Below are 40,802 nucleotides of genomic sequence, written 5' to 3' on the forward strand. Positions count from 1 at the left end.
TGTGGGAAAGCTAACGAAGCTGCAGGTCGAAGCCTTATTCCATGCCCTTGATCTGTTGATAGATCGCATCACCGTAGTCGGTGAGGATGCGCTTCTTGTTCTTGGTTTTCTCGATGAGGGCGCTTTCCTCCATCTTGTCCATGAGGGCGTAGGTGCTCGACATAGCAAGTCCCATGATGTTGGACAGCTCGGTGACGCCCAGGGCACCTTCGTGCGCGAACACGGTGAGGGCGGTTTTCTCTCGGTCGGAGAGGAGGGGCAAGGGCATGGGAGGAACGGCGGCCTGCTGGGGCGGCACGGCGGCGTAAGCCGGCATGGCCGGGTAGGCGGGCATGTTCTGATAGGCCCGAGGTGCCTGCTGGTAGGCTTGCGGTGCTCCGGGTTGGTAGGCGCCCCACACGTGCTGCTGCGCTCGGGCGGGGGCCGCGGGTACCGACCCGCTTTGCGGGATGACGGGCGCCGGGGTCGTTGCTGTCCCGGGGACAAGGGGCGCAGCCTGAGCTGCTTGGCCCATTGCGCTCATGACCTGCGCTTCGGCGGTCTCCGAAGGAGGCTGGAGTGCAGGTCCGCCCGATTCTGCCGGAGGCTCGGATGGATGGTCCTTCAAACTGAGGGTGACGACGGCTCCGGAATTGAGATTGTCTTCGATCGTGATGTTGCCATGGGAAAGGTCGAGGTACTCCTTGACGAGCGGCAGACCCGATCCCACACCGCGAATGTAGTGCTTCATCGGTTCGGTGGCGGACGTGAAGCCGGGCAGCGTGGCCTTGTCCTTGTTGTGAATGCCCGGTCCTTGATCGCAGAAGCGAATCGTGTTTCCGCCGTCGAGTATCGATACGACCACTTCGGTGAAGCGAGCGTGGATGAAGTTTTCCGATACCTCTCGGATAGCGGAATAGGGGATGGTCCCGCCCAGGCGGCGTTTCTGCTCGTCGATGACATCGGCCAGCCGTTCGATGTACTCGGCCGTGGGGGCGGGCTGGATCTCGATCACACGCGGCGCCATCTTCATATCGTCGTAGACGGCTATGCGCGCAACGGTGGGGACGTAGGTGTAGTTGTACGCCTCGATCGATGCGCTCTCTTCGACGGGTTTGTTTTCCCCGTCTTCGGTATGTTGCTGTTCCGCCTGTTCAGACACGGTATTCCTTGGTATTCAGCGCATTCAGCGGTGGAATTCGGGAAGATTCACCGCTATTCAGCGTCGTTTTGTGCTAGCTGGCCTATTGTACGCGCAATTCAGGGAGGAATTCAGCCGGAATTCAGTTTTCAATGAAGGGGAATACGTTTTCCACCTGGGGTATTCAGAGTTATCCACATTTTGTTCAACGAAAGTGGAAAACGTTGAAGAAAACTGAATCCCGGTATTCCCATGCGTTGAAAACTCGAGTGGAATTCCGCTTCTGGGAAGTGAAATTCACGCGCAGCGGAGGCGTTTTCGATCGGGGAGCGAAGACTCATGGGAATACGTGTGTTGCAGGCCGTCAGGTGGTTTTCCGCAATCTGAATCGTTATTAAAATGCCTGGTCAATAGGTGTTTTTGCAATCAGTTGCCACCTGGGGTGCTGCGTATCCTTGCCGTTTTCGGCCATATTACATCGGCGGCAAGGGCGTTCTGAACACGGTTTTCCACATCGATTTCCTGGGCTTATAAGAGTTTTCAACGTTTTCCACATTATTCAGCGTGGAATTCACTATCTGAAAGGTGGAATGAATCTCATTGAATGCCGTTGAATGCTTCTGGAATCCTCCATGAATGCCGTTTTCCCCCGCGGGAGAGAGCAAAAGAGAGGTGGCCTCCTCGACTCGATCGTCTGTGACGACGGGGACGGAGGATGTCGTCCCACTCTCGACGTGACGACGGGGACGGAGGATGTCGTCCCACTCTCGACGTGACGACGGGGACGGAGGATGTCGTCCCTCGTTGTAAGTTCGCGCGCCCGCGCGTATAGTTCATGTGAATCGTTCTGCCAAGCGGAATGTTGCTTCTTGACCTTTTGGGGAGAGATTCGTATATTTTGGAAGTTACTCTGTAGGTAAGAAAGGGAACAGATATGAAACGCACCTACCAGCCGAACAAACATAAGCGTGTGACTACCCATGGCTTCCGCGCTCGCATGGCCACCAAGGGCGGCCGTAAGGTTCTCGCCGCTCGTCGCGCTAAGGGCCGCAAGCGCCTTACCGTGTAGGAATCGCGTAGTGGAAATCATCAAGTCGAGCACCGAGATTTCCCACGTATTCGCACAGGGGAAGCGATTCGGCGCTTCCGCCATCACACTTCTGGTTGTCCAGAACAATGCGCAGCACGGTTCGCAAGGCCGTGCTGCTTTTGTTGCGGGCAAGAAGTTGGGCAACGCCGTCTGGCGCAACCGGGCGAAGCGCAGGATGCGCGCCGTCTGCCGCGATGTCGGCGGTCCGTGGCCTGGATACGATGTTGTTTTTCTCGCTAAACGGGCAACGACCGAACAGGAATATAGTAAAGTCGTGCGCGCTTGCAGAAAGCTCGTGACGCGCTTTCTCGAGGAAAGCCGGTAATCGTGCGCAAAGTTCTGAACATTGTGACGCAGCTGCCCTGCAAAGCGGCTATCATGCTCATTCTGTTCTACCGCTCGTGCCTCTCTCCCCTTTTCCCCGGTTGCTGTCGCTTCGAACCGACCTGCTCGCAGTACGGGCTGATCGCCTTTAGGAAATACGGATTCTGCAAAGGCTTCGTGCTCACGGCAAAACGTATCCTGAAATGCCATCCCGGTGGTCCCCATGGATACGATCCCGTACCGTAACTATCGGAACCTGATTACTCCCCTGAAAGGATAATCACCCATGTGGGACGCATTTAAAGACTTTATCTTCTGGTGCATCAGCTCGGTGTACAGCTTCGCGGGCGACTGGGGCATGGCGATTCTCGTTATCACCCTCATTTTCCGCGTCATCCTGATGCCGCTCATGCGCAAGCAGATCAAATCTTCCTATCAGATGCAAAAAGTGCAGCCTCTGATGCAGGAGATTCAGCAGAAGTACGCCGACGATCAGCCGCGCATGCAGGAAGAGATGCAGAAGCTCTATGCCGAGGCGAAGTTCAACCCTCTGGCCGGCTGCCTGCCCATCCTCCTTCAGATGCCTATCTTCATCGCCCTGTTCCAGGTACTGCAGGAAATGGGCTCGCGTACGCAGGGCTCGAGCTACCAGTTCTACCATCTGGTCCCCGACCTGACCCTTACCCCGGCTTCGAGCCTCGGCCAGGGGTTCCTCACTTTCCTGCCCTACCTGATCCTGCTGCTCGTGTTCGCCGGCGCGACGTTCGCCCCTATGGTGCTGCAGCAGCGCAACACGGCAGACGCCAACCAGCGCCGTCAGACCCTGATCATGAGCGCCTTCATGACCGTGTTCATGCTTTGGATCGGTTGGGGCTCTCCTGCGGGCGTGCTTCTGTTCTGGGGCGTATCCTCCCTCTTCGGCGTCTTCCAGCAGCAGATTACGATGCGCGCGCTGAAGGCTGAAGACGAAAAGAAAGAAGCCGAAATCGTCGACGTAAAACCTGTTAAGGTGGAAGTCGAACGCAAGGTCAAGAAAAAGCGCCCCCACAAGAGCCGCTAACGTTTTTTGTGAATGCTGCAAACCCGCCCTGCTTTCCAGGGCGGGTTTGTTGGTATAAGAGCCTGGTCAATTGTGATAAAGGAGTACCTATGGCGGAAGAAACGAACGAACCGATCGAAGCCGAGGCCACGGAAGAGGTATCCGAAACCGTTGCCGACGAGCCTTCGGGAGAAGCCCCCGAAGAAGAGGCCAACGAATACGGCTTGACTGACGAAGAGCTCGACCGCATTGCCGACACGGCGATTGCCGCTCTCGACGATATCCTGAAGTATTTCGAGGTAGGAGAAGTAACCTACGATGAATACGATGGTGACGAGGGCGAGCTCATCATCGATATCACGGGCGACGACCTGGCCGTCCTCATCGGCCGTCACGGCAAGACCCTCGATGCCCTCCAGTTCCTCGTTTCCACGATCGTAGCCCGCAGCCTGGGCAAGCGGTATCCCGTTGTGATCGATGTGGAAGGCTACAAGGGTCGCCAGCGCGAAAAGCTCGAACAGATTGCAGAATCGGCTGCTTCCCGTGCTCTTTCCCAGAACCGTTCGGTCAAGCTTCGTCCGATGACGCCTTACGAGCGCCGTATCGTCCATATCGCCCTTCGCGACTACGAGGGCGTCGATACGCATTCCGAAGGCGAAGGCGCTGCTCGTCACGTCGTGGTCCGACCGCTCTAACCGCTACCGCACATACCTTTGCTGTTTCACGTGAAACAGGGAACGGGAGGCTTCGGTCTCCCGTTTTTTATGGCTTTCGCACGGTATGATGCGATCGACGTCGAAATACACAGGAAGGCAAGGGCATGGAGCTTACCCGCGAGCAGCACGAGCTGCTTCTTAAACATTTGAGCCTCGTGATTGAGGAAAACAAGGTCACGAATCTTACGCGCATCGATTCGGTGGAAAGTGGCAGGCTCTTGCATATCGAAGATTCGCTTGCGGCCGTGCCCGAATGCCTCGACGCTCCCCAGGGTCCCGTAGCCGATTTGGGTACGGGCGGGGGGTTCCCCGGTATCCCCCTCGCCGTTGCGACCGGCAGGAGCGTCGACTTGGTTGATTCGGTGGGCAAGAAGACCAAGGCGCTCGACCGCATCATCGAGAAACTCGGCCTTTCCGCCACTGTGCGCACCTACAACGGGCGTATCGAGGAATTGGCGCTCGATCGACCCGAACACTACGCCCTCGTGACGGCGCGTGCCTTGACGGCACTTCCTTCGCTTATCGAACTTGCGAGTCCGCTATTGATGCCGGGTGGCCGCCTCGTCGCGCTCAAGTCTGCCGACATCGGCGACGAGCGGTCCTGGGCGCGCGCTATTGAGGAGAAAGTGGGTATGAGGGAAGTGTCCCTGCGCACCTTCACCTTGAGCGACGGTGCGACCGAGCGGTCGATCATCGTATACGAAAAAGTGGGAACCCCGTCCGTGAAACTCCCGCGCCGACCCGGCATGGCCCAGAAGAGACCCTATAAGAAATAGGTATAATCGAGCCTGCCGACCATGAAAGGGGGTCCACGTGGGTTTATTTGACACCTTTAAACGCGATAGAAAAACTCACACCACGTTGAACCAAAAAGAAGATTCCGCACCGTCGGACGCCGAAGCTCCCAACGTGCTCGTTGCGGACGAAACGGCTGAGTTTTCCGCGGATGCCGCCAAAGATTCAGCTCCGGAAGAGTCTGCACCCACTGGTGCCGCAGAGTCCGAGCCCGTTTCTACGGAAACGGAGTCGCAGGAGGCTGCTGAATCCGCAGAGAGCGAAGAGGAGTCCGCTGAGCCTGGGTATCGCCCTATTAAAACCATGGCCGACAAAAAGCCCGTTACCCATGTGATCGGGCAGACGAAGATCATCGCCATCATCAACCAGAAGGGCGGCGTGGGGAAATCGACGACCGCCGTGAACCTGTCGGCGGCCTTGGGCTGCAACGACAAGCAGGTCCTCCTTGTCGACCTCGATCCTCAGGGCAACGCCACGAGCGGCTTGGGCATCGACAAGAGCCAGATTCACCGCGACGTGTACGATGTCCTCCTGTCCGACACGCCCGTGAATGAAGCCATCATTCCCGATGTGTGCAAGGGGCTCGACCTTCTGCCTGCGACGATCAATCTGGCAGGCGCCGAAGTCGAGCTCGTCAACGAGATTGCCCGAGAAAACCGTTTGAAGTCAGAAATCGGCCAGCTGCGCGGAACATACGATTACATCTTTATCGATTGCCCTCCCTCGCTTGGCCTTCTGACCATCAACGCCTTGGTTGCCGCTGACAAGTTGCTCATTCCCATCCAGTGCGAGTTCTACGCCTTGGAAGGTGTGACAAAACTTCTCGATTCAATGAAACGTGTCAAAAGTCTGCTCAATCCCACGCTCGATATATTCGGCGTCCTGCTCACCATGTACGATTCCCGCACGACCCTTTCCAAGCAGGTGGCCGAAGAAGTGCGCCGATTCTTCGGGAAGAGCGTGTTCGACACGATGATTCCCCGCACGGTGAAGCTGTCCGAAGCGCCCAGCTACGGGCAGCCCATTACCGAATACGATCCTTCGGGCAAAGGCGGTCAAGCCTATTTCTCCCTTGCGAAAGAAGTGATTTCCCGTGGCTAAGCAACGGAAGAGCGGCTTGGGCCGCGGATTGAATTCCCTCTGGGGCGAAAGCGTTGGCGAGATCAGCCAGAGCCACACCAACGAGAATTCCGAGCGTGCAGAAGAAAAAGCGGCGGAACAGGCCGCCAAGGCCGCCGAAGAGGCGAAGGCTGCCGAGCCTAAGGAACGCACCGATACGGCCGTCAGCCAGCAGTCCGATCAAGCCGCCGCTCCCTCGCGCGTGCCTATCAGCACGACGTTTTCGGAGGAAGAGGCCGAAAAGGCCACGATTAAGGAGCGCACGGCGTCCGACCGTTCCCTGTCGTCTGCCGCTGTGCGCGCGATCGAGAGCGAACAGGCTCTCCAGCGCGCCACCTTGCGTGAGGCTGATGCCAAAAAGCCCGTGCCCTATATCGAAGAAGATGACCACGTGACCATCAAGGGCGTCGTCGCCCGCGAAGCGCGCCCGCATGTTTCACGTGAAACAAAACAGACTGACCTCGTCGATATCGATTTGGTGGCACCCAACCCCGATCAGCCGCGCACCAATTTCGATCGGGAGGAACTTGCCGAACTTTCAAAGTCCATTGAAAAGGAAGGCTTGCTGCAGCCGATTCTCGTGCGCAAGATGGACAGCGGCACCTATCAAATCATCGCCGGCGAACGCCGTTGGCAGGCCTGCAAGCTCGCTGGTCTGAAACAGGTCCCCGTGCGCGTGAAAGACGTCGAGGACGATAAGGCGCTCGAGCTCGCCCTGATCGAAAACATCCAGCGTTCCGACCTTAACCCCATCGAAGAGGCTTACGGGTACAAGCGCCTTATGGAACGCCAGCATCTCACTCAGGCAGAAGTGGCGCGCGCCGTTTCTAAGGGCCGTTCGACGATTGCGAACGCCCTGCGCTTGCTTGAGTTGCCTGAAGACGCCCAGCAGATGCTCTATGAAGGGAAGATTACAGCCGGCCACGCCCGCGCTATTCTTTCGGTGCCTACTCCGGAAGGGCGCGAAAAGCTTACCAACAAGCTGCGCGAAGAGAAGCTTTCGGTGCGTCAGACCGAGAATCTTGCGCGTTTGCTTGCAGGGCAGGCTGCCGCGAAGACGGAAGAGCGCGTCCGCCCGGTAACGCCTCCCGTCTTCAAGAAGGCCGCTCGAGAGCTGCGCCAGCATTTCAATACGGGTGTGCGCATCAAATCGGTGCGTGGCAAGAACAAGATCGAAATCGAATTCAAAGACGAGGCCGATCTGGAGCGTTTGTTCCAGCAGCTTATGGACCGGCCCGCTGCTCCGACCGAAGATGCCGGCCAAGAGGCATCCCTCTAAACGCCGTCCCAGGAACGAACGCATGCCTATAACGCAAGCGCCCCCTTTCTCATGGAGAAAGGGGGCGCTTCGTATAAACCGATGGGATGGAACCGCGCGTGCTAGCCGATACGGTTCTTAAGCTGTCCGCAGGCGCCGTCGATATCGCTTCCGCGGGAGTCGCGCACGTTGGCTTCGATCCCGTTGCGGTTGAGCGTGCGAATCCAGTGGTCGACTACCGCTGGGCGCGAAGGGTGAAAGGGGCTGCCCTCGATTTCGTTCATGGGAAGCAGGTTGACATGAACGAAGAGGCCGTCGCAAAAATCGAGCAGGGCCTTGAGGTCGTGTTCGCCATCGTTGATATCGCGCATCATGAGGTACTCGATGCTTGGTCGTCGCGTGCTGACGCGGTAGTAGGAATCGAGCGCCTGCTTCAAATCGGCAAGGGGCGTTCCCACGCATTTTGGCATGATTCGGTCGCGTGTGGCCTGGATGGCGGAATGCAGCGAGAGCGCGAGCGTGAATTGTTCGGGTTCGTGGGCGAAGGCGTCGATTCCCCTGATGATGCCGCACGTGGAAACGGTGACATGCCGGGCCCCGATGCCCAGGGCGAGGTCGCTGTTCATGATGCGCAGGGCCTTCACGACGTTGTCATAGTTGAGAAAGGGCTCGCCCTGGCCCATGGCCACCACGTTGCTTACGCGGGCACCGAAATCTCGCTGCACGGTAAGCACCTGCTGGACCATTTCGCCGGGCAGAAGGTTGCGCGTGAATCCTTCCTTCCCCGTAGCACAGAAGGAACAGGCCATGGGACAGCCGACCTGCGTGGAAAAACAGACGGTCAAACGGCGGGGCGCGCCATCGCTTGCGGTATCCCGCGAGGGGATCCCCACCGTTTCCACGCGGGCGCCATCGGCTAACGAGAGCACGTATTTGCGCGCTCCGTCGACAGAGACCTGCTTATCGATGATTTCAGGGATATGCAAAGGCGCATGTTCTGCAAGCGCTTCTCGCAAGACGCGCGGTACGTTCGACATGTCGTCGAACGACGTGACGCCCTTGTTGTAGACCCAGCCGATGACTTGTTTGGCACGGAAGGCTGGCTGGGAAAGCTCGCCGATGAGCGAGCGGATTTCACCGATTCCGTACGTTTCGAATGCTGTGTTCATGCCCAGCATTATACGGAAGCCATTTGCTCGCTTTGGTATACTCAGCGCGGAATTCAGACAGATGGAACAGCCGGTCATTCGATAGAAGAAGGAATCATGAGCATCAATCCAGCGGAAACCAAGGTCGCCCTGCTGTACGGCGGTACGAGCGGTGAGCGCGCTATATCGATTCAGTCTGGCCAGGGAGCCGCCGGCGCCTTGCGCGAGGCAGGGTATCAGGTGACGATGCTCGACCCGGCCAACAAAGAAGACTTGGTCAAACTGGTCAAGGAGCCCTTCGACGTGGCGTTCCTCTGCCTGCACGGCAAGGGCGGCGAAGACGGCACGATGCAGGGCATGCTTGAAATTCTGGGCATTCCCTACACCGGTCCGGGCGTGTGGTCGAGTGCGACGGCCATGGATAAGGCGAAATCGAAGGTGCATTATCTGGAAAAGGGTATTTCGACGCCCCGGTCGGTGACCTTACATGCCGCCGACCAGATGACTCCGGCCGAACTCGAGCAGAAGCTCGGCCGCAAGATCGTGGTGAAGCCCGCCAGCTCCGGTTCGGCTTTGGGCGTATCTATCGTCGAGGGAACGGCCGACGTTCAGAAAGCGCTCGACGATGCCTTCGCTCTCGACGACGAAGTGGTGGTCGAAACGTTCGTGTCGGGAACCGAGCTCACGGTGGCCGTGCTGGGCAACGACGATCCCACTGCACTTCCCGTTATCGAAATCGTCCCCCAGATAGGAGACTTCTACGATTACGAATCGAAGTATGCTGCCGGTGGGTCCCAGCACATCTGCCCCGCCCGCCTGAGTGAAAAAGATACCCAGCATGTGCAGGCGCTCGCCGTAGCCGCCCACAAGGCGCTCGAATGCCAGGGCGTGTCGCGCACCGACATCATTCTCGATGAGAACGGTACCGGTTGGGTGCTCGAAACCAACACGATTCCGGGCATGACCGCCACGTCGCTTTTGCCCGATGCGGGCCGAGCAGCCGGCATGAGCTTCCCCGAACTCTGCACCAAGCTCATCGAGTACGCTCTGGAAAAATAAGTCGCTTGCGACTGTTGCGGAAAGGTCTCTACGAATACGGGCCCAGCGTGCATCGATGACGCTGGGCCCGTAGCATCGATGTTGGTTGGCGGGTGGTGGCTACGCCCCCGTGCATGAGCGAACGACGGCGACGACCAGCACGGCCATGACAATGAGAAAGGCCCAACCGCCAATGAAACAGCCGACGTTTTTGTTTCGGCTTCCCTCAACGAGTTTTTCCGACAAGGTAATCGAATCCTTCAGCATGACCGTTCCCGGTTCGAGCTGGGGTTTGGGCTGGCGCGTGTTGGGAATCCATGAGCCATGGGATTCAATGACCTGGTCGATGCCCTGGGCGCCCAAATCAACGCTTATGCGCGCGCCGTTGGCGATCTTTTTTCCTACATGGGTGCGGAAGGCGTCGAAATCGCTTGCATGGGCATCGTCGTAGGCCATAATGGCCACTTCGCCCCAATAATTACCTGGTTTAGGCTGGTCGGAATAGTACACGGCGACGAGTAACGCAGAGATATGGAACTTGCGCGCCCTGCAAAGGAGAAGCTGCTCGACGGTCGAGGGGTCGTCGATCGTCCCTACCCGGCGCCCGAAGCGGTTCGACACCCAGGGAAGGGTGCGCCCTTCGTCGTCGGTGGTGAATTCGATGTCGAATCGGTCCCCTACGATGCAGTCGGCCCCAAGCAAAAAGCCGCCTTCCGATTTGTTCTCGGCGGTGAAACGACTGTAGGTCCCGAAATACGGCAGAGCGGGCATGTTTTCTCCTTACAGGAAAATCTCGCGAAAGCTGAGCACGGCGCGATTCATGATAGGCTGAATCAGATTTGAAGGCAGGCTGATGACTACGCACGCGATAGAAAACTACATTATGGAAACCACGCCTCAGCGTGTGGTCGACCGTTACGCACAGCTCAAGGAGTATGCGCGCACCCACGATTTCGGCGCTCTCGATGAAGACGTGGTGGTAATCGACACCGAAACGACCGGCGTGTCGTTCAAGCACGACGAGCTCACCCAGATTGCCGCCGCTCGCATGGTGCGAGGCGAAATAAAAGAATGGTTCGTCAGCTTCGTGAACCCGGGCAAGCCCATTCCCGAAGACATCGTGCATCTCACCAACATCCACGATAGCGACGTGGCCGGCGCGCCCGACCCGGAAGAGGCGGTCGCCCGCCTCGTCGAGTTTGTGGGCTCGAGCTATCTGGTGGCCCACAATGCGGCCTTTGACCGGCATTTTTGCACCAAGCCCGCATCGGGGGCGGCCCTGAAAAACAACGTATGGGTCGACTCGCTCGATCTGGCCCGCATCGCCGTGCCGCGGCTGAAATCCCACCGTCTTACCGACCTGGTGCGCACGTTCGACACGCCTGTGTCGACGCATCGGGCGGATGCCGACGTCGAAGCGACGTGTGCGGTCTACCGCATTCTGCTCGCGGCTGTGGCGACGATGCCCAACGACCTGGTGTCTGCCATCGCCCAGTTCGACGACGGCGAGCAATGGCCTACGGTCATGGTGTTCAAGCACTTCGCCGAAAGCGACGGGTCATCCTTTAATTTGCGGTCGCTGCGTTATCAGACCGTGGGTCGCAACGATCATCGCCCCCGCGTCGATGCCAACAACCTGATCGGCGACCCCGCGCGCGGCGTGCGGTTCGCAACTGAAGACGAGGTGCGCGAGGCTTTTTCTCCCGCGGGCGTCGTCGGGCGCATGTACGACCGTTTTGAGGCCCGCGACGAGCAGGTAGAGATGGCCGAAGCGGTAAACGCCGCCTTCGCTGATTCGGTCAACCTGGCAATCGAAGCGGGGACGGGCGTCGGCAAGTCGATGGCCTATCTGATCCCTTCGGTGATCGCCGCCCGGAAAAACGACATTACCGTGGGCATCGCGACGAAAACGAACGCCCTTCTCGACCAGTTGGTCAACCATGAGCTCCCGCTTCTTTCGGAATCGTGCGACGGCGTGTCTTTTTGCAGCTTGAAGGGTTTTTCTCACTATCCCTGCCTCCGGTCTATCGAGCGCGTGCTTAAAGCGGGGCCCGGCATGCGCCAGGTGCAGGACGGCTTCGTCTCGCAGGCGCCTGCCCTCGCCGGACTGCTCTCTTTCATCGAGCAGTCCGAATACGACGATATCGATACGCTTAAAATCGACTATCGCGCCCTGCCCCGTTACGAGATCACTACGACAAGCAACGACTGCTTGCGCCGCAAATGCCCCTATTTCGGCCAGAAGTGCTATGTGCATGGGGCGCGTTTGCGGGCTGAATGCTCGGATATCGTGGTGACCAACCAGTCCCTGCTCTTCTGCGACGTTGCCGCAGAAGGCGGCTTGCTGCCCCCAATCCGCTACTGGGTGGTCGATGAGGCACATGGCGCCGAAAACGAGGCACGGCGTGCCTTCAGCACGAAAATCGATGCCGACGAGATCAAACGCGTTATCGGGAAGGTCGACTCGTCGAACGCGGCACGCAACGTGTTCATACGTGCGGAGCGCCGTCTGTCCGGCGAAATCGACGTTTCCGACGAGCGCGTGCGCGATTCCCTCACCGATGAAGAGCGGGCCCTGGCCGAAGGGACGGGGTTGAGCGGCGGCGATACCCTGCTGTTTGCCCTGAGCGGCCGCGCCAAGCGGGCGGGCGATATCTTCGGCACCGCGGCGACGGAATTCTGCGCGCATCTATCCGACCTGCTCGCGTTCGACGTGCCCACGAAAGGGCGCAGCTACGACCAGGTCGATATTTGGATCAACGACGAGGTGCGGGCGAGCGATGCCTTCAAGAACCTTGTCGAGCTTGGCCATGTGATGTACGAATCGGCCGAAAAGCTCATCAAGGCTTGCACCGAGCTTGTGGGGGTGATGGAAGACGTCAAGGGCGCGGCTTCCGTGCAGGGCGAAATCGCATCGACCGCCCTTGCGCTCAAGGATCTCTTGCTCGCGTGCGAGATCATTTTGTTCGACGGGCCCGACACCTATGCGTACGCGGCTCATTTGTTCAAGCGAAAGAACGTGCCTCACCGCGGATCGGAATATCTCGAAGCGCTCATGATGAACGTGGGCGACACGATGAACGAAACCCTCTATGCGCGTACGCAAAGCGTGGTGTTCACGTCCGCAACGATGACGGTGGCCGATTCTTTCGGGAACTTCAACGCCGCGATGGGTTTGGGTACGGACGAACAATCGGCAGTGCGCACCGCAAAGCTCGATTCGAGCTACGATTTCGACACCCATATGACGGTGTATGTGGTGAAGGACATGCCCGAACCCAACAACCAACGCTATCTCGACGAGCTTGAGAAACTGCTCATCGGCGTGCATAAAGCCCAACAGGGCTCAACCCTTTCCCTCTTTACCAACCGTCGCGAAATGGAAAAGGCTTTCGAAGTTGTGCGCGACGCCCTCCATGAAGATGACCTGCGCGTGGTCTGCCAGAAATGGGGCGTGTCGGTAAAGGGTCTACGCGACGATTTCATCGCCGACGAGCACCTATCCCTGTTTGCCTTGAAGAGCTTTTGGGAAGGGTTCGACGCGCCGGGTGCGACGCTGAAGACGGTGGTCATCCCCAAACTGCCCTTCACCAAGCCGAGCGACCCGCTTTCATGCGCGCGCGCCCAGATTGATTCGTCGGCATGGTCTCATTACGTGCTCCCTCAGGCCGTGCTTGAAATACGCCAGGCGGCCGGCCGCCTTATCCGCTCATCGACCGACACGGGTAACCTGGTGCTCGCCGATCACCGACTGGTGAGCAAGGGCTACGGAAAGGTTTTCCTCAAGTCGCTGCCAAGTTCAAATATCAAAGTGCTTCCTGCCAAGGACATCATCGAAGACATTCGCGCCTCGCGCGATGCCTAGGAGATGCCTTGCGGCATGAGCCATGCGGGGCGCCGTCAGTATCCTTTCGGGATGCGGACGGTGCCCCGCCGCGCGTTTCAGGGCGGCTATCGGCTCGTGTGAAGCCCCTGTATTCTTTTGGACGCATCTTTAAGTGGCGTATAATTTCGAGGATGTACCACTAGGGTCGGTTACGACACATTGAAAGGCGCACGCATGTCCGACATGACTGACGATATCGGGTATCTTTCGCAAGAAATAGGCCCGCGACCTGCGGGAACGGAAGAGGAACAAAAGGCGAGCGAATACATCGCGAAACGCTTTCGCTCTACGACGGGCCTGAAAACCGAAATCGAAGAATTCTCTTGCAACTCTCAGCCCGGTGTCGTTGAGGCGATCTGCTTCGGCCTCTCCATCCTGTTCACCATCATCGGCATGCTGGCTCCGCAGGTCTCGGTGCTCGCGTTCGCGATTACCACCGTGTGCTGCGCCCTCTACCTGTGCGAGGTCTTCGACAAGCCGGTGCTGTCCCGCCTGTTCACGCGCGGCATCAGTCAGAACGTGATCGCGCGCTACAAGCCGGTGAGCAAGGGCGGGTCCCGCCCGCGCAAGGTCATCATCGTGGCGAACTACGACAGTGATAAGGTGCGCAACGAGCTGTCGCCCGGCCTTATGGGCGCCTACCCCCTCCTGGTGAAAGCTTCCACGGCGGCAATCGTCGCCCTTCCCGTACTGTGGCTCATTCGCGCCGTTGCCGCAGTGACTACGGGTACCGCCGCCCTCGTCTTCAATGTGATCTTCATTGTTCTCTGCCTTGTAGCGGTTCTGCCGGTCGTAGCCTTTGCGATGCACCGTACCGCGACCTTCAACGAAGGCGCCAACTCCAACGCATCGGGCGTTGCGGCGATGATGGAAATCGCCCGCCGCGTGGCCGACGCTCAAACCATTAAAGAGCCCGACCTCGAAGGCGAAGAGCCTGTCATCCATGGCGAGGAAGAGGCCTATGAAACGGGCGCCGTCCCCGAAGGCGTGCCCGTCACCTACGAGGTCGAAGCCAACGTTCCCACCGACGATGACGGTTCGTATGAGCCTGCCCTTGGCGAGGTGGTTCCCCGCGAGGTAAGCCAGCAACCTGTGGACGCCCCTGTTTCACGTGAAACAGGACGCAACGGGGCTGCAGGGGAACCCGTGCGTTTGGCCCAAGCCAGGCCGGCTGCGGCCGGGCAGCCCACTCCCGAACAGGTGGCCGCTCAGCGTGCGGAAACCACCAATGTGTTCACGGGCGAAGCGCCGCTCGAACCTCAAAGTGGCTTGCAACAGTCGCAAGAGCGCCTCGAAGAGCGCGAGCCGGTCGAAACGCAACAAGCGGAACCTGCTGTGCCTGATTGGTACAAGGCCGCGCAAGAGCGTGCCAAAGCCAAGAAGGGCAACATGCGCCCCGTGCATCCGGTGCGTCGCTCGCGCTACGCCGATGCGCTTGATGCCGCTGTACGCGAGAGCCATGCGCATTTCGAAGAGGCGAACAGGGCCGTCCAGCGTGAGGCCCAGCAGTATCGCGAAACCTTCCAGCAAGGTATTCGCGAAGTTGCGGCGCCCGAACATGCCGAACAGCTTCCTCCTGCTCAGCCGCGAGAGCCGAAGCCTATCGTGCGCCCGGTAGAAACGCCGGTTGCGCCTGTGCGCGAATCGGCGGCGGCAGCCCAGTCGGTGGCTGTTGAATCGACGCCGCAAGCCGTTGCGCCGATGGAAGCTCCTGAAAACCGCTTCGAGCGCGTTGCGCAGCAGCAGGCACCGGCGGCCCCCGCCTACACGAATCACACCGCCCCTGCGGCGCAATCGCCGGCGGTAGCCCCCGCGGTCGCAGCGGTCCCCCAGGAATCGCCGGCTCCCGCGCCGGCTTCTTCCGCGCACCCGCAGCAACCTATCGAGCCTGCTGCCGACACGCCGCGTAGTGAAGGGCAGTCCGCTTCTACCGCCCCGTCCCGCGCAGCGGCTACCGAAGAGCCGGTAGTAGAAACCTTTATCGAAGATGTTTCACGTGAAACAGCCGATCGACAGGGGCTGCCCCAGCTGGAGCCTTATGTCGAAACCTTCGACCAGGCCGGTATCGCTGAGCTTGAATCGGCCGAAGCCGCTCAGGTAATCGAGCGTCCAGCTCGCCAGGCAAACGCTTCTGCTGTGCGGCCTGCGGCCCCGCAGGCTCCCGTGGCGGCCCCGGCTGCTTCAGCAGACCAGAAACAGGGCTCGCTCCCTGCGCAGGCAATGCCTGCTCCCGCGCAGAACGTACCCGCCGCCGCCCCAGAAGAAACGGCCCCCCTTGCCTCGGTCGTTCCCGAAGAATCTACGCGTACCGCTGTTGCGACGGCCGTGATCAACGATGGGCGTGTGATGGTGGACGGTCCTCATGAGATGGACCAGTTCGTCCAGACGAGCGACGAAGGGACGTCACCGAGTGCGCCCGATCAGTACCAAGATGTCGACGCTGGTTTCGACGACTATTATCAGGACGAAGAGCCGGAAGAAAGTCGCTTCCATGAAACGACGCAGCGTTGGAAGAAACGTGCAAGCGGCGCGTTCTCTTCTTTGCGCACCCGCGTGAAGAACCTGCGGGATGAGCGCAAACAGCTGCCCGAAGCCTATCCCGATTACGAGGAAGATTTCACGACGGCGCAAATCGGTGAGGTAACCGAGCGCGCAGTCGACCATTCGAGCAATGCAAGCACGGAATCTCAGGCCACGTCGCCGTTCAATGCGGTCATGGTGGACGATGCACGCCCGCAGGGGTCTGCTGAATCTAAGGACGTCGATCGCGACCAGGCGGACCAGCCTCGCACAACCAACCGTATCGATGTGACGGTTCCACGTGAAACGCCCCAGCAGTCACCGGTCGCACAGCGCGTTCGGCAAGAGCGTCAGGCAGAGCCTGCTATTGCCACGCCCTCAGACAATCGGACTGCTGATATGCCGGCGGCCCCAGCGTCGCAGGCGGAAAAGAAACAACCAGCAGCGGAACGCGTGATTGTAACGGCGACCGAGGCGGACCAGCCTCAACGACAGTCGCGCGAATCAACTATTTCCATGCCGCCAATCGATGTGTCCCAGCTGCGCGAGCAGGTGCAGACGGGGGCTCTCGATGTCATGGGCAATGATTCGGGAGACGTTGATGGCCAAACCGACGTGCAGGTACCTGCGTTGGACAACGAGGATGCTCCTGTATACGACGAAAACGAGTATGCAGGTTACGACGATTCCACGTACGGCGATTACGACTACTACGAGGACCAGCCATCTCGATTCGATGATTTGAAACATCGTGCAGGTGGCTTCTTCCACCGTATGCGCGATTCCTTCGATAATGCGCGCGAACAGATTTCCGACCGGGTTTCTGCTCGCGAAGCAGATCATCAAGCTGACAACGCAGATCGAGCGTATGTGGATGGTGCCTCTGCCGAATCGGCGAACGCCCCCGAAAGCTTCGGCACGTACGAGAATGGAGAAGATTCCTACGGTGACGCACCGGCATCGGTTGCTTACGCAGAAGGCTATGCCGTTACGCAAGACGATACCTTCGATCAAGCATTTGCCGAAGAAGCGCCCGTTCAGCCTATCGACGAAGAACCCATCGCAGTCGAAAACGAGTACGCAGAGCCTGCTGCATCGGTGTCGTCTGTGGAAGATGAGCGCTCTGATGCTTCAACTTCTACGGTTGCGCCCGTGTCTGAAACTGAGAGCGAAGCTCCTGCTCAGCGTGCTGAGCGTCCGAAGCCGACCTATCGATCGAACCCGAATCGTGCGCGTATCGATGTGCCGTCGGTTATTACCATCCCCGACCCCGCTGACGACGCGAGCGCTTTGAACAAGCAGCCTGCTCCCCTTGCAGCCGAAACCGACCGCGATGGCCAGACGGCGGCGAAGACCCTCCTGCGTCAGCAGATTCCACGCGTCGCGCTCGACGGCACCGGCCCGATGAGCAACGACAAGATCGAAATGGACAACAAGAAGGCTGCCCTGCGCAACACGCTTCCCTCAATGAGCGGGTCGATCACGGCGGCGCCTGTTGCCGATCCCTATGAGAACAACCAGCGTGTGAGCCTTTCCGGGTCTTTCTCTGCTGTAGGCAACACGGGGTCGTTCAAGCCGGTGGGGGACGAACTGGTAGAAGGCATGTCGCCTGACGAAATGTATATCGACGACGCCGATGATTCCGCCTATGCAGCGTCTTCTCCCGAAACGGGAGCCTATACGCCGAGTCAGGTGGTAGATATGCCGAAGAAACATCGCGGCCTGTTCGGCCGCCGTCATGCGGGCAAGCATTCGGGCAAGCGCGCGGAAGAGCAGAGCGCTTCCGAATGGTTGCACGTCGATGAGAATTTCAACCCCACCGAAGTGGGTAAGGCACGCGGCGGTTGGGAGAGCTTCCAGGAGGACAGCGCCTACGAACAGCAGGTGCGGGCGAGTCAGCAGGAGGGTGCGCCTGCGCCCGCTTCTGATGCCTGGGAGGAAAACGAAGACGCATGGAAGCGCCAAGAACGTTGGAACGGCGGTGCGTTCAGCCGCGCCCGCGCTGCGGCAACCGATCAAGCTGCACGACTGGTCAATCGAGGGTCGAGCGAGGCAAGCGGTGCCGGGGCAGAAGAACCCGTGCGTCGTCCTCGCACTGCGGAAGAACTTCCTCCCGAGTTTTCGGAAGTTGCGAAGCTTGCCAATCGGATGGCGCGCGACGACGGGTCGCAGCGTGCCGATTTGGCGCGCGAGGAGCAGCAGATTTACGAATTCCGCGCTGCTGACGTCAATGTCGAGGTGTGGTTCGTCGCGCTCGGATCCGAATGCTCGGGTGATGCGGGCATGAAGACCTTCCTTCAGACCCATGCCGACGAGCTTCGCGGTTCGATCGTCATCAATCTCGATTCGGTGGGCGCCGGCCGTTTGTCTTACCTCGAGCATGAAGGCAAGGTGCGCAAGACCAAGATCTCTACGCGCATGAAGCGATATCTGCGCATGGCTGTTCAGGCAACGGGCATCGAAGTGGCGGCAAGCGCGGCCGATTGGCGCGACACTCCCGCCTCGGTAGCTGCGCGTCACGGCTTGCAGGCGGTAACGATCGCCGGTATGGATGGAGTCAAGCCCGCCTACATGGGCCAAGGCGACGACGTCCTCGAAAATATCGACGAAGGCAATTTGGAGCGTACCGTCGATTACGTGATGAACGTCGTGAAGAATATTTAGCATGTGGACGGCGCAGTGACAATTTCGGTTGCTGCGCCGTTCTTTTGCTATAATCAGTCGACACGCGGGTGTCGCCAAGTGGTAAGGCACAAGCTTCCCAAGCTTGTATGCGCGGGTTCGAATCCCGTCACCCGCTCCATGAGAAGTAAAGCCCCGCACTGCGGGGCTTTTTTACTGCTTGGCCTTCAAGGTCCGAGCTCACGGTACAAACCTTTGTAGTGCAGTTGGAATAGCGGAAGGGGCTCATATGCTTCATGGAATGATTTTCGATTGCGACGGCACCTTGCTCGACACCATGCCCGACTTGGCGGCAGTCACCAATCAGACCTTGCGGGATTTCGGGTTCCCAACGCATACGTTTGAAGAGATCCAATCGTACGTGGGGGATGGAGGCCGCCGATTGATTTCCCTGGCCGTACCGGCCGGCACGTCGGCGGAGGTGTGCGAAGCCGCCTTTCAACATTGGTGCGCGCTGTATCCGCAGATCGGTTTCAAGCTGACCAAGCATTACGAGGGTATGGAAGCCGCGATTGCGGACTTGCAGAAGCGCGGATGCAAGCTCGCGGTACTCTCGAACAAATACAACGAAGCGACCAAGCTCGTCATCGATCGCAATTTTCCCGCCCATACCTTCGACCCGGTGTACGGCGAACGGAAGGGCGTTCCTCGCAAGCCTGATCCTACGGGGTTGAAGGGGGTCATCGAAGAGATGGGGCTTACTCCCGCGGAATGCGCCTATGTGGGCGACGCTCCCACCGATATAGAAGTGGCTCTGCGCGCAGGAGCCTACGCGGTAGGTGTGAGCTGGGGTTATCGCGACGTGGCTGATTTGCGGGAGGCGGGGGCCCAATCGATCGTCTCTACGCCCTCAGAGTTCGTTCGCCTCTTTGAATCGCTTCAGCACGCGTAAGAGCGCCCGCCCAGGCAACCTGTTCGGTTGCGCTTCACGGGTCTTAGGCTACTGGTAGAATGGGGCAGCAAGAGCTCGAGTGAGGATTTGCCAGCCAATGCCCAAGATATTCACCTATACCGAACCGCTGCATGCCGATATGATCGATGCCTTCTGCGTACTGCAAAAGGAATTCACCGATCAATTCGTCTACTACGAAAAGGGATCTTTCGCTTCAACGACGAACCATGCAACCGAAGACCCTCAAGAGACCGATAGGGCCAACGACGGCTCATCTTCAGCGGAAGCGGAGGAAGGCGGCACGGAAGGCCAGCGATTCCCCGCCCGGTTGATGGGTCTGGGCCGCTGCATCGCCGTGCGCGACGCAGACGACATCGAGGCCGTCTACCAGGGGCCCTGCTCCGCATCGCCGGTACTCTTTTCCTTCAACCGTTTCGATGCTGAAAACCCGCGCCCGGCCGACGAGCTCTTTCAGGCTTTCCCCAAGCTTTCGATGCTCCTGCCTGAAGTCGTCTTGGTCGACAGCCCCCAGGGCCCCTTGCTTCAGGTGAACAGCTTGGGCCCCGTCTACGCAGGTCGCGTGGAGCGTTTCGCCCGCCGCGCCCGCCAGGCAAAGGGCCGCACGCGGGTGACCGTTCCCTATTCGATCGAGCGCGACGACCCGGCGGAATGGCAACGCGAAGTCGAGGGCGTCCTTTCCGCCATAGACAGTGGCCGCGTGAGCAAAACGGTTCTTTCGCGCCGCGTGAAACTGAAGGCTCAGCAGGTGTTTTCAAGCAAAGATCTGCTCGTGAACCTTATCGACGGCCCCTCGAAGGGAACCGTCTTCCTCTATAGATACGGCGACGTGTTCTTCTGCGGATGCACGCCGGAGCTTCTTGTGCGCAAGCGCGGGCTCGCTATCGAGAGCGAATGTTTGGCCGGCACCACCGGTGTGGGGTCGACGGAAGAGGAAACCGCTCGACTTGCTCGTGAATTGCTTGCCGACGACAAGAACCGACGCGAACATGCGTTCGTGGTCGATTTCATCCGATCGGTAGTCGACCGCAACTGCCACGCGGTGCGCATTCCCTCCGCGCCCGTCATCAAGCGCTTGCAGCATGTGCAGCACCTGCAGACGCCTGTACGTGCCAAGGTGATGGAAGGCCGCAGCGTGGAAAACCTGGCGGGGCAACTCATGCCCACGCCGGCCCTCGCCGGCATGCCCGTTGGTGAGTCGCTTATGCTCCTGCGCGAAACCGAGCCCTACAACCGTGGCTTTTTCGGCGGATCGGTGGGGTATCGCACGGCTGACGGTGATGGGGCCTTTTCGGTGGCCATTCGCTGCGGCGTCTTCGACGGCGAAATCGGCTGGCTTTACGCAGGTTGTGGAATAGTCGCGGGGAGCGATGCCTCGTCCGAGTACGATGAGATCGATATGAAATTGCAGACGATTCTTTCGGCTTTCGAAGGGAAAGAACGGTAAATGGAGAACGAAGAGGAAACCCGGCCCATGCCGCCCAAGCTGTCGTCCATCGACCAGCACATCATCGAAGCGGCCGAGCGCGCTATTGCGCGCGAGCGCGCCAAGCAACGCGCCGAAGCCGAAGACGCAACCCCTTCGTCGAAGGAAGAGGGTGCGATTGCCCATTCTCGTGCGGTCATGGAAAGCTGGGAGAAGCGGAGCTCTCACGAGGAGCCGGGGGCTTACTCGTCGGACGAGCCTTTAGCGCAGGCCGAAGAGGGGCCCGTGCGCCCGCTTGCGGTAGAGCATGAAGAGCCCCTGCGCGCCGAGCCCCCCGCCTTCGTGGGCGACGAGGAAGACGTGGTTCTCGACGAAAGAGACCAGAACCACTACGCGGCCCATGCGCCGAAGGCGAGCGAAACCCCTGAGACCGAAGAAACGACCATGGCGAACGAGGACGAAGCGCAGGCAATGACAGAGGCGCACGAACAACCAGATACCCCAAACGAAGACGCCCCCCTGAAGGCGCAGAGCCCTATGGCCATCACCAACGACATCGAAGCCGACAAATATGCGGCGATCAACAGCCTGCACGAGGGAGACGATCGCAACCAACATCCCAGCCGCAAGGTCGACGCCCCCGAAATGCCCGAGGAAGAAATCGACGAAGAGAACGACCGCGAAATCGAGCCTAAAGAGCGTGCGCCCCGTGTGAAGGTACCCGCCGATCCCGCTTCGGTGGCTTCGGCTTATCTCGATGCCTTCTTCAGTGAGCTGCAACGTTGCGGCGTCACCGATTTCGTCATCAGTCCTGGCTCCCGTTCGACCGGTTTGGCCATGAAGGCCTTCGAACGTTTCAAGAGCGTCTATGTCGACGTCGACGAACGCGGCGCGGCCTTTTTGGCGCTTGGCATCGCAAAGGCGAAGCGCCGTCCGGTGGGCGTGATCTGCACGAGTGGTACGGCTGTGGGCAACTGGATGCCGGCGGTGCTCGAAGCGGAATCGAGCCGCGTGCCCCTGCTACTCCTTTCGTCCGACCGCCCGCCCCGCCTGCAGGGCGTGGGTGCTCCGCAGACCTGCGACCAGCTGAAGATGTTCGGCGACCACGTGAAGAAGTTCGTGCAGATGCCGCTCCCCGCGGGGGACGGCGCCACGCTCGACTTCGTCCACCAGACGGCGCTCGATGCCTGCATCGCCGCCCATGGTATGGTGCCCGGTGCCGCAAGCTGCGACGGCGGCCCCGTGCATATCAACTTCCCCTTCGACGAGCCGCTCGTGCCTGCGCGCAAGGTCGTACCCGACCGCGTGAGCCCGCTGCCGCCGACCGTCGTACCCGGCCAGGGTCTTCTGTCGCGCGACGCCAAGGGCATTTTCGGAGTGTTTCACGGGAAACATACGGTGGCGGTATGCGGCGAAGGCACCTGCAACAGCGACGAAGACGTCGCCATCATGCTGCAGTTCGCCCATACGCGTCACATTCCCCTGCTCGCCGACCCCCTGTCGGGTTTGCGCGGCGTGAAGGACCCCTACGTCATCGACAACTACGACACGGTCTGCGGGGGTTCCGACATCCCGCAGGTCGACGTGGTCATCCGCTTCGGCCGCTGGCCCGTGTCGAAGCGCCTTTTCCAGGCCCTGCAGAAGGCCGAGCCCACGCAGATTGTGGTGGATGTGCGCGACCCGCGCGACTACTCGGCGTCGACCGACCTCTTCGTGCATACGCTGCCCGTAGTGTTTGCCCAGGCCATGATCGACCTGCCCACCGCTCAGGGCGCTTCGCGCGCCCATGTGGAAGAATGGCTCACGGCCAACGCCCAGGCCTCCGACCACATCGACATGGTCTATCGCCTGCCGGGCGCCGACCAGTTCGAGGGCGCCTACATCGACAAGATGTTCGAGCTCATCCCCGACGATTCGCTTCTCTTCTGCGCGAGCAGCATGAGCATCCGCGCGGTCGACACCTTCTACCGCAAGAACGGCAAACGTCTGCGCGTCTTGTGCAATCGAGGCCTCAACGGCATTGACGGCACGATTTCAACGGCCGTGGGGGCTGCGCAGGAGTACGACCAGACCACGCTGCTCATCGGCGATTTGGCCTTCTTGCATGACGTGAACGCCCTGAGCTTGCAGAACGAGATGCATATTCGCCTGTCGCGCGGCGACGGCCCTATGCCTGCGATCGTCATCGTGCTGCTCAACAACAACGGTGGGGCCATCTTTGATATGCTCCCCCAGAAGTCGACCGACGACTACTTCGGCCGCCTCTTCCTTACCCCGCAGAACATCGACGTGAAGCACCTGGCCCAAGGCTTCGGTATCACCTATCGTCGCGTGGAAACCGTGCACGACTTCCGCCGCAACTACGAGCAGCTGCTGGGGAACCCTGGCATCTCCATCATCGACGTGAGCCTTCCGCTGGCAGGCGTGAAGGACCGTTACAGCGTCTATTGGCGGTAACCGTGGGCGTTGCAGGCCACCCCTTCTTTCCGGGAGGGAATGCCGCCAAAGGTGATTCTGCGGCGCCTTTGCGGCCGCTCGTGCTGCTGCATGGCTTCATGCAGAACGGCCATGCCTGGGATGACGTGGCGCCCTTGCTTTCGGATGCGGGACCGGTATGCGCGCCGACGCTTGCGCCCGTCGACAAGGACCATGCGACGCTCGACGATCTGGCCGATCAGGCGCATGTGGCGATCAGGCGCGCCTGCGCCGAAGCCGCAACGTCGGCCGCCGTGGTGGTGGGTTACTCGATGGGCGGCCGCGTCGCCTTGTCCCTCGCCCGCCGCTATCCCCTCGACATCGGCCTGCTCGTTTTGGAAAGTGCTGGGTTGGGACCGCGTACCGAAGACGACCGTGCGCAATGGGCCCGGCGCAACCGTGCCTGGGCGGCCCACATCGACGCGTTGCCCACCATGGAAGCCGTGGTAGATTGGTGGGAAGAGATTCCGCTGTTCGCAAGCCAGAGGAACGCAAGCGCCGAAGCGCAAAAGAAGCAGCGCCGTATGCGCCTTTCATGCGACAAGCAGGCGCTTGCCTGGACCATGGAAGCGGCGGGGGCGCACACCATGCGCCTCGAGAGCGAGACGGTTACCTTGCTTGCGCGCTCGCCCTTCCCCGTTCACTACGTGGTGGGCGAAGACGATGCGAAGTACGGCAGGGTGGCGCGCCTTTTGGGCGAAGCCGGCGTGCGCGTGCATATGCTGCCCGGTGGCCACAACGTGCATATGGAGCACCCGGAAGCGTACGCATCGTGCGTGAAGGCTTGCATTGCCCAAGGTGCGCAGGCCAGCGGGCGCGCCGATGGCGACTTCTCTAGGATATTTCGGTAACGAGTGCAAAGGAAACGGGAGGACTATGAGCGACATCACCTGGGTGCGTAGCGAAACGCCCTACCAGGAAATCTTCTACGATACCTACGAGGGCATCGCGAAGATCACCATCAATCGACCCGAACGCCGCAACGCGTTCACGCCCCTTACCGTGAGGGAGATGTACGACGCGTTCAGCGTGGCGCGCGAAGACCCGAGCATCGGGGTCATCATCCTCACCGGCCAGAATCACGGCGGCCGTCACGAAGACGAGGCCTTCTGCAGCGGCGGCGACCAGAAGGTGCGTGGCAACGGCGGCTATGTGGGCTCCGACGGCATTCCGCGCCTCAACGTGCTCGACCTGCAGCATCTGATCCGCGTGATCCCCAAGCCGATCATCGCGATGGTGAACGGCTACGCGATCGGCGGCGGCCATATCCTGCACCTGCTCTGCGACCTTTCGATCGCCGCGGAAACCGCCAAGTTCGGCCAGACGGGTCCCAAGGTGGGCAGCTTCGACGCCGGCTACGGCGCCGCCTACCTGGCGGCCTGCGTGGGCCAGAAGAAGGCGCGCGAGATTTGGTACCTGTGCCGCCAGTACACGGCGCAGGAGGCTATGGACATGGGCATGGTCAACAAGGTGGTGCCCTTCGACCAGCTGGAAGACGAATGCGTGGCCTGGGCCAAGGAAATGATGCAGTGGAGCCCCACGGCCCTGCGCTTCATGAAGGCGAGCTTCAACGCCACGACCGACGGCTTTGCGGGCCTGGCTCAGCTGGGCGGCGACGCTACCCTGCTCTACTACACGACCGACGAGGCTAAGGAAGGCCGCGACGCCTTCAAGGAAAAGCGCAAGCCCGACTTCACCCAGTTCCCCAAGTTCCCCTGATGGGAGAGCAGGCGATTTGAAAAGGGGCCGAACGCTGCCGGCAACAGGCGAAGGGCCGCTTCGCAAGCGGTTCGACGTGTGCGCCCGGCGGCATTCGGCCCTTGGTGCGTGAAGGAGCGGGGAAAGATGGCTTCGAACATTCTGCAGATTCTCAACGAGCATGCCTTTCGGGCGCCCGACGACGTGGCCGTTATCGATGCGACGCGCGGCAACGCGGGGATAACGTATGCGATGCTGCGCGACGGCGCGGTGCGTCTGGCCGAAAGCCTACGGAAGCAGGGCGTGGCCCGCGGCGGCTGGGTGGCCACCGACATGGCCAATTGCGTGGAGTTCCTCGCCTTGCTGCTCGCCTGCGCAATCGACGGGGCGACCCTCGTTACCTTGAACGCCCGCCTTACCGAAAGGGAAAAGGTCGAACGTCTTCATGAGGTCGAGCGGAGCAAAAACATCGCGGCAATCCCCCGCTTCGACGCGCAAAAGGTGCGCGAGATGGGCGCGTCGGTTGACGCTCCCGCGGAAGAAGAGGCCCGCGCCTCCGTCGATGCGGCAGCCCAATCCCTCGACGAGGGGTCTATCGCCGTCGTGATGTTCACGTCGGGGACGTCGGGCCGCCCCAAGGCGGCCGCCCTTTCCTGGGGCAACCTGCAGGGGGCCGCCCGCGCGAGCAACGAAGCGCTGTGCGCGCCGGGGGTGGGGCTCTGGCAGCTCACCTTGCCCATGTACCATGTGGGCGGTCTCGAAATCTTCTTCCGCTCCCTTTTGAACGACACTCCCTTCGTCCTTTACGACCACGTCGACCCGGCTGCGCTTCTGGCCGATGCGGCCCGTTACGGATGCACGCATGTGTCGGTGGTCGACAAGATGCTGCAAGATCTGCTCGCCGTGCCCGAGGGGCAAGAAGCGCTCGCTTCGTACGAGTGCGTGCTCTTGGGCGGCGCGGCTCCCAACATCAACACGCTCGCCGTCGCCAAAAACCGCGGCGTGCGCGTGTTCGTGAGCTACGGCATGACGGAAACCTGCAGCCATATCGCCGAAGCGCCCCTGGTCGACTACGACGGCACCCTGGTGCCCATGCCCGCTTACGAAGTGATGGTGGTCGACCCTGACGATGCGGGATTCGGCCAGTTGGGCGTGCGCGGCCCGGGCGTGTTCGGCGGCTACCTGAACGCCGCTGCCGCCTTCACGGCCGATGGCTTCTTTTTGACCGGCGACAGAGTGCGCGTGCGTAACGGCCGCGTGCAGGTGGCCGAACGGACGACCGACATGTTCGTGTCGGGCGGCGAGAACATATACCCCGAAGAGATTCGCTCGAAGATCCTTGCGCTCGACGGCGTGACCGATGCCTATGTATTCGGCGCGCCCAACGACCAGTGGGGCCGCCGACCCGTGGCCTTCGTGGAAGAGCGCGAGCGGGCGGCGGCTCCCGATGCCGACCTCGTGGCGCTCGCCCACGAGATTCGACTGTCCCTTAACGCCCGCCTGGCCAAGATCTACCAGCCAGACGCGATCATCGTGCTGCCGGAATTCCCCCGTTCGGGTATTGGAAAGACCGATCGCGCCGCCTTGCGCCAGGTCTATGACGAGCGCTGCTGTGCCGTGCGGCTTGAGCTGTGGAAGATTCGCCAGCCCCTGGTGGGCGGTATGCGCACCGCGAAGGCCACGGTGAGGGACCGCGCCTCGCTCATTGTGCGCGTAACCGACGCGCAGGGTCGTACGGGCATCGGCGAGGACGTGGCCTTCGAAACCGATTGGTACCTTCCCGAAACCATCCCCCAAGACGAGCCCTTCATCCGCGAAAAGCTCGCGCCGGCGGTGTGCGACCTCCCCTTCATCCATCCCCTGCAGGTTTCGCAGCGCTTGGCACACGTCGAGGGTGCCGCCGACCACCCCCTTGCTTGCGCCGCTGTGGAAAACGCCTTCTGGGACCTGTACGGCAAAACGACAGGCGCAAGCATCCGCGCTCTTATCGACGGGCGCGCCCAGGTGAGCGAAGCGGGCAGCCCCAATCCCGTGCGTCGCGGCTGTGCGAGGGGCGGCGCCGTAGTGGGCATCGGCAGTCTGCGCGACACGCTCGAAGCGGTGGCCCATGCCGTCGCCGAAGGCTACACGCGCGTGAAGTTGAAGATCAAGCCCGGCCATGACGTGCGTATCGTGCAGACGGTGCGCGAGCAGTTCCCCCATCTCACGATCATGCTCGACGCCAATCAGAGCTACCACGAAAGCGACCTGGCCGACCTGCGGGCGCTCGACAGTCTGAACATCGCCTGTTTGGAAGAGCCCCTCGACCCCGCTCGCAAGCCCAAGGTGGGCCCGCAGAACCTCTTCGAGCGGCTTTCGCGCCTGCAGCGCGAACTTTCTACGCCCCTTGCGCTCGACGAAAGCTGGACCAACGGGGTGCAACTGCGCGAGATTCTGGAGGACAACCCCGATTTGCGCTGCGTGGTGGTGAAACTGGGCAAGTTCGGAGGTCTGCAACCGGCGCTCGACTTCTACAAATGGGCGCGCAGCCGCGGTATCGCCCTGTGGGTGGGCGGCATGTACGACACGGGCGTCTCGAAGCGCCTGCATGCGGCTTTTTCCACCCTGCCCGGCATCAACCTTCCCGGCGACATCAACGATTCGGGCCGCTATTTCACCACCGACATCTGCGATCCGCCCTTCGTGCTTGGGGGCGGGCAACTCGAAATCAACCCCATGGGCCACGAAGCGGGCCTGGGCTGCGACCTCGACGAGGAAGCGATAGCTAAAGTTTCCGTATCGCACTGGAAATCTGAATAAGGGCTGCGTTTCCCCAGAACCTCGTTCGTCCTGAATGCATACTATGCAGGCCAATCGCATATAAAATCGCATATTGTAGCGAAACTGGAGTAAGATACGGGCATATGGTTCCAGGAAGACGGGCGCTTCACCCGTCTCCGCTTGTCAAGACAACCGAAGGGATGTGCATAATGGCCGACAACGGTACTGCTGCCACATCGGCAGCAACTCCCAAGAAGATGGGGTTCTTCCCCCTCGTGTTCACTGTAATCACGCTCATCGTGGGCGGCGGCGTCTTCTCGCTCTGCAGCGACATGGTCGCCAGCGGCGCCGACGGCCAGTCGGTGATCAACGCGTGGGTCATTTCCGGCATCGGCGTGTTCTGCCTGATGTTCACCTTCTTCACCTTGTCGCGCGTGAAGCCCGAACTGAAGGGCGGCATCTATGCCTACGCGACCGAAGGCTTCGGCCAGTTCTCCGGTTTCACGAGCGCCTGGGGCTACTGGATTTCGGCGGCCTTCTGCATCATCAGCTATTGCCCCTTGCTGTTCAGCGCCTTGGGCTACTTCTTTCCCGTTTTCGGCGACGGCACCAATATGGCGTCGGTCATCGGCGCATCCGTTGTGGTGTGGTTCTACGTGTTCGTCGTCTCGCGCGGCGTGACCGAAGCGGCCATCGTGAACGTGGTCGTTACGCTTGCCAAACTCATCCCCATCTTCACGGCCATCCTGGCAATCATCTTCCTGCAGAGCTTCGATCCCAGCGTGTTCATGGCCAACCTGCATGCGACCACCGTCGACCCCGACACGGGTGCGATTCTTACCGATTCCGACAAGGTGCTCGCGGCTCTGACGACCACCATCTGGGTCTTCATCGGTATCGAAGGCGCCGTGGCCATTTCGGGTCGCGCCCAGGACGACCATGATGTGGGACGCGCCACCATCGTCGCCTTCGTCTGCGTACTCGTCATCTACCTGCTCATCAGCTTGCTCGGCCTGGGCGTCATGCCCATCGAGGACCTCGCCGCCCTGGACAACCCGCCGCTGGCGGGCCTTATGGAAGCGGCCGTAGGTCCGTGGGGCGCGACCCTGATCAACTTCGGCGTCGTGCTCTCCCTGGTGGGTTCGATGCTCGGCTACACGGTGCTCACGAGCGAGGTGCCCTTTGAAGCCGCCCAGACGGGTGCCGGCTTCCCCAAGGCCTTCGCAAAGTCGAACGAAAAGGGCGCTCCGATCGTCACGCTCATCGTGTCGGGTCTCATCGTGGAAATCTTCCTGTTCGTCATGACGGTGAGCAGCAACACCTACCAGTTCTTCTACACCATTTCGACGGGCCTCATCCTGCTGCCCTACCTGTTCTCGGCCGCCTATCTCATCAAGGTTGCCTTCAGCGAGTCGAGCGGGTTTGCCGGCAAGGTGCGCGGCCACGTGGGTCTCTACCGCGTGCTGTCGATTGCGGGCTTGGTGTACGCCGTCCTGCTCATCTACGCGACCGGTACCACGGGCATTGCCATCACGAGTCTTCTGTACGCTCCCGGCGTGCTTGTCTACCTGTATTCCAAGCACGAGCGCGGCGAGAAGGACCTGTTCAACACGCCGGTCGACAAGATCGTGCTCGCGGCCACCCTGTTCATGCTGGTGCTTTCGATCTTCTGGATCGCAACCGGCCAGGTGGCTTTCTAACGCAAACGGTTAGGCAAGCGGGTCGCACGGGCGGCCCGTTTGTAGATTGGGAGTGCGGTGCAAGGAGCGCCGCGAAGAAAGAGAGGGATTATGTCTTTCAAGAACATCATCGTTCGTCGTCCGTGCGAAAAGGTCTGCGACGGTATCACGTCGGCGCCCGAACTGGGCAAGCCCGATTACCAGCATGCCCTCGAGCAGCATACCGACTACATCAACGCCCTCATCAGCCTGGGCCTGGAAGTCGACGTGCTCCCCGCGCTCGACGAGTACCCCGACAGCTGCTTCGTGGAAGACACCTGCGTGCTCACGCGCGAATGCGCCATCATCGATAACCCGGGTGCCGGCACGCGCAACGGCGAGGCTGCTCTGATGGAGCCGATTATCCGCCGCTACTACCCCGAAGACCGCATCGAGCACATCACGGCGCCGGGCACGCTCGAAGGCGGCGACGTCATGATGGTGGGCGACACCTTCTACGTGGGTCGTTCCGCCCGTACCAATGAAGAGGGCATCCGCCAGTTCTGCGCGATTCTCGAAAAGTACGGCCTGAAGGGCGTGGAAGTGCCGCTGGAAAAGGTCCTGCACCTGAAGACCGGCGTGAACTACCTGGAAGATAACAACATGCTCGTGTCGGGCGAGTTCGTGGACAAGCCCGAGTTCGCGAAATACAACAAGATCGTTATTCCCGAAGACGAAGCCTACGCGGCCAACTGCATCTGGATCAACGGCACCGTGATTGTGCCCGAAGGCTATCCGCACGTGCTGCAGGCCGTGAAGGACTTTGGCTACAAGACCCTCACCGTGGACACGAGCGAGTTCCGCAAGATCGACGGCGGTCTGTCCTGCCTGTCTCTGCGTTTCACCGCGCTGCAGAACTTCTAACCATCGCTTACTTCCTTTCCGCCCCGGGTCGCTTATGCGGCTCGGGGTTCTTTGCGTTTGGGGGCAGGTTGCCGGGCGGGGCGCTTACAATAGGCGCTGGAACATTCGAGCGTGGGGAGGAACGCGCATGAAGCTGGTTATCGCATCCGATATTCACGGGTCGGCCTACTGGTGCGGCAAGTTGATGGACGAAATCGAACGCGAGGCGCCCGACACGGTGGTGCTTCTGGGCGATTTGCTCTATCACGGCCCGCGCAACGACCTGCCGCGCGGCTACGCGCCCAAGCAGGTGCTCGCCATGCTCAACACGCTTGCCGACCATGTGGTGGCCGTGCGGGGGAACTGCGATGCGGAAGTCGACCAGATGGTGCTCGACTTCCCCATGATGGCCGATTACGCCGTGATAGCCGACGGCGGTTTTCAAATGCTGTGCACGCACGGGCACCTGCCCTCGCCCGACCGCGTGCCCGCGCCGCCGCAGGGCGGAGCGCTTCTGTACGGGCATACGCACGTGAAGATGAACGAGCCGTTGGATGTGCGTATGCCCGACGGGTCGGTCGTACCCACCGTGCGGATGCTCAACCCGGGCAGCGTGAGCATTCCCAAAGACGGCAGCAACAGCTTCGCCGTCTACCAGGATGGGGAATTCGAGCTGCGCAACTTGTAGCGTGGGACGACGGGGACGGAGGGTTTCGTCCCACTTTTGTGGGACGAAACCCTCCGTCCCCGTCGTCCCACCCGTTAACCGTTCAGCGATTTGAGCGTGCGGAAGGCTTCGGCCAGGTCGTGCTTCACGAGCTTTTCGCGCAGGGCGTACTGCGATTCGTAGAAGCGGTGCACGCTTTCGTGGGGCTCGAAGGCCTGCTTGACGTGCAGGTTGTCTTCCAGGGCGCCGCGGATATCGGCAAGCGCGCCGGTGGCGTAGGCGGCGAAAAGGCAGTCGGTGCGCACGGCGCTGCCCGCTTCGGCCAGGGTGACGGCGCGGGCGTTGAGCATGTCGGCCTTCATCTGGTTCCAGATGTCGCTGCGGCTGCCGCCTTCAGTGATCGTGAGGCGGCTCATGTCGACGCCGGCGGAGGCGTAGAGCTTGGCGATTTCCATGTAGTCGTAGCCGATCGCTTCGAGCACGGCGTGCCAGAGCAGGGCTTGGTCGGTGTCCATAGTGAGGTTGAGGAAGCAGCCCGTGGCGTCTTGGATGTCGTCGGTGCCGCCGGTGAGATAGGGCAGGAAGAGGACGCCATTGCTGCCGGGCGCGATGCCTGCGGCGCGGCGGTTGAGCTCGTCGAAGTAGCCTCCGTCTTCCGCTTGGTCGCACACGTTGTCCTTGAACCAGCGCAGGGCCAGGCCGCCCGTGCGAATGTATCCCCAGTAGAAGTAGGTGTCGGGCAGGGTGCCGCTGTTGAAGATGAGCCCGTTGCCCGGCTGCGAGAGTTCGGGGACGATGCCGCTGGTCGACACGCAGAACATGCTGCAGGTGCCCGCCACGTCCACGGCGCTGCCCGGCTGCATCACGCCGGAGCCGATCATCGACTGCATCGTGTCGCCCGCGCCGCCGCAGATGGGCGTGCCGGCGGCGAAACCGGTGAGACGGGCCATTTCAGGCGTGAGGGCTCCCACGATGTCCCAGGGGCGTACGATGCGCGGCATCATGCGTTCGGGGATGCCGAGCAGGCGAAGCTGTTCGGGCGACCAGCGCTTTTCCTGCACGTTGTAGCCCAGGCCCCAACCGCTCATGGCGCCCCAATCGACGAACATGTCGCTTGCGGGCAGGCCGGCCAGGTGGGCCAAGACGTAAGGGGCGTTGTGCACGAATTTGGCGCCGCGTTCGCGGAAGCCGGGGACGTGTTCCATGAACCAGCGGGCGAACAGGGCGGGGAACATGCACTTGGCGGCGGGGTTGCCTGTTTCGCGGCCCCAGATGTCGAGACCCCAGCTGTTGATGAGGGCCTCGTCTTCGGCGGTGCGCGAATCGAGGTAGTTCACGTAAGGGGTGATCGCGTTGCCTTGGGCGTCGACGCCCGCGATGCCGCAGATGATGCCGTCTCCCATGATGGCGCGCACGTCGGCGGGGTCGAGGCCCGCTTCGCGCATCTGGGCGCTGCAGTCGGCCATGCCCTGGATGGTGAGGGCCAGGTATTCGTCGACGTCCATGTCGACCCAACCGGGGTGCGGATAGGTGAGCGTGGTGGGGTGGGCGCTGCTGGCGACGCAGTGCATGCGGTCGTCGTGCACGGCGACTTTCACGCTTTGGGTGCCGGCGTCGAAGCCAAGGTAGTAATTGGGCATGGGTCCTCCGTTCGAACTGGGTTCAGTATGGTGAGCGAACGGTAAGCTGTAAACCGCGCTTAGGGCGCAACGTCTAATTCTGATGGATGCTGAACAATCGTTGTTGAATATTCTATGGACGGTAAAGTTTTGCTTGCAAACGGCGTAAAGGGAGCATATAGTAAATAACTGTAGCAAGACACCAGACATAGTGCGGGGTGGAGCAGTCTGGTAGCTCGCCGGGCTCATAACCCGGAGGTCGTTGGTTCAAATCCAGCCCCCGCGACCAAAACGCCCAGGTCAGGACATGTGTCCTGACCTTTTTTGTTGGTCTGACCAACATCTGACCAACATTCTACCAACAATCCGTTTCGGAACCCACGCAAAAATCCGCCCGAAAATCCCTGTTGCCGACGCCCTGCCGACACCTGAGAGACGTTGGCGTCGCCCTGCCGTCCGATATGGTTGCGCCCTGGCGACACCTATGGAATCGCCTCGGCGACGGCAACTCCCCCGTTGCCGTCTCTCTGCCGACCCCTATATATCTAATAGACTTTTTTTAAATAAACAACTCGTAGGGAGCCCTGCTTTCGACAGGGTTATCAACAGAGCGCAGCCTCGACGGCCGGCTTCCCGTTCCCCCACAAATCCATGATGTTCCATTCGGCACCGAATGATGCGCAAGGCAGAGGGCGAGGCGCTGCCAGTGCGGGGAAAGCCGCGGATATGGCGGCATGTCCGGCGAATCGCCCGCAAAGCGCCCACGAGCGCCTCGAACCCGCTTAACCTCTCATCACCGTGCAAGCAGGGAATGGAGGGAAAGCAATGGAGACCACGGAAACATCCGGCAGGCGCGCCGACGAGGGCAGGGTCATCACCTTCACCGAGGCGGCCAAGATACTGGGCACCTCGTACACCACCGTCTACCGCCTTGCGGAGAGCGGCGCCCTCCGTGCCTTCCGCATCAGGCATTCATGGCGCACCAGCACGGGCGCCTGCGAGGACTACATAGCGGAGCAGTTCCGGAAGCAGGCCTCGATATGCCAGTCGACCGAGAGCGACTGAGGCGGGGCGAGGTTTTCGCGCGATACCCCAGGCTCACCTATTCGACCATCCAGGAGGGGCTTGTGGCTCTGCTCGTGAGCAAGCGAACGGGCCGTAACGGCTGGGCCGTGATCGTGACGCTGTGCCGCAGGGTGTATGCCGACGGCAGGCTCGGTCTCATGTCGGCGGCGGAGATCTGCAAAGCGACCGGCATGACCGCCGAGCAGGTCCATCGGGGCATGGGCGAGCTCAGGAACAAGGGAATCATCGTGCCCGTCTACCGCACGAACGCAGAGGGGTTCAAGAACCTCGACCGGTCCTGCTTCGGCCATGTCGCCCAGTACTGCTTCACGAAGGAAGCATGGTCGATGATAGCGACAGTCGATAGCGCCGGCGATAGTTCGCAGAATTGACTCTCAGAGCATTGAGATAATCCTTCAAGCCTCCCGAACGGCAGGCATGCCTCCTGCGGCAGATTCCATTCGGGCTGCGGAAGACGGGTCGAAGCAAGAGCACGAAGGTGGCAACGCATCTGCGCGCACCGCGCGAAGCGCGGGGATATCCGCGAATCCGGCGCCGCATCCCGCGAATGAAGGGGAATGTCCCCCTGCACGCCGCCCGCGTTGGTATCTTTGCCTGGCCTTACAACGGGTTTCGACTCGACTCCTACCGCGGCCGATCGGAGCAATCCGATGTCGCAGGCAAGGAGGACGCATGGAACACTCCCAGTTCATCGTGAAAGTCTTGGAAGAAGCCCGTGAAGAGCGCGGGATCTCGATCGCCGAGCTCGCCCGCCGCACCAACATGTCCGATGACTCGTTGGGCAATTTGCTACGCGGGAAGAGGTCTCTGTACGGCGAGGAGCTCATCGTTCTGGCGATTGAGCTCGAGGTCCCCATTTGGAAAATCATCCCGCCGGAGCTGTGGGATCTGAAGGGCGACAAGGTCAAGCGCGTGCTTGAGCCACGCGGCCAGCGATACATGCCGCAGGGCTCTGGAAGGTCTGCGAGGTAGAGCGCCTCGCAGCATCCGTCAGAAAGGGTGGGTGCCGAAAATGGCTGAGGACTTCGGCGACGACTCCGGCGAGAAGATGCTGGACAACTTCTCGCGGTTCGCCGAGCGAGCCGGCGTGGAGGCCATGAAGGCCCGGGCCGACGCGATATCGCGGGCGTGCGAGCACGCGAAGGCGAGTGCATCGGAGAAGGGCGCACCCTGGAACGAGCCCACGGAGTGGGCGAAGCTCGACATGCACGAGTTCCGGGAGATCGAGGGCTACGACGAGTTGAAGCCCATCATCGACGCCATGCTCGACGCGCACGGGGCCGACCACGCTTGGTTCCAAGACGAGAAGGCGGGCAAGGAGTACCTGCTCTTCAGGATCAAGGACGCCCAGGAGGTGTGGGACTCCTTCGACGAGCTTTCGCGCGAGAGCTCCAAGGCCAAGGAGCGCGCGAGCGAGGCCGCCAAGCGCGACATAGACCGCAGCCGCGCCAAGAGGCGCGACGAGCGTCCGCTCGACGAGCGCGCGGACGCGGCACGGTGCGCCTCGAAGGAGCTCGAGCGCGAGGGCGGAGCCCGTGCGCGCGAGCATGCGCACGGGCACAGGGCGCGAAAGGACCGCTCAAGATGAGCGGCGCGTACAAGAAGAGCGCGATCATCGCCGCCGCGGCCCTCTCCGCGGCGGCATTCGCCGCAGCGGACGGGTTCGCGGCATGCCTTGCGTCCCTTCCGGGGAACCCGGTGCTCAACCTCGGCACCGCCGCAGAGGGCTTTCTCCCCTTCATGGCGGAGAACGGGATCCTGAGCACGGAGCCCGCCGCCCTGGCCACCGGGCTCGCCGCGACGTGCGCCATATGGGCCGCATGGGCCTGGTCGCTCACACACGGCGCGGGCGACAGGCACGGCGAGGAGCACGGAAGCGCCCGCTGGGGCACCGTCCGGGAGGGGCGGAAGTTCATGGACACGGCCGACCCCGACAACAACATCATCCTCACGAGGCGCTTCGGCCTCGCCATGTCGCGCCCCGACCACGACCCCCGCTACGAGCGCAACCGCAACGTGCTCGTGGTCGGCGGCTCGGGGTCCGGCAAGACGCGCAGCGTGCTCGAGCCGAACATCATGCAGATGAACGCGGACTTCCTGGTGACCGACCCCAAGGGCGAGACGCTGCCGCGCGTGGGCCAGATGCTCGAGGACCACGGCTACGACGTGCGCTCGTTCAACACGGTCGACTTCTCCAAGTCGCTCCACTACAACCCGATCGCCTACGTGCGCGACGAGGCGGACATCCTGGAGTTCGTCTCCTGCCTCATCGAGAACACCACGGGCGACGAGGGGCATGCCGGCGACCCCTTCTGGGAGAAGGCGGAGCGGCTGCTCTACGTCGCGCTCGTCGGCTACCTCGTCGCGCACTGCCCAGCGGAGGACCGGTCGCTGTCAGGGCTCGTCACTCTGCTCGCGCTCGCGAAGGCCAAGGAGGACGACGAGGACTACCTGAGCCCGCTCGACCTGCTCTTCTACGAGATCGAGTCGGGGATGAGCTACGTGGACGCGGGCGAAGCCGACGGCGGGGCCGACATCCTCGCGAGAGGGGCGAAGGGCACGCCATCGCGCTTCAGGTGGGTCGAGACCGGCGAGCCCGTCAGGGTCGAGGACGACTTCTGCCTGCTTCACTACAAGATGTTCAAGGACGCCGCCGGCAAGACCATGAAGTCGATCCTCGTGTCGTGCAACACCCGCATGGAGCCCTTCGCCATACCGCAGGTGCGCCGCCTCGTCGCCGACGACGAGATGGGGCTCGACCAGCTGGGCGAGGCAGGCGGGAAGCGGGCCGTGTTCGCGATCATGAGCGACACGAGCCCGCTGTACTCGTTCCTCTTCGCGATCATGATGTGGCAGACCGTGAACATCCTCTGCAGGAAGGCGCTCGTCGAGCACGGGGGCGCACTGCCGCGCCCGGTGAGCATGCTCCTCGACGAGTTCGCCAACATCGGCAAGGTGCCCGACATCGAGAAGTCGATCGCGGTGGTGCGCAGCCGCAACATCTCGATAGCGCTGTTCCTGCAGTCCCTCTCGCAGCTCAAGGGCCCCTACAAGGACAACGCGGCGACGATCGTGGACTGCTGCGACACCCTGCTCTTCCTGGGCGGAAAGTCGTCCGAGACGACCAGGCAGGTGTCGGAGTCCGTCGGCAAGGAGACGCTGTCAACCGTCACGTGGAACGAGAGCCGCGGGGCCCAAGCGTCATCCACGAGGAACTGGACCACGCTCGAGCGCGACCTCGTCCAGGCATCCGAGGTGGCCAAGCTCCCCCGCGACGAGGCGATCGTCCTCATTGCCGGCGCGGACCCCCTGAAAGACGAGAAGTTCCGAATCGAGGGGCACCGCCGCTGGCCCGAGGTCCACCCGGGGCACAAGGGCAGCATCTACGACGAGCCCTACGACTTCGCAAGACGCATCGAGGACCTGAGGGGAGGGGCGCGGTGAGTAAAGGAAGACGGGGGCCGGGAAACCGGCAATGCCGCGTCCCTTCCCGCGGGCCCTTGCGGGCGGCCGGGCCCCGAAGGGTATAGGAGGAGGAACGGGACATGCTTCAGCAAATCATCCAGCTGGTATCGGGGTGCGTCACCTTCCTGGGCGGCTTCCTCGTCGTCTGGGGCGCGGTGTCGCTGGGGCTCGCCATACGCGAGCAGCAGGGCGGGGCCCAGATAGCGAGCGCGATCTCGACGATAGCGGGCGGCGCGATCATCATCGCGGCCGCCGTGTACTTCGGCATGCTCGACACCTCGTGGATGCCGAGCTAGGGGGCGCCGGATGCTCAGCGTGACCGTCCACAAGGACATCGGCGAATACAAAGAGAAGGTCGTCGGCAAGATGTCGGCGCGCACGCTCGCGTGCACCGCTGGGGCGATCGCCGCGTCGTTCGCGGCGGCGGCGATCGCCCACTTTGCCTTCGGCGTACCCGTGTCCGATGCGGCGTTCCCCGTCACCGCGGCGTCGATGCCCTTCTGGCTGCTGGGCTTCTGGCGGCCGAAGGGCCTTGCCCCCGAGGCGTTCGTGCCGCTGTGGGCCTCGCACGTCCTGGGCGACGGGAAGCTGCCCTACCTGAACGCGGGCAGGATCCCCGTCTTTCCCGTGGCGTGCCAAAAGCCCGACAGGAAGGCGGGCCGCAAAGCGTGGAAGAGAGGTGCCGAGAAGCGTGATCTGGAAGAAGCACAAGAAAGCGGGCGATGAAGGGTCCGCTGAAGGGGCCGTCCGGAGCCGCAAGTCGGTGGAGCGGCTCGCGCGGGAGCGCGAGCAGAAGCTCACCGACAAGACCAGGGATCAGCGCAGGCGGCGCCGCGCCGCCAAGGACGTCTACGGGGCCATCGGCTTCGACCTCATGTACGCCGACGGCACCTGCCAGGTCGAGGAGGGGCTCTTCAGCGAGAGCATCGCATTCGACGACATCAGCTACCAGTCGGCCACCGACGAGACCAAGAAGGCCGTGTTCACGGCCTGGTGCGACCTGTTCGACTACTTCGGCGCGGATAGCGCCGTGCAGCTCACCGTCGCGAACACCCCCATTCCCGCCGCCGAAATCGGCAACCGCACGTTCTTCGACGAGGGGGACGGCGTGACGGCGGCCTACGCCCGGGAGTACAACCGGATCCTCAACGACAAGATGCGCGAGGGCGTCTCCAACCTGACGCGCGAGCGCTATCTCACCTTCGCCACCGGGGCGGCCTCGGTGGACGAGGCGGTGCCGAAGCTCGCACGCATGCGCACCGACGCCGAGCAGACGCTCGCGCGGATGCGGAGCGCGTCGCGCAGGCTCGACGGCAGGGAGCGGCTCGCGGCGATGAACCGTATCCTGCGCCCCGGTGAGCCGTTCCTGTTCGACTGGGAATCGGTCGGGGCCATGTCCAACCTCACCGCCAAGGACTTCGTGTGCCCGCCGTCCCTCGACTTCAAGCCGGACGGGATGGCGGGCTGCTACAGAAGCGGCGGCACCTGGTGCCAGGTGCTCTCCATGCACCGGTTCGGCAGCGAGCTCGAGGACAAGTGCCTGGCGGACATCATCGACCTGCCGATCCCGCTCGTGGCCACCATCCACCTGCAGCCGCTCGACAAGGCGGCATCGGTCGCATTCGTGAAGAGGCGCATCGCGTGGATGGACAAGGAGATCATCGACGAGCAGATGGCGGCGGTGAAGAAGGGCTACGACTTCCAGATCCTGCCCTCGGAGCTCAAGTACTCCAAGGAGGAGGCCGAGGACCTGCTCGACCACCTGCAGAACAAGAACCAGAGGCTCTACTCCTACACTGGCCTCGTCTACACCTACGCGGACACCTACGACGAGCTGCAGCGCCGGGTCATGCGCATCGCGTCGACCGCGCGGCAGAACTCGATCGAGCTCGACTCGCTCGACTACCGCCAGCGCGAGGGCATGAACTCGACGATACCCGCGGGCGAGAACCACGTCGAGGTCTCGCGGATGATGACGACGGCGCAGGTGGCCATCCAGCTGCCCTTCGCTACCCAGGAGCTCATGCAGGAGGGCGGCGGCTACTACGGGCAGAACAAGCAGAGCAGCAACCTCGTGCTCTGCAACCGCAAGCTGCTGGCGAGTCCCATGGGGTTCGTGGCGGGAAAGCCCGGGTCCGGCAAGTCGTTCTCGGTCAAGCGCGAGATCGTGAACACGGTGCTCGCGTACCCCGACGACGAGATCATCGTGCTCGACCCAGCCGGCGAGTACAGCCCGGTCGTGGAGGGGTGCGGCGGCGAGTGCATCCGCTTCGCGCCGGACTCGGACACGCACCTCAACCCCTTCGACCTCTCCGACGTGGCCCACCAGTCCACGGCGGCCCAGATGGCGTTCAAGATAGACGCCTTCCTCGCGCTGTCGTCGGCGACGATGGCAGAGGGCAGCCAGGGGCTCCCCGAGGCGGACAAGTCGATCATCGGGCGCTGCGTCGAGCTCGCCTACGATCGGTGCGCGGACGAGGGGCGCCTGCCGCTTTTGGGCGACTTCCACCGACTGCTCGCCGCCCAGCCCGAGGCCGAGGCCCAGAGGATCGCCCTTCGCTACGAGCGCTACGTGAGGGGCGCGCTGTCCTTCTTCAACCACGAGAGCAACGTCACCTTCGAGAAGCGCATCACCAACGTGGACTTCAAGGACCTCTCCGAGAACATGCGGGCGTTCGGCATCATCGCGGTGCTGGAGTCCGTGCGCAACCGCATGTACCGAAACTACGAGCGCGGCGTGACGACCTGGCTCTACATCGACGAGGTGCAGAGCCTCTTCGGGCACCCGGCCATCATCAGCTACTTCTCGAAGTTCTGGGCGGAAGGCCGCAAGTTCAACCTCATCTGCACGGGCATCAGCCAGAACAGCGTCTACATGCTCGAGCACGAGGAGGCGCGCAACATGGTGCTCAACTCGGACTTCATCCTGCTGCACAAGCAGTCGCCGCTCGACCGCAAGGCGTGGACGGAGCTCCTGGACCTCTCCGCCCAGGAGGCGGACTACATCGCCGAGTCGGTTCGCGCCGGCGAGGGGCTGCTCGTCGCCGGCGGCGCCCGCGTGCCCATAAAGGACGACTTCCCCAAGGGGGCGCTCTACGACCTGTTCAACACCAAGCCCGAGGAGATCGCCGCGCTCAAGCGCGCGCGGCGCTTCACGTTTGGGGGCGGGGCCCGAGAGGAGCCTCTCGATTGAGCGGAGGGCAAGAGAGCATAGAGGCCCCAGCGGGTGCGAAGGTCGTCGGGAAGGCGTCCGAGGCGGCGTCCACGGAGCGGACCGATGCCGTCACCGGCGGCATCGCGCGGACCGTGCAGGGCGTCGCCAAGGATGTCTCTTATACACATCTAGATGTGTATAAGAGACAGACGTGGAGAAGCGGGGTCTGGAAGAAGCAGAAGAAAG

34 protein-coding genes and 2 tRNA genes are annotated in these 40,802 nt (G+C 61.7%); 31 read left to right on the plus strand and 5 right to left on the minus strand.

Going from position 1 to position 40,802, the window contains the following annotated elements; genetic code table 11:
• Window positions 1-34 precede the first annotated feature (34 nt).
• A complete protein-coding gene (locus tag BN3270_RS02490) occupies window positions 35-1,141 on the minus strand; it encodes an ATP-binding protein (protein WP_271711890.1) in 1,107 nt (368 codons plus the stop codon).
• 913 nt (window positions 1,142-2,054) lie between these two features.
• On the opposite strand from BN3270_RS02490, the gene rpmH reads away from it, so the two are divergent.
• From rpmH to BN3270_RS02530, 8 genes are all read left to right on the plus strand, one after another.
• Window positions 2,055-2,189, plus strand: coding sequence for a 50S ribosomal protein L34 (gene rpmH, locus BN3270_RS02495; protein ID WP_058985614.1), 135 nt, complete (start codon window positions 2,055-2,057; stop codon window positions 2,187-2,189).
• A gap of 10 nt (window positions 2,190-2,199) precedes the next feature.
• The gene (rnpA, locus tag BN3270_RS02500; protein WP_058985615.1) at window positions 2,200-2,535 is read left to right on the plus strand and encodes a ribonuclease P protein component; all 336 of its coding nucleotides are present in this window, start codon (window positions 2,200-2,202) and stop codon (window positions 2,533-2,535) included.
• Between the two features lie 53 nt (window positions 2,536-2,588).
• Entirely contained in the window at window positions 2,589-2,780 is a 192-nt protein-coding gene (gene yidD / locus BN3270_RS02505; RefSeq protein ID WP_058985654.1) for a membrane protein insertion efficiency factor YidD, read from the plus strand.
• A gap of 40 nt (window positions 2,781-2,820) precedes the next feature.
• Window positions 2,821-3,594 carry a YidC/Oxa1 family membrane protein insertase gene (locus BN3270_RS02510; RefSeq protein ID WP_058985616.1) on the plus strand — a complete coding sequence of 258 codons (774 nt, stop codon included), beginning with the start codon at window positions 2,821-2,823 and terminating at the stop codon, window positions 3,592-3,594.
• Window positions 3,595-3,683: 89 nt separating this feature from the next.
• Window positions 3,684-4,268: a Jag family protein gene (locus BN3270_RS02515; protein ID WP_058985617.1), complete on the plus strand. Its 585-nt coding sequence runs from the start codon at window positions 3,684-3,686 to the stop codon at window positions 4,266-4,268.
• A 125-nt stretch (window positions 4,269-4,393) separates the two neighbouring features.
• Entirely contained in the window at window positions 4,394-5,065 is a 672-nt protein-coding gene (gene rsmG, locus BN3270_RS02520) for a 16S rRNA (guanine(527)-N(7))-methyltransferase RsmG (RefSeq protein WP_058985618.1), read from the plus strand.
• An 85-nt stretch (window positions 5,066-5,150) separates the two neighbouring features.
• Window positions 5,151-6,185 (plus strand): ParA family protein, encoded by a 1,035-nt coding sequence (locus BN3270_RS02525; RefSeq protein WP_334258420.1) that lies wholly within the window; start codon window positions 5,151-5,153, stop codon window positions 6,183-6,185.
• Window positions 6,178-7,482: a ParB/RepB/Spo0J family partition protein gene (locus BN3270_RS02530; protein WP_271711891.1), complete on the plus strand. Its 1,305-nt coding sequence runs from the start codon at window positions 6,178-6,180 to the stop codon at window positions 7,480-7,482. The genes BN3270_RS02525 and BN3270_RS02530 overlap by 8 nt, the downstream gene beginning before the upstream one ends.
• 101 nt (window positions 7,483-7,583) lie before the next feature.
• On the opposite strand, the gene rlmN is transcribed toward BN3270_RS02530, so the two are convergent.
• A complete protein-coding gene (gene rlmN / locus BN3270_RS02535; RefSeq protein ID WP_058985656.1) occupies window positions 7,584-8,630 on the minus strand; it encodes a dual-specificity RNA methyltransferase RlmN in 1,047 nt (348 codons plus the stop codon).
• Between the two features lie 96 nt (window positions 8,631-8,726).
• Here rlmN and BN3270_RS02540 point away from each other — a divergent pair, with 96 nt between their 5' ends.
• The gene (locus BN3270_RS02540; RefSeq protein WP_058985620.1) at window positions 8,727-9,668 is read left to right on the plus strand and encodes a D-alanine--D-alanine ligase family protein; all 942 of its coding nucleotides are present in this window, start codon (window positions 8,727-8,729) and stop codon (window positions 9,666-9,668) included.
• Between the two features lie 99 nt (window positions 9,669-9,767).
• On the opposite strand, the gene BN3270_RS02545 is transcribed toward BN3270_RS02540, so the two are convergent.
• Complete coding sequence (locus tag BN3270_RS02545; RefSeq protein ID WP_058985621.1) at window positions 9,768-10,418, minus strand: hypothetical protein; 651 nt, start codon at window positions 10,416-10,418, stop codon at window positions 9,768-9,770.
• Between the two features lie 82 nt (window positions 10,419-10,500).
• Between BN3270_RS02545 and BN3270_RS02550 the strand changes: the two genes are divergently transcribed.
• Entirely contained in the window at window positions 10,501-13,512 is a 3,012-nt protein-coding gene (locus tag BN3270_RS02550) for a helicase C-terminal domain-containing protein (RefSeq protein WP_148335459.1), read from the plus strand.
• Window positions 13,513-13,641: 129 nt separating this feature from the next.
• Here the strand turns inward: BN3270_RS02550 and BN3270_RS09440 are convergent, their stop codons facing one another.
• Window positions 13,642-14,478, minus strand: coding sequence for a hypothetical protein (locus tag BN3270_RS09440; protein ID WP_148335460.1), 837 nt, complete (start codon window positions 14,476-14,478; stop codon window positions 13,642-13,644).
• 42 nt (window positions 14,479-14,520) lie between these two features.
• On the opposite strand from BN3270_RS09440, the gene BN3270_RS02555 reads away from it, so the two are divergent.
• The 11 genes from BN3270_RS02555 (at window position 14,521) to yfcE (ending at window position 31,253) form a co-directional block, all read left to right on the plus strand.
• The gene (locus BN3270_RS02555) at window positions 14,521-18,717 is read left to right on the plus strand and encodes a hypothetical protein (RefSeq protein ID WP_148335461.1); all 4,197 of its coding nucleotides are present in this window, start codon (window positions 14,521-14,523) and stop codon (window positions 18,715-18,717) included.
• 64 nt (window positions 18,718-18,781) lie between these two features.
• Window positions 18,782-18,856, plus strand: a tRNA-Gly gene (locus tag BN3270_RS02560).
• Window positions 18,857-18,964: 108 nt separating this feature from the next.
• Window positions 18,965-19,627: an HAD family hydrolase gene (locus BN3270_RS02565; protein ID WP_058985624.1), complete on the plus strand. Its 663-nt coding sequence runs from the start codon at window positions 18,965-18,967 to the stop codon at window positions 19,625-19,627.
• A gap of 97 nt (window positions 19,628-19,724) precedes the next feature.
• Window positions 19,725-21,092 carry an isochorismate synthase gene (locus tag BN3270_RS02570; RefSeq protein ID WP_058985625.1) on the plus strand — a complete coding sequence of 456 codons (1,368 nt, stop codon included), beginning with the start codon at window positions 19,725-19,727 and terminating at the stop codon, window positions 21,090-21,092.
• Window positions 21,093-23,528 carry a 2-succinyl-5-enolpyruvyl-6-hydroxy-3-cyclohexene-1-carboxylic-acid synthase gene (gene menD, locus BN3270_RS02575; RefSeq protein WP_271711892.1) on the plus strand — a complete coding sequence of 812 codons (2,436 nt, stop codon included), beginning with the start codon at window positions 21,093-21,095 and terminating at the stop codon, window positions 23,526-23,528.
• Between the two features lie 80 nt (window positions 23,529-23,608).
• On the plus strand, window positions 23,609-24,397 hold the full coding sequence (locus BN3270_RS02580) for an alpha/beta fold hydrolase (protein WP_271711893.1): 789 nt from the start codon (window positions 23,609-23,611) through the stop codon (window positions 24,395-24,397).
• Window positions 24,398-24,422: 25 nt separating this feature from the next.
• Complete coding sequence (gene menB / locus BN3270_RS02585) at window positions 24,423-25,265, plus strand: 1,4-dihydroxy-2-naphthoyl-CoA synthase (RefSeq protein ID WP_058985627.1); 843 nt, start codon at window positions 24,423-24,425, stop codon at window positions 25,263-25,265.
• 126 nt (window positions 25,266-25,391) lie between these two features.
• Window positions 25,392-28,043, plus strand: coding sequence for an o-succinylbenzoate synthase (gene menC / locus BN3270_RS02590; protein ID WP_058985628.1), 2,652 nt, complete (start codon window positions 25,392-25,394; stop codon window positions 28,041-28,043).
• A 170-nt stretch (window positions 28,044-28,213) separates the two neighbouring features.
• A complete protein-coding gene (locus BN3270_RS02595) occupies window positions 28,214-29,704 on the plus strand; it encodes a basic amino acid/polyamine antiporter (RefSeq protein ID WP_271711894.1) in 1,491 nt (496 codons plus the stop codon).
• A gap of 87 nt (window positions 29,705-29,791) precedes the next feature.
• Window positions 29,792-30,586 (plus strand): dimethylarginine dimethylaminohydrolase family protein, encoded by a 795-nt coding sequence (locus BN3270_RS02600; RefSeq protein ID WP_148335468.1) that lies wholly within the window; start codon window positions 29,792-29,794, stop codon window positions 30,584-30,586.
• A 127-nt stretch (window positions 30,587-30,713) separates the two neighbouring features.
• Window positions 30,714-31,253 (plus strand): phosphodiesterase, encoded by a 540-nt coding sequence (gene yfcE, locus BN3270_RS02605; RefSeq protein WP_058985631.1) that lies wholly within the window; start codon window positions 30,714-30,716, stop codon window positions 31,251-31,253.
• A gap of 74 nt (window positions 31,254-31,327) precedes the next feature.
• Here the strand turns inward: yfcE and BN3270_RS02610 are convergent, their stop codons facing one another.
• On the minus strand, window positions 31,328-32,872 hold the full coding sequence (locus BN3270_RS02610) for an FGGY-family carbohydrate kinase (protein WP_058985632.1): 1,545 nt from the start codon (window positions 32,870-32,872) through the stop codon (window positions 31,328-31,330).
• A 191-nt stretch (window positions 32,873-33,063) separates the two neighbouring features.
• Between BN3270_RS02610 and BN3270_RS02615 the strand changes: the two genes are divergently transcribed.
• From BN3270_RS02615 to BN3270_RS09625, 10 genes are all read left to right on the plus strand, one after another.
• Window positions 33,064-33,140: transfer RNA gene (locus BN3270_RS02615), tRNA-Met, on the plus strand.
• A 536-nt stretch (window positions 33,141-33,676) separates the two neighbouring features.
• Window positions 33,677-33,916: a helix-turn-helix domain-containing protein gene (locus BN3270_RS02620; RefSeq protein ID WP_058985633.1), complete on the plus strand. Its 240-nt coding sequence runs from the start codon at window positions 33,677-33,679 to the stop codon at window positions 33,914-33,916.
• Entirely contained in the window at window positions 33,892-34,308 is a 417-nt protein-coding gene (locus BN3270_RS02625) for a hypothetical protein (protein ID WP_058985634.1), read from the plus strand. The genes BN3270_RS02620 and BN3270_RS02625 overlap by 25 nt, the downstream gene beginning before the upstream one ends.
• Before the next feature lie 301 nt (window positions 34,309-34,609).
• The gene (locus BN3270_RS09620) at window positions 34,610-34,909 is read left to right on the plus strand and encodes a helix-turn-helix domain-containing protein (RefSeq protein ID WP_058985635.1); all 300 of its coding nucleotides are present in this window, start codon (window positions 34,610-34,612) and stop codon (window positions 34,907-34,909) included.
• Between the two features lie 40 nt (window positions 34,910-34,949).
• Window positions 34,950-35,525 (plus strand): hypothetical protein, encoded by a 576-nt coding sequence (locus tag BN3270_RS02635; protein WP_058985636.1) that lies wholly within the window; start codon window positions 34,950-34,952, stop codon window positions 35,523-35,525.
• Window positions 35,522-37,381, plus strand: coding sequence for a VirD4-like conjugal transfer protein, CD1115 family (locus BN3270_RS02640; RefSeq protein WP_058985637.1), 1,860 nt, complete (start codon window positions 35,522-35,524; stop codon window positions 37,379-37,381). The genes BN3270_RS02635 and BN3270_RS02640 overlap by 4 nt, the downstream gene beginning before the upstream one ends.
• 101 nt (window positions 37,382-37,482) lie before the next feature.
• Window positions 37,483-37,698, plus strand: coding sequence for a hypothetical protein (locus BN3270_RS02645; protein ID WP_058985638.1), 216 nt, complete (start codon window positions 37,483-37,485; stop codon window positions 37,696-37,698).
• 10 nt (window positions 37,699-37,708) lie between these two features.
• Window positions 37,709-38,128 (plus strand): PrgI family mobile element protein, encoded by a 420-nt coding sequence (locus BN3270_RS02650; protein WP_058985639.1) that lies wholly within the window; start codon window positions 37,709-37,711, stop codon window positions 38,126-38,128.
• A 37-nt stretch (window positions 38,129-38,165) separates the two neighbouring features.
• Complete coding sequence (locus BN3270_RS02655; RefSeq protein ID WP_408606187.1) at window positions 38,166-40,595, plus strand: VirB4-like conjugal transfer ATPase, CD1110 family; 2,430 nt, start codon at window positions 38,166-38,168, stop codon at window positions 40,593-40,595.
• Window positions 40,592-40,802, plus strand: a 211-nt coding sequence (locus BN3270_RS09625; protein ID WP_058985641.1) for a hypothetical protein, incomplete at its 3' end; no start/stop codon positions are given. The genes BN3270_RS02655 and BN3270_RS09625, both read left to right, overlap by 4 nt.

The organism is Hugonella massiliensis (genome assembly GCA_001486445.1).
In the GTDB taxonomy this organism is placed as follows: Bacteria; Actinomycetota; Coriobacteriia; order Coriobacteriales; family Eggerthellaceae; genus Hugonella; species Hugonella massiliensis.

Bases quoted from the DNA above. Each gene is read 5' to 3' on its own strand.
- BN3270_RS02625 (WP_058985634.1), top strand. From the start codon at position 33,892: ATGCCAGTCGACCGAGAGCGACTGAGGCGGGGCGAGGTTTTCGCGCGA.
- BN3270_RS02510 (WP_058985616.1), top strand. From the start codon at position 2,821: ATGTGGGACGCATTTAAAGACTTTATCTTCTGGTGCATCAGCTCGGTG.
- menB (WP_058985627.1), top strand. From the start codon at position 24,423: ATGAGCGACATCACCTGGGTGCGTAGCGAAACGCCCTACCAGGAAATC.
- BN3270_RS02515 (WP_058985617.1), top strand. From the start codon at position 3,684: ATGGCGGAAGAAACGAACGAACCGATCGAAGCCGAGGCCACGGAAGAG.
- BN3270_RS02650 (WP_058985639.1), top strand. From the start codon at position 37,709: ATGCTCAGCGTGACCGTCCACAAGGACATCGGCGAATACAAAGAGAAG.
- BN3270_RS02610 (WP_058985632.1), bottom strand. From the start codon at position 32,872: ATGCCCAATTACTACCTTGGCTTCGACGCCGGCACCCAAAGCGTGAAA.
- BN3270_RS02645 (WP_058985638.1), top strand. From the start codon at position 37,483: ATGCTTCAGCAAATCATCCAGCTGGTATCGGGGTGCGTCACCTTCCTG.
- yfcE (WP_058985631.1), top strand. From the start codon at position 30,714: ATGAAGCTGGTTATCGCATCCGATATTCACGGGTCGGCCTACTGGTGC.
- BN3270_RS02545 (WP_058985621.1), bottom strand. From the start codon at position 10,418: ATGCCCGCTCTGCCGTATTTCGGGACCTACAGTCGTTTCACCGCCGAG.
- BN3270_RS02570 (WP_058985625.1), top strand. From the start codon at position 19,725: ATGCCCAAGATATTCACCTATACCGAACCGCTGCATGCCGATATGATC.
- BN3270_RS02550 (WP_148335459.1), top strand. From the start codon at position 10,501: ATGACTACGCACGCGATAGAAAACTACATTATGGAAACCACGCCTCAG.
- menD (WP_271711892.1), top strand. From the start codon at position 21,093: ATGGAGAACGAAGAGGAAACCCGGCCCATGCCGCCCAAGCTGTCGTCC.
- BN3270_RS09440 (WP_148335460.1), bottom strand. From the start codon at position 14,478: ATGGATGACAGGCTCTTCGCCTTCGAGGTCGGGCTCTTTAATGGTTTG.
- BN3270_RS02620 (WP_058985633.1), top strand. From the start codon at position 33,677: ATGGAGACCACGGAAACATCCGGCAGGCGCGCCGACGAGGGCAGGGTC.
- BN3270_RS09620 (WP_058985635.1), top strand. From the start codon at position 34,610: ATGGAACACTCCCAGTTCATCGTGAAAGTCTTGGAAGAAGCCCGTGAA.
- menC (WP_058985628.1), top strand. From the start codon at position 25,392: ATGGCTTCGAACATTCTGCAGATTCTCAACGAGCATGCCTTTCGGGCG.
- BN3270_RS02595 (WP_271711894.1), top strand. From the start codon at position 28,214: ATGGCCGACAACGGTACTGCTGCCACATCGGCAGCAACTCCCAAGAAG.
- BN3270_RS02640 (WP_058985637.1), top strand. From the start codon at position 35,522: ATGAGCGGCGCGTACAAGAAGAGCGCGATCATCGCCGCCGCGGCCCTC.
- BN3270_RS02565 (WP_058985624.1), top strand. From the start codon at position 18,965: ATGCTTCATGGAATGATTTTCGATTGCGACGGCACCTTGCTCGACACC.
- BN3270_RS02540 (WP_058985620.1), top strand. From the start codon at position 8,727: ATGAGCATCAATCCAGCGGAAACCAAGGTCGCCCTGCTGTACGGCGGT.
- rlmN (WP_058985656.1), bottom strand. From the start codon at position 8,630: ATGAACACAGCATTCGAAACGTACGGAATCGGTGAAATCCGCTCGCTC.
- BN3270_RS02635 (WP_058985636.1), top strand. From the start codon at position 34,950: ATGGCTGAGGACTTCGGCGACGACTCCGGCGAGAAGATGCTGGACAAC.
- rpmH (WP_058985614.1), top strand. From the start codon at position 2,055: ATGAAACGCACCTACCAGCCGAACAAACATAAGCGTGTGACTACCCAT.
- yidD (WP_058985654.1), top strand. From the start codon at position 2,589: ATGCTCATTCTGTTCTACCGCTCGTGCCTCTCTCCCCTTTTCCCCGGT.
- rsmG (WP_058985618.1), top strand. From the start codon at position 4,394: ATGGAGCTTACCCGCGAGCAGCACGAGCTGCTTCTTAAACATTTGAGC.